Origin of the sequence: Collinsella sp. LCP19S3_F2 (assembly GCF_052121015.1) — a bacterium.
Classification (GTDB): Bacteria; Actinomycetota; Coriobacteriia; order Coriobacteriales; family Coriobacteriaceae; genus Collinsella.
The window spans coordinates 1-57,671 of the sequence record NZ_JBQKFA010000009.1 but is presented as its reverse complement, the minus strand read 5'-3'; the positions used below and the strand labels follow the sequence as shown (position 1 = coordinate 57,671).

47 protein-coding genes (1 of these 47 running past the window's edge) are annotated in these 57,671 nt (G+C 58.2%); 24 read left to right on the top strand and 23 right to left on the bottom strand.

Annotated features, from left to right (window positions below; translation table 11 throughout):
- Positions 1-686: the 3' portion of a DMT family transporter gene (locus tag ACTQX9_RS07865; RefSeq protein ID WP_441541034.1), read on the top strand. It extends 217 nt beyond the left edge of the window; 686 of the gene's 903 nt are visible here — the last part of the coding sequence; its start codon lies beyond the left edge, outside the window; its stop codon occupies positions 684-686.
- An 88-nt stretch (positions 687-774) separates the two neighbouring features.
- Positions 775-1,500, top strand: coding sequence for a uracil-DNA glycosylase (locus ACTQX9_RS07860; protein ID WP_427719354.1), 726 nt, complete (start codon positions 775-777; stop codon positions 1,498-1,500).
- Between the two features lie 50 nt (positions 1,501-1,550).
- Here the strand turns inward: ACTQX9_RS07860 and ACTQX9_RS07855 are convergent, their stop codons facing one another.
- From ACTQX9_RS07855 to ACTQX9_RS07845, 3 genes are all read right to left on the bottom strand, one after another.
- Positions 1,551-2,231 (bottom strand): SDR family NAD(P)-dependent oxidoreductase, encoded by a 681-nt coding sequence (locus ACTQX9_RS07855; RefSeq protein ID WP_441541032.1) that lies wholly within the window; start codon positions 2,229-2,231, stop codon positions 1,551-1,553.
- Positions 2,232-2,240: 9 nt separating this feature from the next.
- Positions 2,241-2,963, bottom strand: coding sequence for a VUT family protein (locus tag ACTQX9_RS07850; RefSeq protein ID WP_427794268.1), 723 nt, complete (start codon positions 2,961-2,963; stop codon positions 2,241-2,243).
- 156 nt (positions 2,964-3,119) lie between these two features.
- A complete protein-coding gene (locus ACTQX9_RS07845) occupies positions 3,120-4,733 on the bottom strand; it encodes a peptide chain release factor 3 (RefSeq protein ID WP_427719358.1) in 1,614 nt (537 codons plus the stop codon).
- A 471-nt stretch (positions 4,734-5,204) separates the two neighbouring features.
- Here ACTQX9_RS07845 and ACTQX9_RS07840 point away from each other — a divergent pair, with 471 nt between their 5' ends.
- The 5 genes from ACTQX9_RS07840 to ACTQX9_RS07820 all read left to right on the top strand — a co-directional run bounded on the left by ACTQX9_RS07840 (position 5,205) and on the right by ACTQX9_RS07820 (position 9,506).
- A complete protein-coding gene (locus tag ACTQX9_RS07840) occupies positions 5,205-5,585 on the top strand; it encodes a GntR family transcriptional regulator (protein WP_370450620.1) in 381 nt (126 codons plus the stop codon).
- A gap of 23 nt (positions 5,586-5,608) precedes the next feature.
- Complete coding sequence (locus tag ACTQX9_RS07835; protein ID WP_441541030.1) at positions 5,609-6,490, top strand: ABC transporter ATP-binding protein; 882 nt, start codon at positions 5,609-5,611, stop codon at positions 6,488-6,490.
- Positions 6,487-7,185, top strand: coding sequence for an ABC-2 transporter permease (locus ACTQX9_RS07830; RefSeq protein ID WP_441541028.1), 699 nt, complete (start codon positions 6,487-6,489; stop codon positions 7,183-7,185). Before ACTQX9_RS07835 ends, ACTQX9_RS07830 begins: the two co-directional genes overlap by 4 nt.
- Positions 7,186-7,635: 450 nt before the next feature.
- Positions 7,636-8,511, top strand: a complete 876-nt coding sequence (locus ACTQX9_RS07825; RefSeq protein WP_441541026.1) for an EamA family transporter — start codon at positions 7,636-7,638, stop codon at positions 8,509-8,511.
- Positions 8,512-8,768: 257 nt separating this feature from the next.
- A complete protein-coding gene (locus tag ACTQX9_RS07820) occupies positions 8,769-9,506 on the top strand; it encodes an SAM-dependent methyltransferase (protein ID WP_441541024.1) in 738 nt (245 codons plus the stop codon).
- Positions 9,507-9,589: 83 nt separating this feature from the next.
- On the opposite strand, the gene ACTQX9_RS07815 is transcribed toward ACTQX9_RS07820, so the two are convergent.
- The 3 genes from ACTQX9_RS07815 to ACTQX9_RS07805 form a co-directional block, all read right to left on the bottom strand.
- Positions 9,590-10,894: a chloride channel protein gene (locus ACTQX9_RS07815; RefSeq protein WP_441541022.1), complete on the bottom strand. Its 1,305-nt coding sequence runs from the start codon at positions 10,892-10,894 to the stop codon at positions 9,590-9,592.
- Positions 10,895-11,019: 125 nt separating this feature from the next.
- Complete coding sequence (locus ACTQX9_RS07810) at positions 11,020-11,553, bottom strand: TIGR00730 family Rossman fold protein (protein WP_427719368.1); 534 nt, start codon at positions 11,551-11,553, stop codon at positions 11,020-11,022.
- A gap of 36 nt (positions 11,554-11,589) precedes the next feature.
- Positions 11,590-12,015 (bottom strand): potassium channel family protein, encoded by a 426-nt coding sequence (locus ACTQX9_RS07805; protein WP_154516963.1) that lies wholly within the window; start codon positions 12,013-12,015, stop codon positions 11,590-11,592.
- A gap of 254 nt (positions 12,016-12,269) precedes the next feature.
- On the opposite strand from ACTQX9_RS07805, the gene ACTQX9_RS07800 reads away from it, so the two are divergent.
- Positions 12,270-12,749: a pyridoxamine 5'-phosphate oxidase family protein gene (locus tag ACTQX9_RS07800; protein ID WP_154516961.1), complete on the top strand. Its 480-nt coding sequence runs from the start codon at positions 12,270-12,272 to the stop codon at positions 12,747-12,749.
- 96 nt (positions 12,750-12,845) lie between these two features.
- On the opposite strand, the gene ACTQX9_RS07795 is transcribed toward ACTQX9_RS07800, so the two are convergent.
- Positions 12,846-14,057: a MalY/PatB family protein gene (locus ACTQX9_RS07795; RefSeq protein ID WP_427728362.1), complete on the bottom strand. Its 1,212-nt coding sequence runs from the start codon at positions 14,055-14,057 to the stop codon at positions 12,846-12,848.
- Positions 14,058-14,169: 112 nt separating this feature from the next.
- Positions 14,170-14,907 (bottom strand): tRNA (N6-threonylcarbamoyladenosine(37)-N6)-methyltransferase TrmO, encoded by a 738-nt coding sequence (tsaA, locus tag ACTQX9_RS07790; RefSeq protein ID WP_441541019.1) that lies wholly within the window; start codon positions 14,905-14,907, stop codon positions 14,170-14,172.
- A gap of 313 nt (positions 14,908-15,220) precedes the next feature.
- Between tsaA and ACTQX9_RS07785 the strand changes: the two genes are divergently transcribed.
- From ACTQX9_RS07785 to ACTQX9_RS07775, 3 genes are all read left to right on the top strand, one after another.
- Positions 15,221-16,441 carry a Cna B-type domain-containing protein gene (locus ACTQX9_RS07785; RefSeq protein ID WP_441541017.1) on the top strand — a complete coding sequence of 407 codons (1,221 nt, stop codon included), beginning with the start codon at positions 15,221-15,223 and terminating at the stop codon, positions 16,439-16,441.
- Between the two features lie 143 nt (positions 16,442-16,584).
- A complete protein-coding gene (locus ACTQX9_RS07780; protein WP_441541015.1) occupies positions 16,585-17,412 on the top strand; it encodes a TipAS antibiotic-recognition domain-containing protein in 828 nt (275 codons plus the stop codon).
- A 51-nt stretch (positions 17,413-17,463) separates the two neighbouring features.
- Positions 17,464-17,709 (top strand): glutaredoxin family protein, encoded by a 246-nt coding sequence (locus tag ACTQX9_RS07775; protein ID WP_154516949.1) that lies wholly within the window; start codon positions 17,464-17,466, stop codon positions 17,707-17,709.
- A gap of 256 nt (positions 17,710-17,965) precedes the next feature.
- Here ACTQX9_RS07775 and ACTQX9_RS07770 read toward each other — a convergent pair whose 3' ends face one another.
- Both ACTQX9_RS07770 and ACTQX9_RS07765 read right to left on the bottom strand, forming a co-directional pair.
- The gene (locus ACTQX9_RS07770; RefSeq protein WP_441541013.1) at positions 17,966-19,972 is read right to left on the bottom strand and encodes an InlB B-repeat-containing protein; all 2,007 of its coding nucleotides are present in this window, start codon (positions 19,970-19,972) and stop codon (positions 17,966-17,968) included.
- 250 nt (positions 19,973-20,222) lie between these two features.
- Positions 20,223-21,176: a tRNA dihydrouridine synthase gene (locus ACTQX9_RS07765; RefSeq protein WP_441541011.1), complete on the bottom strand. Its 954-nt coding sequence runs from the start codon at positions 21,174-21,176 to the stop codon at positions 20,223-20,225.
- A gap of 350 nt (positions 21,177-21,526) precedes the next feature.
- On the opposite strand from ACTQX9_RS07765, the gene ACTQX9_RS07760 reads away from it, so the two are divergent.
- Positions 21,527-22,351, top strand: a complete 825-nt coding sequence (locus tag ACTQX9_RS07760; RefSeq protein WP_441541009.1) for a hypothetical protein — start codon at positions 21,527-21,529, stop codon at positions 22,349-22,351.
- Positions 22,352-22,624: 273 nt separating this feature from the next.
- Here ACTQX9_RS07760 and ACTQX9_RS07755 read toward each other — a convergent pair whose 3' ends face one another.
- Positions 22,625-25,879: an ABC transporter ATP-binding protein/permease gene (locus tag ACTQX9_RS07755; RefSeq protein ID WP_441541007.1), complete on the bottom strand. Its 3,255-nt coding sequence runs from the start codon at positions 25,877-25,879 to the stop codon at positions 22,625-22,627.
- Positions 25,880-26,089: 210 nt separating this feature from the next.
- The gene (locus tag ACTQX9_RS07750) at positions 26,090-26,263 is read right to left on the bottom strand and encodes a hypothetical protein (RefSeq protein ID WP_154516931.1); all 174 of its coding nucleotides are present in this window, start codon (positions 26,261-26,263) and stop codon (positions 26,090-26,092) included.
- A gap of 156 nt (positions 26,264-26,419) precedes the next feature.
- On the opposite strand from ACTQX9_RS07750, the gene ACTQX9_RS07745 reads away from it, so the two are divergent.
- Both ACTQX9_RS07745 and ACTQX9_RS07740 read left to right on the top strand, forming a co-directional pair.
- Entirely contained in the window at positions 26,420-27,007 is a 588-nt protein-coding gene (locus tag ACTQX9_RS07745) for a hypothetical protein (RefSeq protein ID WP_441541005.1), read from the top strand.
- 126 nt (positions 27,008-27,133) lie between these two features.
- On the top strand, positions 27,134-28,030 hold the full coding sequence (locus ACTQX9_RS07740) for a tetratricopeptide repeat protein (RefSeq protein ID WP_441541003.1): 897 nt from the start codon (positions 27,134-27,136) through the stop codon (positions 28,028-28,030).
- A 68-nt stretch (positions 28,031-28,098) separates the two neighbouring features.
- Here the strand turns inward: ACTQX9_RS07740 and ACTQX9_RS07735 are convergent, their stop codons facing one another.
- A complete protein-coding gene (locus tag ACTQX9_RS07735; protein ID WP_427719385.1) occupies positions 28,099-28,431 on the bottom strand; it encodes a hypothetical protein in 333 nt (110 codons plus the stop codon).
- A 29-nt stretch (positions 28,432-28,460) separates the two neighbouring features.
- On the bottom strand, positions 28,461-28,610 hold the full coding sequence (locus ACTQX9_RS07730; RefSeq protein ID WP_427719404.1) for a 4Fe-4S binding protein: 150 nt from the start codon (positions 28,608-28,610) through the stop codon (positions 28,461-28,463).
- A gap of 235 nt (positions 28,611-28,845) precedes the next feature.
- Between ACTQX9_RS07730 and ACTQX9_RS07725 the strand changes: the two genes are divergently transcribed.
- Together ACTQX9_RS07725 and ACTQX9_RS07720 are read left to right on the top strand one after the other, a co-directional pair.
- Entirely contained in the window at positions 28,846-29,235 is a 390-nt protein-coding gene (locus ACTQX9_RS07725; RefSeq protein ID WP_441541001.1) for a response regulator transcription factor, read from the top strand.
- 59 nt (positions 29,236-29,294) lie between these two features.
- Complete coding sequence (locus tag ACTQX9_RS07720) at positions 29,295-29,768, top strand: flavodoxin family protein (protein WP_441540999.1); 474 nt, start codon at positions 29,295-29,297, stop codon at positions 29,766-29,768.
- 102 nt (positions 29,769-29,870) lie between these two features.
- Here the strand turns inward: ACTQX9_RS07720 and ACTQX9_RS07715 are convergent, their stop codons facing one another.
- Both ACTQX9_RS07715 and guaA read right to left on the bottom strand, forming a co-directional pair.
- Positions 29,871-30,491, bottom strand: a complete 621-nt coding sequence (locus ACTQX9_RS07715) for a DUF5714 domain-containing protein (RefSeq protein WP_441540997.1) — start codon at positions 30,489-30,491, stop codon at positions 29,871-29,873.
- 279 nt (positions 30,492-30,770) lie between these two features.
- On the bottom strand, positions 30,771-31,751 hold the full coding sequence (guaA, locus tag ACTQX9_RS07710) for a glutamine-hydrolyzing GMP synthase (protein WP_427794284.1): 981 nt from the start codon (positions 31,749-31,751) through the stop codon (positions 30,771-30,773).
- Between the two features lie 297 nt (positions 31,752-32,048).
- Between guaA and ACTQX9_RS07705 the strand changes: the two genes are divergently transcribed.
- The 5 genes from ACTQX9_RS07705 to ACTQX9_RS07685 all read left to right on the top strand — a co-directional run bounded on the left by ACTQX9_RS07705 (position 32,049) and on the right by ACTQX9_RS07685 (position 42,567).
- Entirely contained in the window at positions 32,049-33,053 is a 1,005-nt protein-coding gene (locus ACTQX9_RS07705; protein WP_441540995.1) for a helix-turn-helix domain-containing protein, read from the top strand.
- A gap of 155 nt (positions 33,054-33,208) precedes the next feature.
- Complete coding sequence (locus ACTQX9_RS07700; protein ID WP_441540993.1) at positions 33,209-37,567, top strand: hypothetical protein; 4,359 nt, start codon at positions 33,209-33,211, stop codon at positions 37,565-37,567.
- A 254-nt stretch (positions 37,568-37,821) separates the two neighbouring features.
- Entirely contained in the window at positions 37,822-39,819 is a 1,998-nt protein-coding gene (locus ACTQX9_RS07695) for a DNA gyrase/topoisomerase IV subunit B (protein WP_441540991.1), read from the top strand.
- Between the two features lie 45 nt (positions 39,820-39,864).
- Positions 39,865-42,105, top strand: coding sequence for a DNA gyrase subunit A (locus ACTQX9_RS07690; protein ID WP_441540989.1), 2,241 nt, complete (start codon positions 39,865-39,867; stop codon positions 42,103-42,105).
- Between the two features lie 246 nt (positions 42,106-42,351).
- Complete coding sequence (locus tag ACTQX9_RS07685; RefSeq protein WP_441016470.1) at positions 42,352-42,567, top strand: hypothetical protein; 216 nt, start codon at positions 42,352-42,354, stop codon at positions 42,565-42,567.
- A gap of 35 nt (positions 42,568-42,602) precedes the next feature.
- Here the strand turns inward: ACTQX9_RS07685 and tet(W) are convergent, their stop codons facing one another.
- The 4 genes from tet(W) to ptcA form a co-directional block, all read right to left on the bottom strand.
- Positions 42,603-44,522, bottom strand: coding sequence for a tetracycline resistance ribosomal protection protein Tet(W) (tet(W), locus tag ACTQX9_RS07680; protein ID WP_441540987.1), 1,920 nt, complete (start codon positions 44,520-44,522; stop codon positions 42,603-42,605).
- A 1,741-nt stretch (positions 44,523-46,263) separates the two neighbouring features.
- Positions 46,264-47,469 (bottom strand): agmatine deiminase family protein, encoded by a 1,206-nt coding sequence (locus ACTQX9_RS07675; RefSeq protein WP_441540985.1) that lies wholly within the window; start codon positions 47,467-47,469, stop codon positions 46,264-46,266.
- A 306-nt stretch (positions 47,470-47,775) separates the two neighbouring features.
- A complete protein-coding gene (locus ACTQX9_RS07670) occupies positions 47,776-49,206 on the bottom strand; it encodes an APC family permease (protein ID WP_441540983.1) in 1,431 nt (476 codons plus the stop codon).
- 266 nt (positions 49,207-49,472) lie between these two features.
- Positions 49,473-50,543, bottom strand: a complete 1,071-nt coding sequence (gene ptcA, locus ACTQX9_RS07665) for a putrescine carbamoyltransferase (protein WP_441540981.1) — start codon at positions 50,541-50,543, stop codon at positions 49,473-49,475.
- A 398-nt stretch (positions 50,544-50,941) separates the two neighbouring features.
- On the opposite strand from ptcA, the gene ACTQX9_RS07660 reads away from it, so the two are divergent.
- Entirely contained in the window at positions 50,942-51,085 is a 144-nt protein-coding gene (locus ACTQX9_RS07660; RefSeq protein WP_441541052.1) for a helix-turn-helix transcriptional regulator, read from the top strand.
- 47 nt (positions 51,086-51,132) lie between these two features.
- Positions 51,133-52,227, top strand: a complete 1,095-nt coding sequence (locus ACTQX9_RS07655; RefSeq protein WP_441540979.1) for a hypothetical protein — start codon at positions 51,133-51,135, stop codon at positions 52,225-52,227.
- Between the two features lie 426 nt (positions 52,228-52,653).
- Here the strand turns inward: ACTQX9_RS07655 and ACTQX9_RS07650 are convergent, their stop codons facing one another.
- The 3 genes from ACTQX9_RS07650 to ACTQX9_RS07640 all read right to left on the bottom strand — a co-directional run bounded on the left by ACTQX9_RS07650 (position 52,654) and on the right by ACTQX9_RS07640 (position 56,060).
- The gene (locus ACTQX9_RS07650) at positions 52,654-53,727 is read right to left on the bottom strand and encodes an SDR family NAD(P)-dependent oxidoreductase (RefSeq protein WP_441540977.1); all 1,074 of its coding nucleotides are present in this window, start codon (positions 53,725-53,727) and stop codon (positions 52,654-52,656) included.
- 103 nt (positions 53,728-53,830) lie between these two features.
- Positions 53,831-55,168, bottom strand: coding sequence for an LPXTG cell wall anchor domain-containing protein (locus ACTQX9_RS07645; protein WP_441540975.1), 1,338 nt, complete (start codon positions 55,166-55,168; stop codon positions 53,831-53,833).
- A gap of 463 nt (positions 55,169-55,631) precedes the next feature.
- Complete coding sequence (locus tag ACTQX9_RS07640; protein WP_441540973.1) at positions 55,632-56,060, bottom strand: hypothetical protein; 429 nt, start codon at positions 56,058-56,060, stop codon at positions 55,632-55,634.
- Between the two features lie 324 nt (positions 56,061-56,384).
- Between ACTQX9_RS07640 and istA the strand changes: the two genes are divergently transcribed.
- Positions 56,385-57,491 carry an IS21 family transposase gene (gene istA, locus ACTQX9_RS07635; RefSeq protein ID WP_441540971.1) on the top strand — a complete coding sequence of 369 codons (1,107 nt, stop codon included), beginning with the start codon at positions 56,385-56,387 and terminating at the stop codon, positions 57,489-57,491.
- The last annotated feature ends 180 nt before the right edge of the window (positions 57,492-57,671 follow it).

Here is a 57,671-nt window from a genome sequence, read left to right as displayed (position 1 = left end):
TCATGGCAACCGAGCTCACCTGCATGTGCCTGGGCTCCAGCCTCACCTCTGCCTCCACTGCCGGCTTTTTGCAGAGCCTGACGGTCGTGATCGTGCCGTTTGCCAACGCCGCCCTGCTGCACCGCGCCCCCGAGCGCAAAGTGCTCGTCGGCACCGCCATCGTCACCTGCGGTATGTTGCTGCTCTCGGGCGCCGACTTCACCAGCCTGAACCCGGGCGCGCTCATCATGCTGCTCTCCGCCTTTGTCTATGCCGGCCACATTATCGTGGCCAAGCGCTTTGTCGAAGAAGTCGATCCGCTTACTCTGGGCGTTTGGCAGCTGGGCTTCGGCGGCTTATTCTCGGGCATCGCCGCATTCACCTTTGGCGGTTTCACACTCCCCGGCACGCCGGGCGAGGTCGTGGTCGTCGTCGCACTCGCACTCATCTGCTCTGCCTACGGCTTTATCACCCAGACGCTCGTGCAGCCCCACGTGCCCGCCGAGACCACCGGCTTTGCCTTCTCGCTCGAGCCAGTCTGCTCCGCCGTCTTTTCGTTCTTCCTAGTCGGCGAGGTCCTGAGCCCCATCGCCTTCCTGGGTGCAGCTCTCATCCTCACCGGCGTCATGGCGGCAACCGTCGAGCTTCCGCGCCTCCGCGCACATGGACGCGCTCGTATGGCAGGAGCGCCCGAACGCGCCTCGTAGACCCCGCCCCTCATACAGCCGCGGCATAAAGGCAACCGGTGCGCCTTTACAATAGATGCCAACATAGCATTTGCCATAAAGGAGCTCCATGAACACCGCAACTCGCGACCGCAACATAGCAACTTGGTTGGGCGATGCGCCGCAGCCGGTACGTGACACTACGAACCAGCTGCTCGAGCGCATCGCCCTTTTGCGTGCCGAGCAGACCATCTACCCGGCACAAGACGACATCCTCAATGCCCTCGCCTACACGCCGGCCGACCAGGTCAAAGTTGTCATCTTGGGCCAAGATCCTTATCACGGACCCAACCAGGCCATGGGGTTATCGTTTTCGGTCCCCGCGACGCAAACCAAGTTGCCGCCAAGCCTGCGCAACATCTATAAGGAACTCAAAGCCGATCTGAGTTGTCCCATTCCCGCCACGGGAGATCTGACGCCATGGGCACAACAGGGCGTCCTGCTCCTCAACACTACGCTCACCGTGCGCGAGCATGCCGCGAACTCACACGCCAAGCTGGGCTGGAGTACGCTCACCGACTACGTTATCGAACGCTGCTGCCAGCTACCCCAACCGGTAGTCTTTTTGGCATGGGGCCGCTTTGCCCAGCAGATGGTTGAGGGCAAGCTCGCCGCAATCGACGCGGGCAAAACGACCGGCAAGTTCTGCCTTGCCTCCACGCACCCCTCGCCGCTTTCGGCCAACCGTGCCACGGCAGAACTCCCCGCTTTTATGGGGTCACGACCCTTCTCGGCAGCCAATCGGCTACTCGAACAGCACGGCTCGACCCCCGTCAACTGGACTTGTCTCGGCTAAAAATCGATACATCAAAAACGCGCCCGACGGCTTTCCATCGGACGCGTTTCCTATTCGGGCCAAATAAATTGTGTGCGGCCGGCCTCGCCGCCATCAATGAGCAGGCTCTGCCCGGTCATAAACCGGTTGGTCACGCCCACAAAGTAGATCCATTCGGCGATCTCTTGGGCGGTTGCCCAGCGTTTAAGCGGTGTAAGCTCCATAATCTGGTTCCACAGGTGTTCGTCTTCCATCACGCAACGGTTGAGCGGCGTGATAACGCCACCCGGGTCCACACTGTTGGCGATGGCCTGCGGTGCCAGGCGGTTTGCAAGGTTCTTGGTATAGGCGATAACGCCGCCCTTGCTGGCAGCATAGGCGGGAAACTCCGATCCCGTATGCCCACTCGCCGACCCCACATTGACCACGGATTTGATAGCCGACGCCGGCTTGGCAGCAAGCCCCTCCCCCACAAAGGCGTAGCACTCGGTCACGTTGATGGTGCCACAAAGGTTGGCGGCGATGTCGTCAGCCGAATCCTGCGCACCGGCAACGTTCACGATTACCTGGGGTTCAAGATCGCCTGGAAACGAGTCAGGCTCGCGTACATCAACGACCAGATGGCGGTAGCGCTCGTGTTCGATCACCGCCGGCAGCAGATCAAAGCCCACGACCTCGTGGCCCTCGTCCAAAAAGCGCCGCACGCACGCGGCTCCGATACCGCCCGAAGCGCCCGTAATCAAAACCCGCATACTTGCTCCTTAGGCGGTTGCATGGCGCTCAAGGTACTCGGCGCCCACATTCTCACGCTCCCAGCCGCGCACGACCTTGTAGCCCACGGGGCTCAGGAAGACCTCGCACAGCAGCTCGGCGACAGCGCCGGTCAGCGAGCACATAAGGACCTGCACCCAGGTCCAACCAAAGAACGTGTGACTCACTACAATGGCAAAGACCAGGTTGTCGATAAACTGGCCAACACCCGTGGACACATAGGAGCGGAAGGCGAAGCTCGCAAAGTTATTCTTTTTGAGCATACGGCCGAGCGACTGGTTGAGCGTGGAGTTAACCACGGCAGAAGCGAGCATTGCCAGCGAAGAGCCCAGCACCACGTACCAGGTGCCGCCGATGGTGGCGTTAAGGGCGGTGTTGACCTCGATCATGCCCGTGTCGTAGTAGGCGCCCCACATGCCGGGCGTGAGCGAGCATGCCCAAAAGCACAGGCTCACGGCAAGGTTGACCGCCAGTGCGAGGATAGAGATTTTGATGGATGCCTTGGCGCCAAAGCGCTTGCAGATCATGTCCTGGCACAAAAACGAGACCCAGCTCACCACAAAGCCGCAATCGAGTGCCAGATACGGCAGGCTGATGAGCTCTTTGTTGGCCAGCAGGTTCATCATGATAACGCTCACGAAAAACAGCGAAACCGTTGCCGCGGGAATGCTCCGCAACAGGACCTTGTAGTCCTCCATGACCTTCTTGATCATTATGTACTCCTTTGGTTTTAGGTTTAACGAGCAGGATATCGGACCCGAACTGCTCGGACGCCCCGGTCTTGAGGCGACGGTGGGCATGATAGCCGCTCACGCGGTATCAGGCAAGCAGGCAGCGCGGCAGCCCCGCAGGGCCACCGCGCCGATGCGTTAAAAGACTACGTTGCCAAACTCCGACAGGATAAGGTCGGGGTTGTGGTCGGTTGCCCAATCCACGTTCCACGGGCTCGTAAACAGCAACAGCTTGCCACCGCGCATGTCCTCGACGCGCAACGTGTCGCGCGTGAGCGAAAGGCCCGGGATATCGATGGTGTCGGGGTCGTTCTGGATCCAGCGAATGTCCGTATAGGGCAGCGGCTGGCGACGAACCTCAACACGGTACTCGGCCTTGAGGCGGCGCTCGAGTACCTCAAACTGTAGCACGCCGACCACGCCCACGATGACGCTCTCCATGCCGGCACCCAGCTCGCGGAAGATCTGGATGGCGCCCTCCTGGGCAAGCTCCTCCATGCCCTTGACGAACTGCTTGCGCTTGAGCGTGTCGACCTGCGTAATGCGAGCGAACATCTCGGGGGCAAACGTCGGGATCTGCGGATACTGCACATGGCGCTTGCCGGAGCACACGGTGTCGCCGACGCTAAAGATACCCGGGTCGAACAGGCCCACGATATCGCCCGCGTACGCCTCGTCCACGATGGCGCGGTCGTCGGCCATCATCGACGTGCCCGTGGCAAGCTTAAGCTTGCGGTTGCCCTGCACGTGGAAGGCATCCATGCCGCGCTCGAACTTACCCGAGCAAATGCGCACAAAGGCGATGCGGTCGCGGTGGTTCTTGTCCATGTTGGCCTGGATCTTAAACACAAAGCCGCTAAAGTCGTCGCGGCAGGGATCGACCGGTTCACTGGTAAGCGTATCGGTATAGGCACGCGGCGTCGGGGCTAGACGCAGGAACTCCTTAAGGAAGGGTTCCACGCCAAAGTTGGTAAGCGCCGAGCCAAAGAACGCCGGGCTCAGCTTGCCGCAGGCCACGGCATCCAAGTCGAGCTCGTCGCCGGCGCCATCGAGCAGCTCGATGTCGTCCATCAGGTTCTTATGGTTCTCCTCGCCGATGAGCTCATCCATGGAAGAATCGCCCAGCTCGGCCTCGACCTCGGCGACCTTCTTGGTGGCGTTGGCGTGACCGTCGCCCTCAAAGGCAATGACGCGACGGGTCTGACGATCGAACACGCCGCGGAAATTGCGGCCGCTGCCGATCGGCCAGTTCATGGGATACGTATTGATGCCCAGGACATTCTCGATCTCTTCCATGAGCTCAAACGGATCGCGAGCCTCGTGGTCGAGCTTGTTCACAAAGGTGAAGATGGGAATGTGGCGCAGCGTACAGACCTTAAAGAGCTTCTTGGTCTGGGCCTCGACGCCCTTGGCGCCGTCGATGACCATGACTGCGGCGTCAGCGGCCATAAGGGTACGGTAGGTATCCTCCGAAAAGTCCTGGTGACCGGGGGTATCGAGGATGTTGACGCAGGCGCCGTTGTAAGTGAACTGCAGCACCGAGGAGGTGACGGAAATGCCGCGCTCCTTCTCGATGTCCATCCAGTCCGAGACGGCATGCTTGGCCGAGCTCTTGCCCTTGACCGAGCCGGCGGTCTGGATGCTGCCGGTATAGAGCAGCAGCTTCTCGGTAAGCGTGGTCTTACCGGCATCCGGGTGGCTGATGATCGCGAATGTGCGGCGCGACGAGATTTCATCCGACAGGCTTGCCATGCGGATCCTTTCTTGCATTGAGTGCATTACGTCGTTGTAGCCGTACTATTGTAGCCGCGAAATTACGCTCTAGGGCGCCTATCAGGACAAATTCATCAGTTGGGGCCTGTGTAGCAGTCGATGACGGCACTCCGCAGCAGTTTGTCTCGATCTGTAACATCTAGACGGTTTTTGAACCTCTACCTGTTACAGATTTAGACAAACAGGTGGGCGTCCCAGAAAGATCTCGATCTGTAACATCTAGCAGCCAAAAACTTCTCCAGTTGTTACAGATTGAGACAGCCAGGTGGGGCCCACCAGCAAAATCTCAATCTGTAACAGGTAGCCGTCCAAATCGGTTCCAGATGTTACAGATTGAGATGAATGAACGAGCGGACAATCCCTATTTGCCTCTTGCATAACTGTGCATAGTGTATATATACTGTGCTTACCGGTTATATACACGTGTAGCCCAACAGCTAAGGAGCCGCTGTGGACATCATCCTATCCAATTCGAGCGACAAGCCCATCTACGAGCAGATAACCTCGCAAGTCAAAGCTCAGATCTTATCGGGCACGCTCGCTGCGGGAGCCAAACTCCCCAGCATCCGTGCACTCGCGAGCGACCTGGGTGTGAGCGTCATCACCACCAAGCGCGCCTACGCCGACCTAGAGCAACTCGGGTTTATCTGCACCGTGCAGGGCAAGGGCTGTTTTGTCGCCGAGGGCAACCAGGAGCTCTTGCGCGAAAACCAACTCTGCCATATCGAAGACCTGCTTGCGAAAGCGGCAAGCCAAGCCGAAGCCTTGGGCGTCACGCGCGACAAACTGCACGAAATGCTCGACCTGGTAGCCCCCGAAACCATGCAGTAGCCATCTGCAAGAAAGGCTATACCATGCAAAACTTGCTTGAACTCAAAGGCATCTCACGCGCTGTAAGCGACCGCTTTTCACTACGCGATGTCACGCTCGCCGTGGAGCCCGGCCAGATTGTTGGCTTTGTGGGCGCAAACGGCGCCGGCAAGACAACGACCATTCGCGTCGCGCTCGGGCTTATAAAGCTCGATGCCGGCGAGGTGCACCTGTTTGGGCAGTGCTGTGGCGCCGACGTACCCGGTGAAGTGCAGCGCTGCTTGCGCACCCGTATCGGCCTCGTGCTGGACACGTGTCCTTTCCCTTCCACACTCAAGGTGACCGAAGTTGAGGCACTCGTAAGCCCGGCGTATCCCACCTGGAGCCACGACACCTTCGCCAGCCTCATCGACCGATTTGGCTTGGATCCCAAGGCGAAGGTCAAGGACCTCTCCCGCGGCATGGGCATGAAGCTGCAGCTTGCCTGTGCGCTCAGTCACAAGGCCAAGCTGCTCGTTTTGGACGAAGCCACCGCGGGTCTTGATCCCATGGCACGCGAGGAGCTGCTCGATGAGCTGCTTGCCTTTGTCGCCGACGGCCAGCGCAGCGTGCTGCTCTCGAGCCACATTACGTCCGACCTCGATCGCGCTGCCGACCGCATCATTTGCATCGATAACGGCTCGATTGTGTTTGACCTGCCGCGCGAGGACATTACCGACCGCGCCGGCATCGCCCACTGTACCCAAGCGCAGGCCGCCGAGCTTATGGCTTGCGTCGAAGGCGCCCGTGCCGCCCACCACGCTTATAGCGTGGACGTGCTCGTGCCCAACCGTCGCGAAACGCTCGAGGCCTTCCCCGAGATTCCCTGCGATCGGGCAACCATTGACGATTATCTACGCCTCACGCTGAAAGGGGCTTCGAAATGAAACGCGCCTTTATGTCCGAGCTCGCCATCGTTCGCACGCTTGTCCCAAGCATAGCGGGCGTCGGCCTGTTCATATTCGTTGTGCTGACCCTCGCCAACACGTCAGGTGGCGACTCTGGCACAAGTGCCGGTGCCTGCGCGCTCAGCGCCATGTCACCCATCATGGTCATGAGCTCGCTGGCAGGCTTCGACAATCAAAACGGATGGGAGCGCTATAGGGCAACGCTGCCCCTCACGCGCAAAGACATTATTTGTGCCCGCTACCTGAGCATCGTTGTCTTCTCGGCCGTCATGACGTGCGCTGCCACGCTTTTGAGTATCGTCGCCATCCCGCTCTTCAACAGCGCGGGCATTCCTTCGACGGGACAGACGGTCTTTGAAATCGCAATCGCCTCGGCAGCATCGATGCTCATCTCCCTCATGATGGTGTTTTTGGCGCAGCCGCTGTTCTTTCGATTTGGACACATGGAGGCGCTGCGCCTATCCGTTGGCCTGTTTGCCCTGCTCGGATGCCTTGCCATGGCCACGTTGAGCTCCTCCAACCCCATCAGCAACTGGCTTATGTCGATTGCCGGGGCGAATCCCGATCCCACCGTCCTTGGCTGTCTGTGTGCAGGAACTGCAGTACTGGCGCTCGCACTATGTGTAATCAGCTGCGCTGTCAGCACCAAGGTTTATCGAGTACGCGATCTGTAATCGACGGCTAAAAAAGCTTAGGTGGTACCCCGCTTATTTTTTCAATGAAACGAGGCGGCATAGCGTCACCACCGCCCTTCACAGCAGGCCGTCTAGTTCTTGGCAACCAAAAAGACACCGTCAGCATATCGAAGGTGAATACTTTTCCGAGAAGTGAACGAGTAAAAACAGTGCCCTGTAGCATCGACATTTTTAAGGACTCAATTCCTGCGGTTTTTGTCTAAGAATCCTGCAGTTTTGTTCGAAAAAAGTGTGCATGTTCCAGGGGTCCAGATTTACTCGTTCACTTCGCGGAAAACCATTCACCTTCGATTCGAGCCTTAACCAAATGCCCTCTCGTACTATGGCCCCTGTCTCACCACAGCGATATCAAAGCTTCATGGCGGGACGGTATCATCGGACGAGCGCCGTAAATCTGGCGCGGTCGTTCTTTGGGGAGGCATTTCACCCGTGTCGTGGGTCGCAGCAGCATTTGTGTCGGCTTTCTTTGCCGGCGTCACATCAGTCCTGGCCAAATGCGGCATCAAGCAGACCGACTCCGATGTCGCGACGGCCATTCGCACCTGCGTGGTGCTCGTTTTCGCCTGGGCAATGGCGGACATTTCTGGATCCATTGGAACCATCGGCAGCATCGAACCCAGATCTTGGCTCTTTCTCGTCCTCTCGGGACTCGCTACCGGTGCTTCGTGGATCTGTTACTTTAAGGCGTTGGGCATCGGAGACGTCAATAAGGTCGTACCGGTCGACAAGATGAGCACCGTACTCGCTGCACTGATCGCCATCGTGCTTTTTGGCGAGACGAGCAACCTTGCGGTTAAGCTCGTGGGAACCGCTGTCATCACCCTCGGTACGTTTTTAATGATCGAGAAGAAGCAGTCTGCCGGACCCGAGCGGCAGCAAGACCGGACCTGGCTCGCTTACGCCCTCGGCGCCGCCGTGTTCGCGGCGCTCACGTCCATCCTTGCCAAGGTTGGCATCGAAGGCGTCGAGTCCAACCTGGCCACGGCAATCCGTACCTGTGTGGTACTGGTTATGGCATGGGCAATCGTGGCAGCTAAAGGCAAGATGGGCCAAGCCGTGCACGTAGACCGCTACGAACTCGTATTTCTCGCGGCATCGGGCATTGCGACTGGCGCATCGTGGCTGCTGTGCTACTACGCCATCGCCACAGGCCAGGTGAGCGTCGTGGTGCAGATCGACAAACTATCGATTGTCGTATCGGTACTATTTGCGCGCCTGGCATTCAACGAAAAACTCTCACGGCGCAGCGCCATCGGTCTCGCCTTCATCGTCCTGGGCACCGCCGCGCTCGCGATTTGGAAATAGCGCCGATGCCAAGCGAGATCTAGACGCTCGCAAATCCGTGACAAACGGCATATCCCGGCACGCCCGTGACGTTTTACAATATAAACGTCACGGGCCTCGGCTCAGTCTCGATCATCCAAGGGGATGTCTTTTTGGTCATTGTTCTTTAGGGAACGGTCAATCGCATAGAACCACGAAAACGGCCGTCCAACGGCCGTGGTTTGTTGCGCCGTTCCGCCTCCGTCATCTGCCATTTTTGCACCTGATAGGAAAGAACAATGCAAACCCAGGAATCTCAATCCTTCCCAAAAGCAACTAGCTTCGGCGCGACACTCGTACGCTCTAAGATTATGGGCCCCAATCCCCTCAAGCTCTGCGAAGAGCTGCTTCGCGATGTGCATATCCCCTGCGGCGTCCGCATTTGCGACCTTGGATCGGGCACCGGTATCACCAGCGCCCTACTCGCCCGCGAATACGGGTTTGACACCTACGCTGTCGATCTGTGGAGCGACCCCGTCGAAAACCGTGCGTTCTTCGATTCGCTCGGTATCTCGCGCGACACGATTCACCCTGTTAAGGCAGACGCCTCGCAGGGGCTGCCGTTTGAGCACGACTATTTTGATGCGGTCGTAAGTATCGACTCGTACAACTACTACGGCCGTGACCCACACTATCTGGGTGAGCGCCTACTCCCCTACGTAAAGCAAGGCGGGATGCTCTACTTAAGCATCCCCGGCATGGTTCGCGACTGCCACGACAACCTGCCCGTTTGCCTGCTCAAATCCTGGACACCCGAGCAGCTCGACTATATGCACGACATAGCCTGGTGGCGCGCCATGATCGAGCCGACCCCCGGCGTCGAGATTGTCTCGATGCAGCCTATGCTCTGCACGGACGAAGCATGGAAAGACTGGCTCGCCTGCGACAACGAGTACGCAGCAGGCGACCGCGCTGCCGTTGAAGCCGGCGCACTCGAATACCTCAACACCATCGCCATTGTGCTGAGGAAGCTCTAAACATTAGCCGCGCGAGGCCGTAAACAAATGGCCTCGCGCGGCTTCTTCAAAACGAGTTCTGAACAAACGCAAAGCGCAATATGCTACTTGCGCAGCGGCTTGGGCAGCGGAATGCCGGCGGCGATGGCTGCGGCGATGATCATGCAGACGATGCCCTTGAGCGGGAAGCACATGAGCAGCAGGCCCACGACCATAACGGGTTGGCGCATGACGGCGCCCATCGTCGATGCCGTGCAGACGGCGACGCAAAAGACCGGATCGGCGCCGGTGAGGATGGCAAGGCCATAGCCCAGGCTTACGCCCGAGAAGATAACCGGGAAGAAGTGACCGCCACGCCAGCCCATATTGATGAGGGCGGGGGTCAGCATAGCCTTGACAAGACCGGTCGCGATAAGCACGCCGGCGGGAATGGTCAGATAGGTTTCCATGAGCACATCGGCCTGGGTCTCGCCGGCAAACATGGTGTAGGGCAGGAGCGTGCCACAGATGGCGAGCGCCAGACCGGCCATCATGGCCTTGACGACAGGACGCTCCCCTATTGCACGGGACAGCGCCTCGCTTGCATGCTCGGAGACAAAGTACAGCCAACCACAAACGGTGCCGAGCAACGCCAGCGGAATGAGCCAGGCAAGCTCCAGGTTGCCCACCTCGGCGGACTCGAACCTGGGCATGCCAATGCCGCCGCCCACGAGCTGGCCAAGCAACAGGTAAGTGCCCAGACCGCCGGCAATCGCAATGCCATAGACCACGGTCTTTTGCGCCTTGGGCAGCTTGATGGTGATCTCGTCGGACGCGGACTCATCGTCGGCATCTTCGCCCTGGCCGTCGGCGCTACCGGCGAGCGGCGCCACAAAGCCAAAGACAGGCGCGGTAAAGAGCGCCGTCAGGGCAGCCTGGGTACCTAGCAGCGTGAGCTCCCTAAACTCGGCGCCAAAGCGACGCATGCGGTCGCCGACCCAGCTGCACAGGCCCGCGATAACGCCGGTCAGGCCGGCCTCCGGTCCAATACTTCCGCCAAACAGCAGCGGCAGCAATGCCGCAAGCGAAAGCTTGCCCAGATTGTCGTACGGGTAGCGCCCATCTTGCTTGACCTTAGCCATCACCTGATTGAGGTTATCGGTCTTGGTGTCTGTCATCTTTTCGTACAGACCGATTAACAGGCCACCCAGCAGGCAGACAAAAAACGGGTACGGCAGAAAGCCAAACGGGCCGCTGGCGAGCTCGGGCGAAGCGACGCCCAGTGCGTGCGGAATCTCGGTCCATAGATAGTCGATGCCGTGCTCCATCACAAAAAAGAACAGCCAGACCGCGGCACCTGCGAACGCACCGGTCACGGCAACGCTAACTAAAAACAGCGCGCGGTTTGTAGGTTTAGCGAGCTTATCCATCGGGTCCTCCCGCGGTCAAAGTCGACATAGATACGTTTTATTGTAGAACGAGTGTGGCCCAGACAAGCCAACCGTCTGCGCTGCAAACGGAGCCACCGGGGACCACAGCGGGACAGGCTCAAGGCTTATCCGTTGATAATTGATGCGATTTCGTACAGATCCTCGGCAAAGTAAATGCCTTGCTGGCGCCGTGGGCTTGATAGGCCCTTATCAATCATGTGTCCGAGCAGCGCCTTGAGGTCGTTGTAGTAACCGTCCAGGTTATACAGGATGCACGGAGCACTCAGGTGCCCCAACGACACCGCGGACATAACCTCGGCAATCTCCTCGAGCGTGCCCGTCCCACCGGGAAAGGCAATGAACGCATCGCCGAGCTCGATCATCTTTGCCTTACGCTCCGCCATATCGCTCGTCACGATGAGGTCGTCGATACCGTCATGTTGAAACTCGGCCTCGATAAAAAAGCTCGGCTCCACACCCGTCACGTGCCCGCCGGCATTAAGCACGCTATCGGCGAGCGCGCCCATCAGGCCCGATTTGGATCCGCCGTACACGAGCGCGTGCCCGTTGGCGCCAATCCAGTTGCCCAGCTCCTGCACCGCAGGCAGAAACGCCGGGTCATTGCCGATACTGGCACCCAGATACACGGTGATATTCAAATTCAGTCCCCCTCATGGTGACGCGCGGCGCCCGTTTTAGCGCTGGCGCCGGCGATATTCGCGCACGCGGCGCGACAGATCGGCGAGCTCGTCACGATCGAGCTCTTCCAAATGCTCAAGATCATCCATAAAGCGCGCCATAGTGTCCTTTTGATGCATCTTGATGAGCATATTGCAGTAGCTCACCGCCACGCCCGTGAGCATGGCAATGTAAAAAATGCTGATAACGCTCAGGACGACCGTGATGACACGGGCGACCGGCGTTTCGGCCGGAATGTCGCCAAAGCCGATCGTCGATACGGTCTCAAAGCTAAACCAAAGGCCGTCGCCAAACGTAAGAGTTGTTGGCTCAGAGAGCCAAACAGCCATTGAACACAGAAGATAAAAGACGAGAAAAAGGCCCGTGATGCGCACGAAACCGGCTTGACGCAACACATCGGCCAGCGTCCTCAGCTTTTTCATCGAGACCCCCTTTTTCAGGACAAGCAATCGCTTTTGGTCGGTATTGTCCCACGCCTCCCCCGCAAACGGAACCAGCCATCGAGAATGCCCCTAGACGACGAGTTGTGAGGGACAATCCTTCCACAACAAAAAGTGCGTTTCAATCTGCGACAAATAGGATGTTCCCGTCGGCCTCGCAGCCTGAACTAGTATCTTGATATAGACATGCCACCCACCGCCGTGCACGCAGCACGCGGAAAGAAAGGAAACCCACGATGTTTAGACCTCTTCGTAGAAAGAAGCGTGCTATCACCGATCAAGAGGCACGAGAGCTGCTTGTTAATTGCAAACGCGGCATTTTTGCCGTCAACGGAGACGACGGCTATCCTTACGCCATTCCCGTTAACTACTACTTTGACCCCGAGCACGACAAAATTTACTTTCATGGAGCCAAGGCGGGGCATAAGGTCGATGCACTCAAACGCAGCGACAAAGTCTGCTTTACCGTCTATGGCAACGATTGGTACAAAGACGACGACTGGGCACCCTATGTTCAGAGCACTGTGGTTTTTGGCCGTTGCCGCCTCGTGAACGATGACCCGGCGTTTGTCGAAGACAAAGTCCGACAGTTTGCCCTCAAGTACTATCCTTCTGCCGAAGAGGTCGAAGAGGAGATCAAGCAAAGTATCAGGGGCGTCCAGCTGTATGAAATTACGGTTGAACACCTTTGCGGCAAGCAAATTCAAGAAAAGTAGCAAACGTGGAAAACGCGCTCGCAACCCTCTGCGCCCTATGCGCCCACGCACGTTGACGACGCGGGCGCAAGCCGCAGTACCCGAATCGTGCGACCCCTATACCCCAAAAACGTAGCGGTCTAGGCGGTCGCACGCTTCCCTTACGCGCGAAAGCGGCAGCGCCAGATTCACGCGAATGTGGCAGGGGCCATGGAACGGACGTCCATCCTGATACCCCACGCCCACGCGTGCCCCCTCGTCGAGCAACCACTGAATATCACGGCCATGCTCGCGGCACCACTCGGTGCAGTCCAGAAACACCATGTACGTGCCCTGCGGACGCGAATAGGACACGCCCTCAAAATGCTCGTCCACGTAATCGCAGAAGTACTCGATATTGTCGGCAAGCACCTGGTTGAGTTCGTCCACCCACTCGTAGCCCTGCGGTTGGTAGGCACCGATAAGCGCATGCATCGAAAGGACATTCATCTCGTTGTAATGGGTCTTGTTAGACACAGCGCACATGCGGTCGCGCAGCGTCTCGTTGTAGACAATGTGGTAGCTGCCGACCAGACCCGCCAGGTTAAACGTCTTGCTCGGCGCATAGAGGGCAACCGTGCGCATGCGGGCATCCTCGCTCACCGACTGCGTCGGGATGTGCTTGTGTCCCGGCAGAATGATATCGGACCAAATCTCGTCCGAGATCACCACGCAATCGTGCTTGCGATAAATGTCCATGGCGCGCTCGATCTCGTCGCGCTCCCATACGCGGCCGCAGGGATTGTGCGGCGAGCAGAACACTGCGGCATGGATGTGGTTTTGGGCGAGTTTGCGCTCCATGTCCTCAAAGTCCATGCGCCACACGCTCTGGTCGTCGAGCTGAAGCGGGCTGTGGACAATGCGATAGCCCGCGGCCTCGATGGACTTGGTGAAGCCGATGTAGGTGGGGCTGTGGACCAACACCGCATCGCCCGGCTGGACATACGCGCGCAGTGTCGACACGACACCGCCCAGCACGCCGTTTTCGTAGCCGATATGCTCAGGCGCCAGGCCCTCGACGCCATTACGGCGGCTCTGCCATTCGATGATGCGGTCGAAGTACTCGGAACGCGGATTGAAGTAACCAAACATGGGGTGCTGGGCGCGCTGAATGATGTGCTCCTGGACTGTAGGCACCGTGGCGAAGTTCATGTCCGCCACCCACATGGGAATGCGGTCGAAGCCCTCGTCGGGTGCGTTCGGAGCCATACCGGGGATCTCACCCCAAGAGTCAACGGCGATGGAGTCCATGCCGTGGCGGTCGATGATTGAAGTGAAGTCGTATTTCATGCTGAGCCCCCGTGCAGAGCGGAATGATTCGGTAGGCGTTATTGTCCACCAGCGTAGGCGATTTTGGCATGGGGTTTGGCGCTTAATTTGACGGATGCGGACGAATGGCTGACTAGTCTCGCGCGTCGTTGATGGCGGTTACCGTCAACCTGGCCCCGTCAATCGTAAACGATATGTCGAGTCCGGCGTAAGCCAAGTGGTAAACGCGGTTTGGCTCGTGCTTGCTGCCCGCGCGGCGCGGATCTTGGCGAAGAACCTCGACCAGACCGGGGAGCTTTGCGGGCGGGACCATGTCTTGAAGCGCTTGCGGGAACTTAACATCGAGCTCTTGCCACGGAGCACCCTCAATCCAGCCGCCGGTCGCATCCGGGTGGCAGTCCGCAAACGGGATGTAGGGCTTAATGTCGTAGATGGGCGTGCCGTCACGCAGGTCGGCCCCCAGTACATGGATGATGGGGCCGTCGTCGGTGCGCTCAACGCGGCTGAGCTTGACGCAGGTAAGACCGATGGGATTGGGGCGAAACGGACTCCGCGTGGCAAACACGCCCACGCGTTCGGCTCCGCCCAGACGCGGCGGGCGCACAGTCTTCGACCACTTGACGTTGGTGCCGGACCTGTCCTGCGTCTTGGCATCGGCAGCTATATCCTTAGCCGTGCCGCCGGGCGTTCCGTTTTCGAAGCGCCACAGCAGCCATAGGTGAGAGAAGGAGTCCAGACCCTCAACTGCTGCGTTGGAGGCAAATTCCGGCTCAAAGACGATGCGTCCCTGCAGGTGGGGCGCCAAAAAGCTGTTGCGCGGAATACCGAACTTCTGCGGCAGGTCGGTATGTATGTAAGCGATTGGCCTCATTATACCCCCGGTTACAATTTATTCCGACATAAGAGCAGGTCGACGCAGTCCTTTGACTTGCACATGATACCAACTTGCACTTAAACAATCACCGAAAAGACGAACGTTGCACAACCCATTTTCCGCTAATGCGCATGTAGACCGCTCAACAAGTCGAAGGAAATGCTTCACCGCGGTCATAGTTGTTTTACCAAAACTTGCAGACATTCTTTAAGGTTGGGTATAGAATTAGGTTATGTCTAGGGGGGGTACATCGCAGAGCCGCCCATAACCACGCATTTCATAACCGAACCTTACAGGGGGGGGAACACAAGTGAAGCACAGCCATATCAGATTTGTTGCTTTAGCGGTGGCCTTCGTTGCCGCCGTCGTCCTCGCGCTGCCGGCGACCGCATTGGCCGGCCAGGCCGGTCAGTTCACGGCCTCCGCACCACAGTCCGTTTCCTATAACGGCCAGGAGCACCACTTCAAGAGCACCGTCAAGAACGAGAAGGGCGAGGAGCTCGTTGAGGGCGAGGACTTCGTCCGCCAGTACTACTACACAGACCAGCGCAGCTGGAATCCCTCGAGCGAGACCGAGTGGAAGAATTCCGACAAAGGAATGACTGCCGCCGGCTTCGTGTGGGAGAACATTCACGGCATCGGCGAGTACAAGGACTACGCCGACAACTCAATTCGCCACAGCGTCTGGACGCAGTATCAGCTCAAAGTCCCGAACGTGACCATGCAGGAGGGCGAGGAAAAGCCCTCCCTCGCCGCCGACCTCAACGTGCTGAGCGGCAACCCCAACAACCCCCTCAACCTTTCCGACTTCATCCTCAGCTGCGATGCCGCCGAGAAGGCCAACTACGCGCCCGGTGAGTACGACATCACCGTCGCGACCGACCCTGAGAAGATTCCTGCGCCCTACACCAGCAACACCGCCAAAAACCGCACGGGCATCGGCAGCTTCGACTACGAGGGCTACCACTACTATCAGCTCGTCGGCGACGATACCAGCGGCTTTGTTCAGGTCCAAGTCGTCCCCGGCACGCTCACCATCACCCCCGCTTACACCCAAGTAAACGTAACTGTCGCTTGGAAGGACTCCTCCAACAAGGACGGTATCCGCCCGAGCGCCGAGGACTTCGCCAAGTACCTCACGCTCACCGCTGACGGCGAGCCCACTGACGCGCAGGCCGTCATTGTGGAGAACGGCGACACCTACAACGTCGTCTTCGACAACGTCCGCAAGTACGCCTATGACGAGAACGGTGTCCGCCACGAGATCGCCTACCAGGTGACCCAGGCGAACATCGACGGCTACACCACGGACAACGCGACCGTTGGCAACGAGGGAACAATCACGAACACCCACGAGATTGCTGCCGCCCCCGCCGAGAAGCCCTCGACCGAGAAGCCCGCTGCAAAGAAGACCTCTCGCAAGGCTCTTCCCCAGACCGGCGACCAGAGCGCGAACGCCCTCGCCATCGTCGCACTCGGCGCGACCGCCCTCGGCGCCGCCGTTGTCATGAAGAAGCGCAACGAGCTCTAGGCCGCGCTCTTCTTGCCATTGAATGGAGCCCCGTCGGATATTCCGGCGGGGCTTTTCGTTATGCGCAACCAACGATTGCTTGGCAGCCCGCGTACCCGCGGCCATACTTTAACCAGCGAACAAACCCGCAGGAAGGAGTCGTCATGGCATTTGCAGACAAGCTCGTCGCCATCCGCCGCGCGCACAATCTCACGCAGGAAGGCCTCGCCGCCAAGCTCTTCGTCACACGCCAAGCCGTCAGCCGTTGGGAACGCGGCGAAGTCACCCCGGGCATCGACATGATGAAGCTCATTGCCGCCGTAACCGGAGAACCGCTGTCCCACCTGCTCGAAATGCCCGAGCACTATTGCCAGAGCTGCGGCATGATACTCACACCCGACGACTGCGGCACCGATGCTGTGGGCGCCATGACCGACCATTACTGCAAGTGGTGCTACGACCACGGCAAGTACACCTACGACACCACCATGGAGGCGATGATCGAGGATTGTGCCCCGCGGCTGGCGCAAAACACCGGCATGTCGCTCGACGAAGCCGTCTCGCTCATGGGCGCCGTCCTGCCGCAACTGGAGCGCTGGCGCTCCGTGCAAGAAAACGAGGAGCGCTACGGTGCCGAGGCGCGGGCGCGCTATGGCGACGAGGCGATCGACGCAGCAAACGAAGCACTGCTGGACATGGACCCCGAGACATGGAACGACATGAAGGAACTTGAACGCGCTATTCTGGGTCAGCTTTCGATTGCCATGGGCGACGGCGATGCGGATGGAAGCGAGGCCCGCAAACTTGTCGCGATGCACCGTCGATGGATTGGCCTTAACTGGGGGCACAAGCCCCAAGACGAAGCATACCTGGGCCTCGCCCACGGCTATCTTGCTGACCAGCGCTTTATCGACTACTACGACAAGCCCTGCGGCACCGGAGCCACGGCGTTTCTGGTACAGGCCATCGAGTCGTCGTCAGCTCATGCATAGACCGCGGCGGCTTTGGGTATTTCAATCAAAACCTCAACCGATTGGAGACTTATGGCTACTAATCATGAGCTCACGCTGTACGTTATGACCGGCTGCCCGTATTGCATGAAGGTCAAGCGTTTCCTTGCCGATAACGGTGTGACCATCCCTGAGCGCAACATCTCGACCGACCCCGATGCCGAGCAGACGCTCATCGCCGTCGGCGGAAAACGCCAGGTTCCCTGTCTGTTCATCGACGGCAAACCACTCTACGAATCGAGCGACATCATCGCATGGGTACAGGAGAACCTGCTCTAGCGTGCGCATCCCGTCCGTCCAAGGCCCCAACCCATACGGCCAAACATGTACGCCAGTATCCAAAGTCGACACTTTTCGACATCTTTGGATGCTGGCGTACAGCTTTTTGCATGGGCCCGGCACAGGTGATCCGTTTTCTCCGCCCCGAGGGTCAAACGAAAGGGCGTGGGTGGCTCGCTCTAGCCACCCACGCCCTAAATTGAACAAATGCGCTTAGCGATGTAGCTCACCGTAAGCGTGACCTGCCAACCATCAACTACCTATTGGAATTGGCCCTGCGACGAATCGCCTCACCAAAGCCGAGCACCGCAGTGCCAACACCGGCGAGGGCGGCAGTCATCACGGCGCTGCTTTTATCACCGGTCGAAGGGAGTGACTTGGTGCTCTTGGTGCTCTTGGTCTTCTTGGCAATCTCCGTCTTGGGTTTTTCACTCGGCTGAACGGGCTTCTTCGTCCACTTGCCGTAGAGCGTCATCGAACCCGTCAGCGAATCGCCGTCGTTCCACAGGACCGTGCAGCCCTCGTCGGTATACCAACCATCGAACGTCCAACCATCGACAGCCTTCTGCTCCTTGGCGGCATACGCAGAGCCAACCTCAAGGCCCTCATCGGCATCGGGCAACTTTGCCTTCTCGGGGGCTTCGCCGACATACTGGTAGCTGACGCTTACGAGGCCGTGGGCAGCCTTGAATGCAACAGGGGCTTCTTTTGCCTCGTAAGTACCAGGTTGAGCAGCCTCTACATATTTGGCCTCGCCATGGGCGGACCAGCGAGAGTCCTTCCCGTCAACATACCAGCCGTCAATCGTGTGGTCGCAGTCATCAAGGATCCAGCCAGTGCCAACATTGCCAAAATCAGTGTCGCCAGCACTGGTGCTGTAGATGTCATCGCCGGCGTTCGCGGCGTGGTTGTTGTAGATAACAACCGACGAGTCGAGCCTCATAGTGCCCACGTTATAGACGCCGCCGCCCATGTCGGCACCAATGCCGTCCTTGTTGCAGGCGCCAGTGCCGTTATTGGTAATGGTCGCAGAGCCAATGGTCAGGTTGCAAACATCTTGCTCAGTGTAGATACCAGAGCCCGCATTATTTTTGATGGTGACGTTTGCGCCCTTCTCAATCACGCTTGTGTATTGTTTGTTGCCCTGGAAGAAAATGCCGCCGTTCTTCGCGGCGGGTCCCTTTGTACCGTTGCCCTCGACGTCAACCAGGCAAGAAGAATCAACGTTAAGCACGCGAGTCCAGATGCCACTGTACCCGTTGTCATTCGCATAGAGCTTCGAGCCCTTGCTCATGTCGATGCGCCAAGCGGAAATACCCCAGGTGCCGCTGTTATCGAACGTGACTTCGGAGCCGTTCTTGATGGTGTAGTACGTGCCGTTCGAGCCGTTGCCCTTGCTGTTAAGAACCTTGACCGTCGACGAATCGATAGTGGCATAGAACGTGCCCGTAAAGCCAGAGCGGTTGTGGTCGGAGATATAGGTGGAACCACCTTCAATATTCACGTTGTAGCCACCGTCACCACCATCCCACTCAAGAGCGTCCTGGCTGTAGTTCTTAATGGTGAGATTAGAGCCATTCTTCAAGTTTAGCTTGTTGTTGCTGCAGAAATAGATGGCATGCACATTGCTGGCGGTACCGGTACCGTCCATGGTAAGCGTAGCGCCATCGAGCGTGAGCGAGGCATCCTTGCTCGCGCACACAGACATCCAATTCCACTCGGCGGTATACGGAGTGGAGCCGATGCCGGTCATGGTCACGTTGACGTTCTTGAACGTCAGAGCCTTACCCCAAAGGGCAATGCCCTTCTTCTGGGTGAACTTCAGCGCGTGGCCATTGCCGTCGATGGTGAGGTCCTTGTGCAAATCAAGGCCCGAAGTCTCGGCATCGCCAAGGAGCTTGATGGTCGCGCCGTTCGTGTTTTTGGCAGCAGCGAGCGCTTCATCAAAGGTCGCGTACGGGGTCCCATTAAACTCTGCGACAGAAGCACCGTTCCTTGCGCCCGCAGAAGCACTTGCGTCAACAGGAGCCGAGGAGGGAGCGGTCGCAGCAGATTCGGCAGAAGAGGCGACAGGCGTGCCAGATTCGTTCGCAGACGCGGCATCGACTTGGGGCTTGGCAACCGTGCTCACCGAAGACGCCTCAACGGCAGGCTCGGAAACAGAAGCAAAACCGCCATCCGCAAAAGCCTGAGGCGCAAGAAAGCAGAGGGATGTCATAAGCCCTGCTGTTACCGCAAGAACGGCATGGGAGCGTTTTTTCATGGAATGCCTTTCCTTTCGTATCGAGCCCGGCAGAATGCCGGCACAACTATCTTACATCGCTATTCTTATGGCTTAAGCGAAATACGCTTCAGGTTTATAGCTCAAGTATTATCACATTGTAAATATTTTAAATAGTCATAGCATCATCACATTTTGGCAAGTTTCTTGCACAACTTTTGGTGCCAGTCCCAAGCCTCTGGGAGTTGGCACCAACAAGACGATTTGCTTCCTTCGTCCCCCTACAGATCAGTTATCCGTGGAAACGAGCGGTAGGCGCGAGCGGCTGCTCGCGGAAAACGCGGTCGACGGCGGCGCGGTATTCGTCGACCTTTTTAGTCTTGCGTACGAGTTTGTGAACGGTAGCAGGATCGGCGAAGGCGCATTTAGCGTAGAACCACCACTCCTTCATGCGAAAGACCGCGTTGCCGCCAATCTCTTCTGCATATGCCGCAAACAGCGTGTCGTGGAAGCGCTGCAGTTCGGCTGCCGTGGCAGCAGGACCGCCCTTGACCATGCGAGCCAGCGCGGGGTTCGCAAGCAAGCCACGCCCCAGCATCACATGGCGTGTACCGGGATAGGCCTCCACCAGCGCCTCCATGTCCTCAAGATCAAAAATATCGCCGTTGTATGCCACCGGAAACGGCGCCAGCTCCAGCGTCTCGCCATAAAACTCTTTGCGCGGCGAGCCCGTATAGCGATCCTTCTGTATGCGCGGATGCACGATCAGTTCTGCCAGCGGCATGCGACAGTACAGATCGAGCACGCGCTCGTATTCGTCGTCGCTCTCCAGCCCCAGCCTGGTTTTTACCGATACCGGCAACGGCGAGCGCTCGCACACATCACGCAAGAACACCTCGAGCTCATCGAGGTTGCGCAAAAAGCCCGATCCTTTGCCCTTGGCAACAACCGTCCCCGAGGGGCAGCCAAGGTTGAGATTGACCTCGCGGTAGCCCATGTCGGCGAGCACCTGCGCCGCCCACACAAACTCGTCCGCGTTCTTAGACATCAGCTGAGGCACTACGTTGAGCCCCTGGTTGTTGGCAGGATCGATCTCCTTAAACGCCTTGCCGCCAAAGCGGTTTCCCACCCGCGGCGGCGGCAAAAACGGCGTGTAATAGCAATCGAGCGCGCCAAAGCACTCCGCATGCACGCGACGGAACACATGCCCGGTAATCCCCTCCATGGGGGCCAACGATAGAATCATCAACATCTACTCTCAAATCAATGCGGCAAAGGAACCGCCCCTTTGTCACATGCATTATGCCTTGTCCCCGAGGCGGCCCACAAGGCGGAGGCGGTTGCTTGACACCAACCAGCCCTCCGACCATCCCTGTGCAACGAAGGTGAATGGCGCCCACAAACAGCAAGCAGGGCCGCCCCACAGCAGCTCCCTCACTCGCCACTTTTTCCTTGTCCAAAAGAGGACGTTCGCGATCAAGCGATCACCAACAGCAAGCTGTTGACCGCCATGTCTGAACAACAGACACCCTCCGCTCATCTATACTCAAGAGTGTGTGCGCATCGCCCTCGAAAAACGATGAGAGTCGAGGCCCCATGCAGCTGCTCACCGAGCAAGAAAAGAAACGCATCCAGCGGTACTGCACATACCCCAAAATCGCAGCGACCGCACTCGTCATGTCGTTCGTAGCATGTCTGTTGATGTTGCCGCTCCAAATGATCAACGATGTCGCGTTCCACCAAAAGGAATTCCAATCCGCGGGCATATATACCGCCATTGCACTCACCGCAATCGAACTCGTCATCTTTTGCTATTGCGCTCTTGCGCCGCGCTTTGGAATGCAGGGCAAACAGTGGAAGGAGCTGCAGAGCAGGCTTGCGGTAGCCCAAACCAACAAAGACCGCTCCGCGGAGGTCGCCGGCGTGCTCGCCGCGCAAGATGCCTTGGAGCCCGCGTGCAAACGCGTCGCGGCAGACGACCCATACGAGTCGTATCACGACTACGGCTACCGCATTACCGGCTATCTGCTTGATAATGACCTTGGCGCTCAAGCAGCCTATGTCTACCTTTCTTTCGATGCAGATGGCATGCTCACGGACGTCGATTACACCAGTCAGATCGACCCCGAGGCAAGCCTTGCAGACAACCTCGCCTGCAGCGAGCAGGATATCGCGACACTCTGCGCCCCGCTCAACGGGTTAGACATTTCCGTTGCCACACCGGGCCTCCTCACGCCATGCAGCCTGTCGGATGAATTTAAACAGGCATTTTTAGCCGGATCCCTATATGAAGAAATCAGCATCAAGACGGAGGACGAATCTATCAAGTCGTACTACACCTTTGACACCGAGCCCAAAGAAGAGTTCGACAAGTACACCCATCCGGAAATTAGCCTCATGCTCTCCGCAAAGGAGGACTAGCAACTTACGCTCTAATTGACGCTCGCAAACGCCGTCTATATCTCAAGGTCTAATACTTTTCCCGAGAAGTGAACGGCTATATTTGGACCCCCGAAGCATCGACATTTTTAGACGCCAAACCCGCAGGATTTGGCTGGCAAAACCGCAGGAAACCGCCTTCAATAAGTGTCGATGCTTCGGGGGTCCATTTTGACTCGTTCACTTCTCGGGAAAAGTATTAGACCTCGATTTACATGTCACTCAATGTGACAAAGGGACAGTCCCTTTGTCACATTATTCGGAGCGCAGGGCTTCCACGGGGTCTTTCTTGGATGCACTGCGGGCCGGCAGCAGGCCGGCAACGACCGTCAGCAGCACCGAAATTGCAATGAGCGCCAGCGCATCCTGCACGGGCAAGCTCATCAGATTGGGTACCTGTTTGGCAGCAAGCGCCCAGGCATTAACCGGAAAACTCACGGCCACCACAACGACAATGGCAAAGACGCCGGCAATGAGGCCCTCGATAAAGGTCTCGGCGTTGAACACGTTTGCCACGTTGCGCTTCGACGCACCGATCGCGCGTAGGATGCCAATCTCCTTTTTGCGCTCCAGCACGCTGATGTAGGTGATGATGCCGATCATGATGGAGCTCACGACCAGGCTGATGCTCACGAACGCGATGAGCACCAAGCTGATGGTATTCACGATATCAGTCACCGAGCCCATGATGATGCCCATGTAGTCGGTGTACGAGATTGCCTGCTCGTCGTGGCCGGCGGCTTTGACCTGCTTGTTGTACGCATCGATATGGTCGAGTACGCGCTCCTTGGCCTCAAAGTCGCGCGGGAAAATCTTGACCGAGATGGGATCCGCTTCATCCGCGTAGCCCAACGTGGTCAGATTGTTGTCGTAGGTGAGCTTCGACGCCTTGGCATAGCTCATCATGAGCGAGCTCAGGTCCTCGGCGTCCATGTTGAAGTGGATGGCACGAGCAAAGGCGCTCGCATCCACGCGCATGGCGCTCGCCAGGTTGGCAAAACTCGAAGATATCTGCGTCACCATCTGGTCCATGAGCCCTGCCGCGCCGGCCTTGAGCTGGGTCGACACGGTCGTTGCCACCTGCTCGCTGATCGCCTTCATCACCTGATCCATAGCCTGCTGCAGATACGGAGCCAACTGATTTTGGACATAGTCGGTCATCGCCTGTTGCAGGCGCTCGGCCAGGGCATCGCCGCCGAGCGCCTTGAGCTGCGCCAGGCACTGCTGCGCCACAACATCGTTCTCGAGATACGCCGAGAATGCGGCAGCAAGCTTTGACGCGTCTTTGAGATCTTCGGGTGACAGCGCCCTAAACTGATCAGACTGCAAAAAGCCCTCAAATAGTTGGTTGGCAAGCGTTCCCACCTGTTGCATTTGCTCGGGCGTGAGCTCCAGACCGTCAAAGATGCCCGAAAAATCGGGGGTCGGCGCTTTGGCCATGATGTCGCTTAAGTCGATGTCTTTGCCAACGCCCGAAAGATCAATATCCAGGCCCGACAAATCGATGCCCGAAAGATCCATGCCACCGGCAGAACCCGAGAGTGCAGACGCATCGAACGAGAACGCGCTCTTGAGCGCTGCCTCGTCCACGCTGAACATACTGCCCAGATCCACGCCTTGCCTGGCCTCGCCTTGCAGTTCGTCGAAGGTTTTGCCCGTAAAGACATCCGTCTCGGGGTGGGCAAGTTGCTCTTGCACGATCTGCGAATTGGCGGCGCGCTCCATAAGCTGGCGAGTCAACGCATGCGTATAGGCAATGCCCGGAGATAACGCGCTCGCATTGGCCGTCTCGTTAGGTCGCACCACGCCCACAATGTGCACGTCAATACCGTCGGCAACCTTGGCCGTCATAAAGTCGGCGTCGCCAGACATGTCAGTCCACATGCCGGTCTCTTCGTTTTTGCGATAAGCATCGGCCGGCGACAACACCTTAAACGTCGTGGACAGCGCATCGTCGTAAGTAAAGTCGGCGCCGCTCTCAGGCGTCTCAATCTTACCGTCGGCGGCCATGGCACTGTTCACCAGGTCGTTGAGCTCATCGATATCCAGCGCACCGATGCTGTAAAGCGTATAGTCGCCCACCGTTCCACGGCTCGAAAGCACCATTACGGCTTCGTGAGCAGACGTAGGCCAATGGCCGGCGACGACATCGTACTGGCTGTCGAGCAGACTCTGATCGTCGATCATCTCGTTAAAGACCGAGGTTCCCATGGAGTCCATGCTCACCGTTGCCGCCGAGCTCGCACCACCGCTCATGGCCTCGGTCATAGCGTTGGGCACCAGCCGGACAGGCTTCTCATCGCCCTTGCCGGCACGATAGACAACCGGCGTCACGCCGTAACCGTACTGGATGGCGTTGACCTCTTTGTCGATACCGTCGCCGCCGCCGTCAAGCCATGCCTTAAAGCTCGTCATATCGTTGGACTTAACACTTGCGAACATATCCTTTACGGCCGTGACCACGGGAATCTTTTTGGTTCCCTGAGCCTTACCGTCGGTGCCGTCGTCGGACGAACCCTCGTTCTTGGACGTATCGTCATCCGTGGCCCCCTGTTCGCCCATCATGGACGACAGGTCGTAATCCTGCTTGGAAATGGTAAGCGGGTAGCTCGAAAGCGTATCCTCCTCGACCTTTTTGATGTAGCCGTTTACGCCATTGGACAGCGCCAAAATCGCCGCGATGCCAATAATGCCAATCGAGCCCGCAAAGGCCGTCATGGCCGTACGGCCCTTCTTGGTCATAAGGTTTCGGGCAGAAAGCCCCAGCGCCGTCACAAAGCTCATCGAGGTTTTGCGCGTAGGCTTGGCCTCGCGGCGCGTGGCGTCAGCGACATCGAAAGGATCAGAATCGTCGGTAATCTTGCCGTCCGCCAGGTTGACGATGCGCGTGGCGTACTCGTACGCCAGATCGGGATTATGCGTGACCATGATAACCAGACGGTCGCGCGCGACGTCCTTGAGCAAGTCCATGACCTGCACGGACGTTGTGGAATCCAAGGCGCCGGTCGGCTCGTCTGCCAGCACAATCTCGGGATCATTAATCAGGGCGCGGGCGATGGCCACGCGCTGCATCTGTCCACCCGAAAGCTGACTCGGGCGCTTGTTCACGTGCTCGCCCAGACCAACGGCCTCGAGCGCCTTGCGCGCACGCTGGCGGCGCTCGGCGTGCCCCACGCCCGTGAGCGCAAGCGCCAGCTCCACGTTTTCCAAAATGGTCTGATGTGGAATGAGGTTATAGCTTTGGAACACAAAGCCGATGCGGTTGTTGCGATAGGCATCCCAATCGCGATCGTGAAAGTCCTTGGTCGAAATACCGTCGATCAGCAGGTCACCCGAGTCAAAGTGGTCGAGTCCGCCGATAACGTTGAGCATCGTGGTCTTACCCGAACCCGAGGGCCCCAGAATGGCCACGAACTCGTTATCCCGAAAAGACAGGCTCACGCTGTCGAGCGCCACCTGCGTAAACGACTGCGTAACATACCTTTTGCAAATTCCTTTGAGCTCCAGCATGGACGGCAACCTCTCCTGCGCAGGCACCTTGCCCGCTCTCCCCCGCCGTTCGTATTCGACGCGTTTGTCCTACTCTATCCCCATTTTTTACCGGCGCAAGTGAGGAATGTAACGAAGCGCGCCAAAAAACGAGCAGGACGGCACATCGCGTGACGTACCATCCCGCGCATACCGCCGATAATGTGACAAAGGAACTGTCACTTTGTCACATTAGTCAATTGTGAGTGCATCCCCTGGAGCGATATCCGAAACCTCGCTGCCCAGCGCCAGCACGCCGTGCCAGCCTTCCTGTAAGCCACCTTTCTCGAGGATAAGATCCGAGCTGTCGATCGTACTGACGGCGGGCAGTGGTTTGCCAAGAATCGCGTTGGAAACATCCACCACTTCAAGAGTCCCGTGGCGGCGCGGTTGATGAGAACCTTTGCCGAATGGCGCAAGCCGCCGTGATAATCAAAAAGATGTCCACACGGATTGATATGCTCGCCGATAAAGAGCAGCCATGCCGCAATCTTCTCCGCGGCAACAATACGGAAGGCGACCATGAACGATTGCGGCCAAACAGGCACGCCTAAGGACAGCGCCAGTGCGAAGGATTATAAAAGTGCCCTCGATTACATGCTGTCCGGGCTGAATACCTATGTACGAGACACCGATCTTTCACCTCAGGTCGCCGCGCTCTACAAGCCCGGCACAATCTTTCGCAGCAAGAACCCCGCTGACATATCGTCCCACATTGGCGGCATGAGCACATCGCATCGTCTTCTCATCCTGTTGAACCGCATCATCGATCTAACCGAATTGGAGCAAGACGCCGATCGAGGACACTGTGCGACCCCGTCGGAGTCTCGTTTTTTAGTGCTCGATGCGTACGAATACCACGGAAAGACACAAATTACGCTGCTGCATCTTTTGGACGACGAACGCTGGCGTTACTTTATCGATGCGGTGCCGGCAGCACCCGAACTTGAAATTGATGCCATACGCATCAATTTCAGTGCCGTATGCGAACAGCAGCCCATCAGCGATTTAGCATCCGAAGAATGGCTCGATTGTTGCTCAGACCCCATCGGCGTAAACCCCCAGGGAGAACTGTATTCACCCGAGCCTAAGCCTGCGGAGGCACTTTGACCCGTCTTTGTGGGTGAGCTTGAAAAGCGGTAAGCGCTCTGACCTGCCGTACAGCGAAATGGAAATTCCGCGGTCTCCATCACTTGATACGATACAAAACAGTAGACAATCCGAAAGGAGCAAACGATGGACCTTAATCCCAACAACGCATATGGAGTCGAAAAGGAAGACGTTGCGCGCATGGCAGAACTTGCCGGCATGGAGTTTGTCGACCATGGCGAGGACGAATACAACGAGGGTTTTCCTTCCGAAGATCTTATCTATGGGCCCGAGCAGGAAAAAGACCTCCTCGCCGAGATGGCAAACGTTGCATTCTCCACGCCTGGCGATGATTATGCCCAGTATATCTGCGAAAACAGAGAGCGCATCTACCGTGCGGCCCGTATGTCTTCAGCAGTTAGGGAAATGCTCGTCTTGGGCTACAGGCTGGGAGTTTCGTCCGGCAGCGGAGCCTGTATGAACGATTTAGGCGCCCTCTACTATATGGGAGACCTTGTTGAGCAGGACTACGCCAAGGCCGCGGAACTCTACGAAATGGCGGCCGACGCAGGTTGCTTCCAGAGCATCATCAACCTCGGCTATATCTACGAGTACGGAAGGACTGGCAAGCCCGACCATGCCAAAGCCTATCAGTGGTATTCGCTTGCCGCAGCGCTTGCGCCCTCCAGCGAGGCGGTGTACAAACTCGGCGACATGTTCAGCCGCGGTCGCGCCGTGCCGCAAGATAGGTCAAAAGCATACCGCCTGTACGAACGCAGTCTTGAGCTTGCCCGCGACGATGCAGAGTTCGCCCAGCCCGCCATTCGCATAGCCTCTATGCTCATTGACCCCGACGCCCCCTCTTGTGGCATCGACCGTAATCCCCTGCGCGCGTTGGCGCTCTATCAACGCGCCGAAATCGGTCTGCGCATCGACATCGCCAATGGCATGACATATTACGCCAAGCGTCTCCGCGAGGCCATCGAAGGTCAGGAGAAGGCTCGTGAGCTCGTCGAGATGGACAATTTTGTGATTGACCGCTAAGTGCCACTTTCGCGCGTCTTATCAACATCAATGATCTGATCCTGCCATGGAGTCCCTCCATGGCAGGATCAGATGTTTACCTTGGCGCCGTCGATGGTCTTGAGCAGGAAATCGCCGTAATTGCTGCCGTCCTCAATCATCGGCATATCTTTATTGGCGGCAAGAAACACCTTTTCCCACAGTGCGCTATCGCTCGAAAGGATATCGTTCTCCTTTTGCATGAGCTTCGCATACAGCTCGGCGGCCTCGTCGGCATTGGTCGGCTCCTGCGCGATGAGCTCCGCGATCTTAGGATCGGAGCTCGTAGATTCGCTCGCGTTGCCACCGGGCGCCGAACATGCCACAAGACACAAGGCCAGCACCGGCACCATAAACAAGGCCGCAATCTTAGAAAGCTTCATGGTCATTCCTCCGTTTTGTCGAAGCTTGTTTACTTTTTATCGGCGGTCAGAGGGAGCTTTGCTGCCGACGCATCCAGGCCATAGCGATAGCTGATGGCATCGACGGGACAGGCCCCGATGCACTTTCCGCACCGGATACATTCGGCATGATTGGACGCGCGGACCACATCGACGTCCATCTGACAAACCTTTGAACACTTGCCGCACGAGACACATTTGCATGCGTCAACCCGAATCCCCAGTAGGGACACCTTATTCATGAGCGCATAGAATGCGCCGAGTGAACAAATCCATTTGCAGAAGGGGCGGTAGAACAAAACGCTCTGCTCTACCACGGCAATGAGAACGACAAGTTTCCAGATAAAGAGCCACCCCAGCGCAGATCAAATACCGGCGTTGGCAATGGCCAGCGGAATGGCGCCCTCGAGCACACCCTACGGACAGACGTATTTGCCCGACTGCGAGACCAAGGTACTGATTCTGTCCGCGCGTGGTGAAGTATCCGTTAAAGTCTCCGGACTCGATGCCGGCGCCAACGATTGCCTCACCGAGCCGTTTCATCTGGACGAGCTTGCGGCAAGGATCCGCAGCCTTACCCTCAGACGCTTTACACAAAGCGACATAGTTTTAACCTGCGGAAAGCTCAGCTTTGACACCAAGGCGCGCATCGCTTCCGTGGACAGTGAGGCTCTATCTCTTACGCGCAAGGAAACGGGAATCATGGAATACCTGATGCTTAATCAGGGGCGTCCGGTAAGCCAAGAGGAGCTTATCGAGCACGTTGCGCGGGAATGTGACGAATAACTGCCCCTTTCGCGCACACAAAAGCAAGGGGCCCATGCGCACAGAACCAACGCCATGCCGTGCGCGCGGTGCTGCCCGGTATGAGGGCCCGCCGCTCCGGCCATGTGTTCAACGTGAGCAGCTTGGGCGCTTACAACGTCGGACCGCTCTCGGGCGTGTACTGTGCCACCAAGCGCGCGGTAAAGGCGATATCCGAGACGCTCGACCAGGAGCTCGTGGTGGGTACGCCGGTCTACTTTGCAGGAGCAAACGGCGCGTTGCTCGCGCTGCTCGACCGCGCGTTTTACGCCGCGAGCGTGCACGGAAGACGGTTCGCCGGCAAGCCGGCATGCGCGGTGACGACGCTTTGGCGGGTGGGGTCCACCTCAACACTCGATGAACTGAACCGCTGCTTTACATTCAGTGGCATGCCAGTGGCCTCGTCGACCTACTGGAACATGATGTTTAACAGCGGCGACAACCCCTTTGGCGAGGACATGCTGCGCCAGCTCGGGGAAAACATGGCCCATCTGGTGAGGACGACAAGGGTCTAATGACCCGATAATCCCATCTACATTTGATTAACTTAGCGGACGCCTACTCGACAGCGGGCGTCCGTTGCATATGGGCGCCAACTTGTGGCGCCGCAAGGTCGGTCATTCTGGCTTCGTCGCTTGTGCCTTCAATCTCTCCTCAGCGCTCAGCATCGCAGGATGATACGGACACTTTTCGCCCATGCACACTGTATTGGCCGCATAGCTATCGCAGGCTGGCGTCTTCTCCCATGCTTTAAGCTGTGGTCCGCCGAGCGCGTTAAAAAACGAAACGGCCTCACGAATCGCCACGCGCGCGTCTCGCTTGCAGCACCGCGGACTTCCCGAGCGCGCGATGGCGGCGAGCAGCTCCGAAACCATAAGCTGTCCCTCCTGCCAGCCTTCACTACGCAGCGGCGCATTGCCGCGCACGATTGCATATGCCATGCCCGCAGACGCAGCTGCCCCGCACATGCCCCAGCGGGCACACGTTGCCCCCGGCACGCAATCCGAACGAGACATCAAATCGGCAAGATCGTCTTTGAGCATCGCATCTCGCTCCCCAGATGCTTCGGCGTTGCGCCAGCACGCAAGCAGCACCGCGCCCACAATAAAATGGTGGATGGGGCCAAAATCCACGCAGCGCTCATCTGCCATAACCTCTTCCAAAAGAGCCGCGGGCGCCACCGACACACTGGCCATGAGCATCTCAACAATCCAGCCTGTTTGTTCGTCTTTTGCCATGCGGCATCCTCCTCTAAAACAAATTGTGCGCACACTCCATTATGGCCTTCTTCTGCCCAGCGCGCTCAATGCGAAACAACCTGCTTCGCTCGTGCCGCCAACAAGCCCTGCTAGTTCTCGTCGCAAACCAGCCCTGCTCAGGGGCAACACCAGAGGCGATGGCAAGCACGATGGACAGTGGCAACACCACGACGGCAGCTCTTTTCGAAAAAGAAGGCCCCGCGCAATCGCGCGAGGCCTCCCCATTCATGGAACTATGATCAAAGCAGCCCAAAAAGCTTACTCCCACTCAACGGTGCCGACGGGCTTGGGCGTGAGGTCGTAGCACACACGGCAGATGCCGGGAACCTCGGCTGTGACGCGAGCGGTAATACGCTTGAGCAGTGCCCAGTCGAGCTCAGGCACCTCGGCGGTCATCACGTCGACGGTGTTGATGCAGCGGATGATGCAGGGCCAGTCGTAGGCGCGCTTGCCCTCGCGCACGCCGGTGGCACGGAAGTCGGGCACCACGGCGAAGTACTGCCAGATGGTCAGACCTGCCTTGTCGATCTCCTCGCGCACGATGGCGTCGGCTTCGCGCAGCGCCTCAAGACGGTCGCGGGTGATGGCACCAAGGCAGCGGACGCCCAGGCCGGGACCGGGGAACGGCTGACGCTCGACCATGTTCTCGGGCAGACCGAGCTCGCGGCCCACGACGCGGACCTCGTCCTTGTACAGCAGCTTGACGGGCTCGCAAAGCTCAAACTGCAGGTCCTCGGGCAGGCCACCCACGTTGTGGTGGGCCTTCACGCCATCCTGGGACTCCAGGATGTCGGGGTAGATGGTGCCCTGGGCGAGGAAGCTGACCTCGTCGCCAACCTTGCGGGCCTCCTCCTCGAACACGCGAATGAACTCGGCGCCGATGATTTTGCGCTTGGCCTCGGGCTCCTCGACGTCCACGAGCTTATCCAAGAAGCGATCGGTCGCGTCCACATAGACCAGGTTGGCGTCCATCTGGTTCTTGAAGACGTCGACGACTTGCTCGCTCTCGCCCTTACGCATCAGGCCGTGGTTCACGTGCACGCAGATAAGCTGCTTGCCGATGGCCTTGATGAGTAGGGCCGCGACAACCGAACTGTCGACACCACCGGAAAGGGCCAGCAGGACCTTCTTGTCGCCGATCTGCTCGCGGATTGCAGCGACCTGCTCATCGATGAACACCTGGGCAAGTTCGGAAGTGGTGATACGCACCATGTCGTCGGGACGCTTGTTGGAATCCATGCAAAGCTCCTTTTCGGTTCGATGGGAATGCGTCACACGTATGCAGACGCACCGTCATATGACCTCATTATATGCAGAACAAGATGTGTTTCCCATCGCTGCGACAAAGCTTTTTGCAGGGGTGGCAATTTTTCCTATTGTCGAGCTCAGCTAGGCTTCGGTAGCCACCTTGGCAGCATCGCCAATAGACTCTTCCTTTATACGTTCTGCGTAATCGTATGCCATACCCGCAAATTCCAGTCCCGAGTAACAGGAGTACAATTGCTGCTATTGTTGCCAGCTGTTGGGAGATGGAAGATGGACTGCGATGGCTACCCTTGCGTTCCCATGCCGTTGATGTGCACCGCCTTTGTGCCGGGGCAGATTGACGCTGCGGTTGCAGGCATTTCCGACCCCGATTCGCGCGCCATTGCCACGGCAGAAGCGCTGTACTTTCGCGGACAGGCCACCCTCGCTGCCAAGACGGCGCGCCCCTATCTTGACGCCACCGACCCCGCACTGCGCTATTCCGCATGCTTTATCTGCGGATACGCCAGTCTGTCGCTCAACCGTATCGCCGATGCCCGCCGGTGCCTTACTGGCATCCTCGATACGCCGGCCGACGAGGAATCGCCTGCCGTCCACGCCATGCATATCCTGTTCGCCTCGGCCGCGAGCGTCCTGCTGCACTTGCCTTCCCCGTATTCCGCCGAAGAGTTTTATCCGCTTGCGGCGCATTTACCCGAAGGCCTGCGCCTGTTCGCCAGCTACGTGATGGCGCACGCCTTGTATCTGCGCGGCGAATACGGCCGCAGCCTGGGCATGGTGGAAAATGCCCTGATCATGAAACAGGGAAGCTATCCCATCTCGGAACTGTTCCTGCACCTGGCGGCTTCCATGGCATGCATGAGCCTCAAGGACATCGACGCCGCAAAGGCACATTTCGGAGCCGCTTGGGACATTGCGCGCCCCGACGGCCTCATCGAGCTCATTGGCGAGCACCACGGCCTTTTACAGGGGCTCATCGAGGCGTGCCTAAAAGCGCAATACCCTGACGATTTCGCACGCATCATCGAGATTACGTATCGATTCAGCTACGGCTGGCGGCGCATCCACAACCCCGATTCGGGCGAGGACGTGGCCGACGATTTAACGACCACGGAGTTCACCATGGCCATGCTCGCCTGCCGCGGATGGACCAACGCCGAAATCGCACGCCACATGGAAGTATCGCCGGGCACTGTTAAAAACCGCCTATCAGGAGTGTATGCCAAGCTTGGTATCGGAACTCGCGCCGAGCTGGTCGCGCATATGTTGCGTTAGCGACCGGGCTGCCAAGCGCATCGAACGCGTTCCGGAACCCGGTGCTTCGCTCGATCAATTTGGACATTTTGACCCTTGAACGGCACTACCGCCACGGGGCACCTTCTCGCAAAATAGGATTATTTCCTCCGTTATTTGCGGGATGGGAGCCCAAAATGCTTGATCGTCGTTCGCTACTTATCGCCGGAGCATCCTCGCTGGCAGGCATCATGCTGCCTCGCGTGCCGAGCAGCGCAAACGCCTTCATACTGCCATTCGCCCCCACCGAGTCCTATGCCGACGAAGAAGACCCCTTCAAGGTGCTCGTTCTCTCGCGCACCATGTTTGGTGTGGTCGTGGTCGACGTCGCCAACAAGAATATGCCCATCAAAGGAGCCCAGGTCACGCTCGCGTCGCGTTATGCCGCGGGCAAGCAGATCTCCGCCACTACCGACGACGAGGGCACGGCCATCTTTGAGGTCGCGCCGCTTTCGGAAGGCTACGTGGACCAGGCAACGCTTCTCGACGCGTACGACTTTAACGGTGGCATCTCCATCAGCATGGCGGGCTACCGTGATGTCGAGATCCCCCTCACGCGCATCCAGGGCGGCACCGGCATTACCGCGCCCACACGTCCGCTTTCCGACGGTGAGCCGTACTTTCGCCAGCTTACGTTCGACGAGTGGGACATCCAGTACGCCGACGCCACGTTCATGGCACTGCCGAAGGACGACGCCGGAAACGACCAACCCGACACGCACGCCTTTACCGTGCAGGCACATCTGCCACAGGGTGGACAGGCAACGCTGTGCATCAACAAGGTAATGCCCGCCACGAGCAGCTCATCCGAAACCGTCACGCAAATTGGCCAAGTCAAGGCCAGTGCATCGGGTTCGGATAATCTGGCAACGTTCACACTCGAAGACACGTTCCTCGATGCAGCTTCGGGCCTTCTGGAGGAAGGATGCAAGCTGCGCTTTGTCCTCGACTATCAGGGCAAGACCTATACACTCTCCTCCCCCATGGCCGTTGTCACCGCGCCGGCCGCAAAGGCAGAATCGGGCTCGACCACTATCGTCCCCACCACCATGGACCAAGAGATTACTCCGTTTGATTTCCCGGCGGCGTTTCCCGGCATCGGCGGCAATAAGTTCACGTGCTGGATGCCCTCGTTCCCCATTTTGTTCGATTTCTCTTTTGCCGGATACGTGCTGTTTGGCGGAGGATACAAACCGGTCGGCTACATGAACGATTCGGGCAATCCGGATCCGGAATACTGGAAGAAGTCACCGCGCGAGTCGGGCGCCAAGCAGGCAAACCGCTACCTCGACGAGATGGAGGGGAAGTGGAATCAGTACAAAAGTATGAGTGCCGGTTCGGGCACCGATCCAAGGAACACTAAGCTGCTTCGTCACCACTGCACGCCGCGTTTTACGATGGATATCGCCACACAGCTGTACGGATCGCTCGCCTACGACTGGGTGGGCAAAACCTGGGGTGACAACAACGACCCCGCATTTGGCAATATTAAGGCCCTCTTCCAGGTAAGAACCGACCTCAATTGGACCGAGCAGTTTACCCTAGGACCGGTGCCGTTTTTCCTAAACGTCAACCCCTGGGTGCTGGCGAAGCTGGCGCTCGCCGTGGGTGCCCACACGCACGGCAGCGGCGCGGCGTTTTTTAAAAACATTTCGCTCGACTATTCAAACACCTCGGGCTCGTTCACCATCCAGATCGGGCTTGCCGTCACCTTTGGCGCCGGCGTTGCAGGCGTCGCTTCGTCTGCCGTGCGCGGCGCCGCATCCCTCACGCTGTTCATTGGGTACGAGAAGGCAGATGGACACCAGCTTCCGCGACTGCGCGTAGGTGCAGACGTCGATGTCGATGTGATACTCCAGTTCGTAATGTTCAAGTGGACCACCAAGGCTTGGTCGGGGTCGTGGCCCACACTCCTCGATTCGTGGAATATGTCGGTGAACAATGGCAACCAGTATGTGCTCCAGCGCTCTGAGCTCGCATTGGGTGGAGATACGCCTTACACGTTGGATGCCCGCTTCGGCACGGCCGGCAACGCCGAGGCAGGCGGCGTGCCGCAATTTATCGCATCGGCCACCATCGTCACCAACGCCGAGCTGCTCGCACGCGCCGAGGTTAAGGCCACTGCCGTAAACGTCGCGCCTGTCGTGCGCGATTGGAATCAAGCGGTCACGCGCATTAAGCTCGAGGCGGATGCAGAAAGCGACGACACGGGACAGATCGAGCATTTCGTCCATACACTGATAGAAAACGCCGCGCCGATGTATGAGTACACCTATATCGGGCAGGCGACGAACGCCGTTGCGGACCCCAACGCCAATTCTGCTGGTGTATCGGAGGACGAGCGTGGCGGCATAAAACCCTCGAGCGACAACGTGCTGTTTGCTGGCGTGCTCAGCGAAGCTCACATGAAGCTGGCAATGATTGCCGGCGTAGAATGTCTGTTCCGTATCGCCTCGGTGCGCTACGGCGACAATGGCCGCTCGCGCCTGGTGGTGCACACAAAGGCAAACGGCACGTGGTCCGCTCCCACTCCCGTGGACTTTCCCCTTGGGTTTGGCGAGGGCGACGTGGAGCGCGACGGCATATTCGATTACGACTTCGACGTGGTGGAATATACGGACGGAAGAGGAAACCAGGACGCCTACGTGCTGCTGATCTCGGGCGAGCGCCCCGCAGGTGACAACACCCTTTTCGATACGGCAAGCACAGCCGGCATACTGTCCGTCGTGCGCCTGCGCATAAGTAATAGCGAAGTTCGCGTGGTGTCGTATACGTCGTGGCGCAGCATCTCGCGCGGCCGCCTTCAGGAGGATGGCTACCATTGTCTGCAGTGCCCGCGTATCACGGTGGGCAAGACGCTCGTCGACGGGCGCCTGTCGGGTGCCTACCTCCACCGCCGCGGAACCACCGCAGAAAAGGCGCTCGGCAGCGAGGCCGAGGTTGCGCTGGAATGCTTTACCTTGTGGTCGGATGATTTGGGCGACAGTCTCACGTTCCGTCAGGTCCTCCGCTTTCCGCAAGCACCGTCGAGTATCGAGCTGGGCAAGCCCGAGAATATCAACGGCAAAATGGTGGTGTCCGTTGCGTACGAGACCGCAGACGGTTGCGGCTGCGCATCGTACGCCGTGATCGGCCAGTCCATTGCGTGCTGGGACGTTATGTCACCAGACGCCACGGTACCTCATGCGGTGCCATGGCCACAACATTCGGGCTTTTTGGCAACCGTCAACGAGCAACTGCAGCATATTACTTGGACGCGAGGCGCATCGGCATTTGCAACGCAGCCCGTGGGTGCCGCAGGCTGTGGCCCGGCATCGTTTAGCGTAAGCAACAACGGCAGGTGCGTGCTCTATGTAGAGAACACCGATGGCAAGGTGGGACAAACCTACGACGAAGAAGGCAACCCGGTAGCAGTGATGGGCAAGCACTTCCGCATCTTCGCCAGCACCTTGGCAGGCGATCTGTTCACGGAGCCGTTCGTGATGTGCGAGCTGGACCATCCCGTCGATCAGATAACGACATTTTTGACGTCGGGAGGCATGCTCTCCGCACTCGCCACGCACATTGTGAGCGCGGAGAAGAGCGAGGCAGAGCTGCACGGCATCGAAGTGCCCTTGGTGGCGTGTGCCACTCCGACGGGCGCGGTCGCTACCTCGGGCGCGGTGGTACCCGGAGCAGCAGGCGAATCCTTCATGGTCACGGTGCGAAACGACGGCAACACCTTGCTGACCGCCGGCACGATCGATCTGTACCGAGAGGGCTCCAGCCAGCCGTTCTCCAGCGCATCCATCGGATTCGGACTGAACGCACGCATGGTTTCGATCTACGATCCAGAGCTTGCCGAGGATGCTTCGGCCAAAGACATGGCACACGTGAAGTACGCGCTCGAGACGCTGGGCGCACGTTTTGCAACGCACCCGCTGGTAGCCGACAACGGCAACGCCGTGCTGGCACCGGGTTGCACGGCACAGTTCCGCATGAGCTTCGCCATCCCCGAGAGCTGGAGCGACGAAGTGGGCAAACGCGTAACGCTGTATGCGAAGGCGCATAATCTGGTGGCGCTCGATCCCGTAACGCTCGAGGAAATTCGGCCGGGTGCAAACTCGGCGCTGGGTGCCGTACTGCACGAGCTTCATGTGCCCGACGCGGCATGCGAACGCTCAGAAGTTCAGGTCGGCGTATGCGACAGCGCGGATACGACGGGGCTTCACGATGCACCGATGACGGCGGACGACGGTGGCGGCTCGGGTGGCGGCGGTGCTGACAAGGGCGGCGGCTCCGGCGGAAGCAGCTCCAGCAGCGGCAAGGACCACAACAATAGCAAGCGCCCCGGAAAAGCGGGCGCGCTTGCGGGCACGGGCGATACATGCGCTCCCCTTACGGCAGCCGCTGCAGCACTCGCCGCGGCAGGCGCCGGCCTCGTCGCCTACAGCGCCCGCCGCACGGCGCTCGAAGCCGATACCGCCAATGAGGTCAATTCGGATAGGCCCCGCTAGCTCCTAGTTACTTTTGTGAGAGACGCCGACTCGGCTCATTCGTCATCGCTATGCGGACATTACAACTTCGGTTCGCTATTCAAACTTACCCGCACAAAACCGACTCGGTTTTGTGCGGGTAAACGAAACCTCATCGAACTCCGAACGATTGTTCGATGGATTTCGTGTTGGTTGGAATCGCCCAAGGGCTGGGCTATGCTACCTTGACTATCTATATGACTAAAACGCGGCAAAGGAGCATCGAGAGAGCGAGCATGGCAAAGAACACCGCAAACTATGGTAACGACAGTATTCGTCAGCTCAAGGACGAGGAGCGCGTACGCCTGCGCCCTGCCGTCATCTTTGGCTCGGACGGGCTCGACGGCTGCGCGCATGCCGCCTTCGAGATCCTGTCCAACGCCGTTGACGAGGCGCGCCAGGGCTACGGCAAGCTCATCACCCTTACCGCCTTTCGCGATGGCTCCATTCAGGTAGAGGACAACGGCCGCGGCTGCCCGCTTGACTGGAACCCCTCCGAGAAGCGCTTTAACTGGGAACTCGTCTTTTGCGAGCTTTACGCCGGCGGTAAGTACAACAACAACCAGGGCGGCGACTACGACTTCTCGCTCGGCACCAACGGCCTGGGCTCGTGCGCAACCCAGTACGCCTCCGAATACATGGACGTCACGGTTTGGCGCGACGGCAACAAGTACTCCCTGCACTTTAAGAAGGGCAAGGTCGTCGGCGCCAAAAAGAAAGCACTCGAGGTTGAGCCCAGCGACGAGGACCGCACCGGTACCACTATCAAGTGGCGCCCCGATCTTGAGGTCTTTACCTCCATCAGCATCCCCCACGATTGGTATCGCGAGACCATGCGCCGCCAGGCCGTGGTCAACGCCAACGTGACCTTCCGGCTGCGCATCGAGGGCGACGACGGCGAGTTTTCCGAAGAGGACTTCTGCTATCCCAAGGGCATCGAGGACTACGTGCTCGAGAAGGTCGGTACCGACTACCTTACCGAGCCCTTCTTTATCGAGGCCGACCGTCGCGGTCGCGATCGCGAGGATCTGCCCGATTACAACGTAAAAATCACTGCTTGCATGTGCTTCTCGCGCACCTTCACGATGCAGGAGTACTACCACAACTCCTCCTGGCTCGAGAACGGCGGCTCACCCGAAAAGGCGGCCCGCAGTGCCCTCACCAGCGCCATCGATGCCTACATTAAGCAACAGGGCAAATACAACAAAAACGAGAGCGGCATTAAGTGGCAGGACGTCCAGGACTGTCTGGTGCTGGTGACCAACTGCTTCTCCACCCAGACGTCCTACGAAAACCAGACTAAGAAGGCCATCAACAACCGCTTTATCCAGCAGGCCATGACGGCATTCTTTAAGGAGCGCCTCTCGACCTACTTGATCGAGAACAAAGATGCCGCCAACAAGATCATGGAGCAGGTGCTCATCAACAAGCGCTCGCGCGAGAATGCCGAGAAGACGCGACAGAGCATCAAGACCAACCTGCAGCAGAAGACCGACATGGCCAACCGGGTGCAGAAGTTCATCGACTGCCGTTCCAAGGACAAGAGCCGCCGCGAGATCTACATCGTAGAGGGCGACTCGGCAGCAGGCGCCATTCGCACCTCGCGCGATGCCGAGTTCCAGGGCGTTATGCCCGTCCGCGGCAAGATCCTCAACTGCCTAAAGGAGGACTATCCGCGCATCTTTAAGTCCGACATCATCATGGACCTCATGCGCGTGCTGGGCTGCGGCGTGGAGATCAAAGACAAGCGCATCAAGAACCTCGGCGCCTTTGACCTGGACAACCTTAACTGGAACAAGGTCATCATCTGTACGGACGCCGACGTCGACGGTTATCACATCCGCACGCTCGTGCTCACCATGCTCTATCGCCTGGTGCCCACGCTTATCGACGAAGGCTACGTGTATATCGCCGAGTCGCCGCTCTACGAGATCAACTGCAAAGAAAAGACCTACTTTGCCTACACCGAGCTCGAGAAGAACGGCATTCTTAAGGAGATCGGCGACCAGAAGTGCTCCATCAACCGCTCCAAGGGTCTTGGTGAGAACGACCCGGACATGATGTGGCTCACCACCATGAACCCCGAGACGCGTCGTCTGATCAAGGTGGAGTCCGAAGACGTCACCAAGATGGAGACCATGTTCAACCTTCTGCTGGGCAGCGACGAGGCGGGCCGCAAGCGCCATATCTCGGAGCACGGCAAGGAATACCTGGACCAGCTGGACCTGCAGTAGCAGCAAATCGATAACGACGGCCCATAAGAAGTTCAAGAGGAAATCGTGGCAAAGAAGAAGACGAAGAACCAGCCAAAGAAAAAGCAGGTCAACGCCGAGAACGTCATCGGCCTGCACTCCGAGGTCACCAATCAGCCGATCACGCAGACGCTCGAGGTCAACTACATGCCCTACGCCATGAGCGTCAACGTCTCGCGTGCGTTCCCCGAGATCGACGGTTTTAAGCCCTCGCACCGCAAGCTGCTCTACACCATGTACAAGATGGGCTTGCTCAAAGGTGAGCGCCAGAAGAGCGCCAACATCGTGGGTCAAACCATGAAGCTCAACCCGCACGGCGACGCCGCAATCTACGAGACGATGGTGCGCTTGGCCACCGGCAACGAGGCGCTGCTCGCGCCGTTCGTTGAGTCGAAGGGCAACTTTGGCAAGTACTATTCGGGTGACCTGAGCTACGCCGCCTCGCGTTACACCGAGGCCAAGCTCGCCCCCATCAGTGCCGAAATCTTCAAGGACATCGACAAGGACCCGGTCGACTTTGTCGACAGCTACGACGGCGCCATGAAGGAGCCGCGCCTGTTGCCCACCACGTTCCCCAACATCCTCGTCTCGGCCAACAAGGGCATCGGCGTCGCCATGGCGTCTGACATCTGCGGCTTCAACCTCAACGAGGTCTGCACCGCCACCATGCACTACCTGCAGGATCCTAACTGCGATCTGCTCGAGTACATGCCCATGCCCGACTTCTCGACCGGCGGTGAGATTATCTACCGCCGCGAGGAGATGGAAAAGATTATCGAGACCGGCCTTGGCAGCTTCCAGATCCGCTCCCGCTGGCGCTGGATTCCCGAAGAGCGCATTATCGAGGTCTACGAGATCCCCTACACCACCAAGACCGATGTCATCATCGATCGCATCGTCAAGCTCTCCAAAGAGGGCAAGGTCAAGGAGATCGCTGACATCCGCGACGAGACCGACCTCTCGGGCCTGCGCATCGCCATCGACCTTAAGCGCGGTGTTGACCCCGACAAGCTCATGGCCAAGCTCTATCGCTCGACTACGCTGCAGGATTCGTTCTCATGCAACTTTAACGTGCTGGTCGATGGTTACCCTCGTGTTATGGGCGTACGCCAGATCCTGCACGAGTGGGTCAAGTGGCGTATTGAGTCCACGCGTCGCCGCATTAACTTTGACTTGGGCAAAAAGTCCGAGCGCCTGCACCTGCTGCACGGCCTCGAAGCGATCTTGCTCGACATCGACAAGGCCATCGCCATCATCCGTGGCACCAAGCTCGAGGCCGAGGTCGTGCCCAACCTTATGAAGGGTTTCGACATCGACGAGACCCAGGCCGAGTTTGTTGCCGAGCTTAAGCTCCGCAACATCAACGAGGAGTACATCCTCAACCGCACCAAGGACATCGCTAAGCTCGAGGGTGAGATTGCCGAGCTAGAGGAGATCCTTTCGAGCGAAGAGAACATCAAGAAGGTCATCAGCGACGAGCTGGCCGCGGTCAACAAAAAGTACGTGATGCCGCGCCGCACGGGCAGGATCGAGCCCCACGAGGTCATCGAGGTAAGCCTGGAGCCCGAGGTCGAGGAGTACCCGGTGACCATCATGCTCTCGCGCGAGGGCTATCTCAAAAAGATGACCGACCGCGTGCTCAAGAAGGCTGCGACGCTCAAATACAAGGACGGCGACAAGCCCTTTATCGAGTTCCCGTCCTCCAACACCCACGAGCTGCTCGTGTTTACCAACAAGAGCCAGGTGTACAAGTGCAAGGTTGCGGCGTTTGAGGACACCAAGTCGGCCCAGCTGGGCTCGTACTTGCCCACCGACCTCGAGATGGAACCCGACGAGAGCGTGATCTGGGTCATCGACCCCGAGGACTACAAGGCCGACGTGCTGTTTGTCTTTGAGAACGGCCGCGTGGTGCGCGTCGCACTTTCTGGATACGTCACCAAGACCAACCGCAAGCGCCTCAAGAACGCCATCTACGGCGGCAGCAAACTGCTGTATGCACAGGTGCTCAAGGAAGACCGCGACCTCGCGCTGGTCTCGAGCGACTACCGCTTGATGAACTTCAACACGTCGCTGCTCAAGACCAAGACGACCACCAACACGCAGGGCGTCCAGGCCTTTACCGCCAAGAAGGGTCGCTCGGTCACCACCGTCGGCACAACCGTGGAGATCCTTGGCGCCGGCGTCTCGGCCGAGAAGTTCACCGCGCAGAGTCTCCCCTCTGCCGGTGCCCTCATGAAGGAAAACGACATGCCGAGTTTGTTTGACTAGGACGACGGCAACGAGATCGTTAGACACTTCGCAAAGCGACGAGGCCCGGAACGCAACGGCATTGCGCCCGGGACTCGTCGTTTTTCTTCTCAACTATTTTTTAACGCAGATAAATTGAATTCTGCTTATTTTTCTGCGTAAAACATGTCAGCGCCACTGCTTCGATGCCCTTTGGTCTGTCGTTAGCAAAACTTGCAAAAGTTAGCAAAACTTGCAAAAATTAGCAAAACTTGCAAAGGAGCTACCATGGAGTACAGCAAGAACCCCTTTACCCCAACATTTGGAAGCGTCCCTCCCTTTCTAGCGGGTCGCGAGCATATCCTGCGCGACATCAACCGTGGCTTTATCAACGGCCCGGGAGATCCCAACCTGTCGACTATTATTACGGGAGCAAGGGGAACGGGCAAGACGGCGCTTCTCTCGCTCCTTTCAGAAACGGCGTTCCATTGTTACCCTCCATAATTTCTGATTGTTGCCGTCTTGACGATTATGTATCTTTACATTACCTTCTGAAACATATGGCGCACCTTGTCCAGGCGGCTGTTTGGACGGCGGGGCTGGATGACCGGCTCGCCGACAGCGGCCTGATACCCTTTCAGTTCCGTCAGGCATACGCTCTGCCCGTTGGTGTAAAAGGCCAGATCAGTACGGTATGCCTGTATACAGCGGGCGGGAATCTCGCCCGTAAAGACAACTTCATCCTTTTTTACCTGGACCGTTTCGATGGTGGCACAGTATTTCGGTGCATCATGATAAGCCCTGGAAAGATATTCCCGGGGCGCATAGAGGGTGAAGGAGAGATAAGGTTCCAGCAGTTGCGTCCCTGATTCCTTCAATGCCTGTTCCAATACAATCGGGGCCAATGAGCGGAAGTCCGCCGGCGTGCTGACCGGACTGTAATAAAGCCCGTATTCAAAGCAAATCTTACAGTCCGTTACGTTCCAGCCGAACAAGCCCTGCTCCAGCCCGTAACGGATACCATCCCTGACAGCGTTTTGAAAACTCTGGTTCAAGTATCCCAGCGAAACCCGGCTCTCGTATTGTACGCCGGAGCCAAGCGGGAGTGGTGTAACAGACAGTCCGATAGATGCCCAAAACGGGTTGGGCGGCACCTCGATATGGATGGTGTGGCTGGCTGCTTTGAGCGGCCGCTCCATATAAATGATGGTGGGTTCCTTTACCACTGTTTCAATCTTGTATTTTTCCGACAGCAAAGCGGAAACGACCTCCAACTGCACCCGGCCCAAAAAAGAAAGAATGATCTCATGGGTGATGGAATCCACCTCGTAGCGCAAAAGCGGGTCAGTATCCGCAATTTGCGTAAGAGCGTCCAGCAGCCGTTCTCTTTGCGTTGCCGTTTTCGGCGCAATCGTCGTCCGCAGCATGGGGAGGGGGGCATCGCGCCACCTTTCACGAGGAAGTCGGGTGTTGTCCCCCAATACGTCGTTTAATCCCACGCTGTCGCTGGGAAGAATGACAATTTCGCCCTTGTGGGCGGTGTCTGTACGAACAATCTCCCCTTTGGATGGAATACGCATCTCTGTGATTTTCAGCTTTTCTCTCCCGGCCAGGGCCACCGTATCCCGCAGGCGCAGCGTTCCGCTGTATAGCCGCAGATAGATGAGCCGCTGGTCACAATCTGTATACTCCACCTTGAAAACGCTGCCGCATAGGGCGGCGCTCCCCTGTTCCCCAATTGGTTGGAACAGCCCTGTCACCGCATCCATCAACGGTTGAATGCCAAGGCCCTTTTTGGCGCTGCCATGATAGACCGGGAACAGGGAGGCGTCTTGAACCCGCCGCTGTTCCTCCTGCGCAAGTTCTTCCCGGCTGATTGGTTCTCCTGCGATATACTTTTCCAATAATTCATCGTTATTTTCAATGACCGCATCCCATGCTTCTATGTCGGTATTTTCCTCCAGGACTATTTCCGGGGACAGCGACACCGTCTGCTTGATGATAATATCGGCGGAGAGCTTATCCCGAACAGACTGATACACGCCTTGCAAATCAACGCCAGTTTGGTCAATCTTATTGATAAAGATAACGGTGGGAATGTCCATTTTCCGCAGGGCATGGAACAGAATACGGGTCTGGGCCTGCACGCCATCTTTAGCGGAGATCACCAAGATGGCCCCATCTAAAACAGCCAAAGAGCGGTACACCTCCGCCAAAAAATCCATGTGGCCGGGCGTATCCACAATGTTGACTTTACATCTGTGCCACTGGAAGGAAGTGACTGCCGCTTGAATGGTAATCCCACGCTGCCGCTCCAAAAGCATGGTGTCCGTCCTCGTTGTCCCTTTTTCGACGCTCCCCGGTTCTGAAATGGCTCCGCTGGCATATAGCAGGCTCTCCGTCAAGGTTGTCTTTCCAGCGTCTACATGGGCAAGAATCCCGATATTGATTATTTTCATGTGATTGTCCTCCCTTTACTGCCCCGAAGGGCATAAAAATCCCCAGCAGTAAAATACTTTTACCACTGGGGATGATAATTTGCGGACATACACATATACCAGCATACACCTGTTTGTGAGTGCTGTTTTTGGGGATATGTCAAAATTGATAAGGCAAAAGTATTCTTAAATTGGGTACAAAAAACTAAGCCCCTACAAAAGGGACTATCATAATCCTTTGTTCCCACTATTTGATTATAGTTTTATTTAAGAATACCTTGCCGCATATTTTTTACTCCTTTTCTGGAATTGAATTATTATATCACATCAGTTTTAGGAAATATATCACATCAGTTTTAGGAAAACAAGTATCTAAAAGAAATTTTTCTTCCCCTTATATGTAACAATCATACCGGCTTCCTAACGTTCAGAATGGTTTCTACTGTCTGCTGCGGTGTTTGGTTGGAATTGTCCAGCCAAAAGCCGATCCGTGGTGTTGTCTGCATTTTACTAAATACAAATTCAATGTATACAGAAAGAAATATATAAGGAGTGGGAGGGATTCCGCCGTAGTCGGCATTGTAGGAAAATCCAAAAGTTTAGATTTTCTCAAAATGCTTATCTTTTGGTCTTTGGTTCGGAATAGTGTAGTGCTGGCGGTCTATCTATTGTTTTCGGTTGCTTGCTTCTTTACCGTACATGAGCATTTGCTCATGGCATCTCGCTTTCAAAGTCTTTTGAATCTGAGCTGGGACATGCATGCGCTTGCTCAGATTTGGTAAAAGGATACGATTGCGCCTCATTCTAATATAGGGTTTATTAAGGCAACTGCAAGCAAAAGATGCAATAGCGAAATCATTGCTATTGCATATGGCTCTCTTTCCGCTCCTTTCTTAATTGGGACTTAAATCCTTCTGATAAGCAGGACGTTTTCGCCAAAGCGCTTATAAAAGACGGCGCTGGACCCGAACTCACCTTGCATGCAGGCTGAAAGGCAACCACCCAGCCCGGTACTGACGAAAACGGGGGGGGCAACGGCGACAGCTCCTCTGCCAATGCGAACGCAAACAACACCGTAAACAACAACAGCCACAACAAGGGTAAGAAGCCTGCAAAGGACGGCTTTCCCATAAGTCATGGAGCTGACTGGGGGCTTCGCTTGCGTCCGGATCGATTTGCGCGCGTTCGAACTCCCGCGCGGGCGATGAGGACCTTCGTGAATGCATCCCTGATGGACAGAAGCGACGAGAGCCCCAAGCGGCACGCTTCGAGCAGCGAAAGCTGAAGCGTAAGCAGAAGCATCGTGGGCATTGACCGGTGCCGACATGGGTCCAGGTGTGAACAGGGCTACATCCCCTATTCGCACTGTTCACACATACAGCAGCGGGCACGGATTCGACTGAAACTGCGCCCGCTGTCTGATGCTAAATTAATTTATCAAGCATGCGTTCTATTCCAGCGCAGTAATTAAATACGCTGGTACATGGATACTCCGATCAAGACGGCCGCGTATACGACCGGATACTTTCGGCAATTGGATACGCGTCTGACCTGGGATATCCAAGCGAACAATTGGCCTAACCCGCAACAGGTCCCAGGCCAGACGGGTATCCAATCGAAGGGGAAGGGCGCTCCGGTGCGGAGGCAGCGGAGCGCCCGGGGAAAGCCCGGCCAGGCGGCCCCGTTCGCCCGGACGGCCGGGCCTCCGGGGTGCGGCGGACCCCCGTGAAAGAGGGGCGCCGCGCCCCGGCAAGCCGGGCTATTAGGCGGACGGCTCCTGCTGCGTGATGCAGTGGATGTTGCCGCCGCCGTAGACGACCTGGTCGGACTTGACGCCCACGCACTTGTAGACGCCCTCGCCCCAGACCTCGTCGTAGATCTCCTGGAGCGTGTCGACGGCCAGCTGGTCGTTCTCGTCGCCGTACTGCGGGACGATGACGCCGTGGTTGGTCACGAGGTAGTTCATGTAGGAGGCGATCAGCGGCTCGTCGGGGACGCGCGGCTCGGCGTTCTCGTCGGCGTCGATGGTGTCGCAGGAGGCCTGGTCCATGTACAGCGGCTTCACGGGCATGCAGAGCTTGTAGACCTTCAGCTTGCGGCCCTTGGCGTCAACCGCGTTGGAGAGGGTCTCGTAGGCGGCGTGGCACTGCTCGTAGAACGGGTACTCGGGGTCGTCGGTCCAGATGCAGACCATGACGCCCGGGGCGATGAAGGTGGCGACGTCGTCGATGTGGCCGTTGGTCTCCTCGGGGTCGATGCCCTCCTTGACCCAGATGACCTTCTCGACGCCGAGGTAGTCCTTGAGGTGCTCGGTCATGTACCCGCGAAGCTCCTCGCTCCAGGGCTCGAACTTCTTGCGGTACTTGGGCCAGAGGGACTCGGGGTCCTCCTCCTCCTCGAGCACCGCGGAGCAGGTGCGGCCGGGGGACAGGAGGCACTGGTCGGTGACGACGAGGGTGCCCTCGCCGTCGACGGTGATGGAGCCGCCCTCGAGGATCATGTCGTCGGGACGGTAGCGGCGGCAGCCGGAGAGCTCGGCCATCTTGAGGGCGATCTGCTCGTCCTTGTCCCACGGGAAGTAGAGGCCGTCGATGAGGCCGCCGTAGCCGTTGAAGTGCCAGTGGTTGGCGCGCTTCTCGCCCTTGCCGTTGATGACGTAGGTGGCGCCGGTGTCGCGGAACCAGGCGTCGTCGGTGGTCATCTCGACGACGGTGACGTTCTCGTCGTTCTCGAAGACGGCCTTGCAGTTGGCGTAGTCGACCTGGTTGGCGCACATGTAGACCGGGGTGAACTCGGAGATGGCGCGGGCGATGGCGGCATACTGCTTCTGGGCGGGCTTGGCGCCGTGGGCCCAGGTGTCGGTGCGGTGGGGCCAGCCCATCCACACGCGGTCCTGGGGGGCGAACTCGGCGGGCATGAAGAAGCCGTCGGCCCTCGGGGTGGACTCGGACTCGGTGATCGTACGCATAAGATTTCCTCCAAACCGGACGATCGTCTGCCGCGGGCGGGCTGCCCGCGGCCTAGGACCAAGAGATGGCGGGCGCCCGTCCCCCGGCAGAGGTCGGGGCGCCCGGGGCCGGTTTTCACGGGGTCGCACCGGCGGGCGACGACGTAGCCAGGTGCGCGGAGACGGGACGCACGAGGGATACGGGAGAGGGGTCGGGGCGGTCGGCGGCTGCCGGAGCTATCGCCCGCACCCGCCCCGGGGGATGGTTGGCGGACCCGTCGCCCGGGCACGCCCCCGGAGAGGCCGGGGTGCCCGGGGCCGGGTGCCCTAGTTCTCCTCGGCCTCCTCGGCGAGGCGCTGGGCGGCCAGCTCGGGGGTGAGGCCCTTGTACTCGGTCTCGCGGCCCTTGGCGCTGACGACGCGGACGACCTCGCCGATGAGCACGAGCACGATGAAGATGACGATCATCGGGACCTTCTCGCCGACCTCGGCGGCGGAGAACGGCGCCAGCGTCGCGACGATGGCCAGGATCAGCTCGATGCAGGGGATGGCCAGCATGACCTTCATCATCGCGCCCTTGAACGGGAACGTGAAGATGCGCTCACGGTTCGGGTCGTTCTTGCGGAGGTTGAGGAACGCCGGGAACATCGGGATGTAGGTGAGCAGCAGGAAGACGACGGAGGTGCCGAAGAGCATCCAGAAGACGCCGTTGGAGATGGCGTCGACGGGAACGAGCTGCAGGCAGAGGACCAGGGAGGCGACGACGGCGTTGACCAGGTTGGCGCCGTTGGGCATGTCGTCCTCGGAGATCATCGAGGCGAAGACCTTGGGCATGTTGCCGTGCTCGGCGGCGTAGCGGGCGACGGAGTTGACGCCGAAGGACCAGGCGGCCATGTTGGCGAACAGGGTGATCAGGAAGGCGATGCAGATGACCTTGAAGAGCACGGAATCGCCCACCATGGTCTGGACTGCGACGATCATGCCGTAGTCGGGGTCGATGGAGTCGGCCGGGATGGCGGCGCCGATGCCGAAGCCAGCGAACAGGTAGATGGCGCCAATGGTCAGGCCGCCCAGGATGATGGACTTCGGAATGTCGTGGGTCGGGTTCTCCATGTCCTTGGCGAAGGTGCAGATGACCTCGAAGCCCGTGAAGTTGAAGATGATGATGGACAGGTAGCCCAGGGCGTTGGTGTTGGTGAGCTCGGGCAGGAAGGTGGCGGCGGACATGTCGTTCGCGAAACCGTTCTCCATGGCATACCAGATGCCCAGGGCGCCGACGATGACGGCAACGGCGACCTTGATCAGGGCGCCACCGTTGAGGACCCACTCGGAGTCGGCCGCCTTGGAGCGGCCCATGAGGTAGACGATCCACACGAAGGCGAGCTCGATGCCCATCTTGGCGATCAGGTTGAACTCGACGCCGAAGACCATGCCCAGGATGTCGGGGAACATGGTCGCCAGCGAGGCGATCCACAGGGGGTAGTTGACCCAGTAGTAGTACGAAATGCGGGCGCCCCACTTGTCGCCCAGGCCATCGCGTACCCAGTCGTAAATGCCGCCCTCGCCGTCATAGGTGGTGCCGAGCTCGGCGACGACCATGCCGTAAGGGAGCAGGAAGGTCAGGATCAGGAAGATCCACCAGAAGAACTGCTGGTTGCCAATGGCAGCAGCAGGAGCGGCGGCCTCGCAAACGAAGACGACGCAGATGATGGTCGAAATGACCGTCAGGAAGGAAAGCTTTTTCTTTCCGTCACTCATATTTAATCCTTTGCTCAGTCGTTTTCAGACAGGGCGCCAGTGCTTACGCGCAGTGGCGCAGATGATGGGCAGCAAGAGACAAGCATCTGCTGCCGCCCATCAGAAAGCATCGTACAGGCCATACCACACGTCGGTGTAGATGAAGTCGGCGCCCTTGATGCACTCGGTTGTCGTCGGAGACTTTGCAGTTCTCCTCGCCGATGGCCATGAGGTCGCCCATCTCCTGCGAAGGCGGGCGAGCCGTAGCTCGCCCGACCTGGTACGTCTTACAGACCGTGCTTACCGAGAGCGGCCATGCGCTCATTGATGGTGGCGCGGTATGCCGCAGCCTTCTGCTCGTCGGGCTCGCTCTGGGGGCACAGAGTGGCCAGGATGGCGCGAATGGAGTGCTTGCGGTTCTCGGCCTCGACCCAGCACAGGGAGCGCTCGGGATCGTCCATGACCTCGTCGACGACTTCCTCGCCACGGTTGGCGGGCAGGCAGTGCATGAACATGCTGTTCGGACCGGCAACGTTCATCATATCCCAGGTCACCTGGTACTTCGGATAGAACACATCCATGTAGCTGGAGCTGGAGACCTCACTGTCGTAGAGGCCGTACCACACATCGGTGTACACGAAGTCGGCGCCCTCGATGCAGGAAATGTCGTCGGAAATGGTGATGGTGCCGCCGGAGACCTTGCAGTTCTCCTCGCCGATAGCCATGAGATGCTTGCCGAACTCGGCGCGCTCCTCATCGGTGCCAATATGCAGGCAGCCGTCGGGAATCTGATGCCCCTTCGGTCCGAACTGCACGAAGTCCATGCCCATCTTCGTGCAGATGAACATGAGCGACGCGCAGGTCTGGGTGGCATCGCCGATCCAGGCAAACTTGCAGTCCTCGATCTTCTTACCGGCGGGCAAGTTCTCGATCATGGTCATGAGGTCGCCGAGCTCCTGGGTGGGATGGTTGTACTCGCTCATGCCGTTGATGACGGGGGCCGCGGAGTACTTCGCCAAGCTCACTACATCCTTATGACGATCGACGCAGGCCATGAGGATGTCGACGAGGCTTCCCATAACGCGGCCGGAGTCCTCGATGGACTCATGGCCACCCAGCTGGATGGAGCCGGGGCCGAAGAACTGGGCGTGACCGCCGAGGTCGCTCATGGCCGTCTCGAAGGAGATGCGGGTACGGGTGGACACCTGCTGGAAGATCATGCCGAGGGTCTTGTCCTTCAGCAGGTGCGGGTACTCGCCGCCCTCCTTGATGAGCCCCTTCATGGCGATGGCCAGATCTACCATGCCGAGCAGCTCTTCTTTTGTGAAGTCGTTGGTGTCGATGTAATCTTTGACCATTGAAATCTCCTTCAAAATTCGTTGGCCGGACCGCCCCTTGCGGACCGTGCTCCCATGAAGCGCCCCGAAATGAGCGAGACGCTCCCTTGCGCCACACAGCATGGGGCGCACCCGTAGTTTTGAGAAGAGATAACCAGGATTATTTTCAGATTACATTAGCTCACCGCACACCTTACCCTGGCTAATCCTAGCTAATCCTAACTAATCCTAACTAGTCCTAACGCCTAGACGGATTGATATTGAACTGGTTTCTTCGCCCTGTGCGCCGCTGTCAACACCTTGCGCCTCCGTTCTAAGGAACCGACGCGCCCGACGCCCAAGAATACGTAGACGAGCTGCTCCTCGCCCTCTGCGAGCACTGTCACCTGACCGCGCGCGAGCGCATCATCTTGAAAGAGGTGCTGCAGGGCAAGGACAACCAGGACATCGCCAGTTCGCCGCAACTGGCCCTGGGCACCGTGCAGGCCCATGTGCACAACATTCTGAAGAAAACCGGCACCACCACCCGCCAAGAACTCACCCAGCTGTTCTGGAAGGGATGAAGAACGGCCGAAGACGGCTGATCCCGTAGGGGGCGGCCGCAGCCGGTGTGAGGGAGATTGGATACAGACTTAACGGAGTCGACCCCGACGATGGTCAGCTTGGCATCGTCGATGTTCACGGTGAACTGGTCGGTCACGTCATTGCCGTCGGAATCGATGACGACAGCTTGGCCGGAAACCTTGACAGGGTACTCGCCCGCATCGGTGCCCGTTGCAGAAGCCTCAACGCCGGAAACGTAGAAGGTCTGACCATTGATCTGGAACTCCAGGGCCTCGAAACCGGATACGGACTTCTCGGTGCCGTCGTAGGTCACGGACTTGGAATTGGGAGTGAGGGTAATCTGGTGCTTCTCGCTACGGTCGGTAACGGTCAAGGTTCCATACGTCTTGTTGATCTGATAGTTGTCCAGATTGGTTCCCTCGTTGGGGATGCATTCGAACGCATTCTCGGAGGAGCCGACGATCTTCTGCGAGCCGGTGAAAGAATAGGTGGCACCTTGGCCATCGACCCAACCAGTATCCCGGGCAGCCTCCCCAACGGTGACCTTGTGATTGGTCAGGGGCTTGCCGTCGTACTCCTTGGAACCACTCGCGGAGGTCAGGGTGACCGGACGCTTTTCGACCGTCAATTTACCTTCGTTCTTCACGATGTTGTAGTATTCGGCAATAGACGGGTCGAGCGTTACACGAATCGCATTTTTCGATATGCCACAATCGGTCTGAGAACCTACAAACTCTATTTCCATATGGTGAATAATAACCGAGTCTTTGTTGGCTATGCGTCGTTTGAATGTAATTACCTCTCTAATAAATCATATTTGTTACTTTTCAGCACCACCAAACCAGATTCTGCCTCCTTCGAACCAGGCACCCACCCCATCAAGATCACGAAGCATCCCCGCCCTCAGCCTCGGCCTGCTAGTCATGTGCCTGTTCACCTTGGAGAAAGCATGCCAAAGGCAGCGCTGGACCATGGTTTGCGGCCACACCTCCGCGACCGCGCGATGAGGACGACGAGGTCCCTGGCGAGGTATATGCCGTCGGCGAAGACGACCCTGTGGACCTCGTCGACGCACTCGGGCATGGGCCAGACCTCCCGGAACTCGGCCGTCCTGCTCCTGAAGGCCCGCCCGCCGCAGTAGGGGCAATAGACGGCCTTCATGGGCACCTCTTCCGAAAAGGTATTTAACGGTTCCGGAAAAGGTTATCTGCCTGCGGGAACGATAGGCAACCGGACACACATTCTGTCCGAGCGGTTAAAAGCGGGCACGGTATTTATACGGCTAAAAAAGGGGCATCGACCTGCGCCGATGCCCCCCAACAGGACACACGTTTTGTCCTATAAGCCTTAGCCAACAGATTGCCTGCACAAAAAACATGGCCACCCGCAAAGGGTGGCCATGTAGATTCTATCTGCAAGAAATCTTTTGCGTGCGTGGTGTGCTTTCGCGCATTCAGTCATGCGCACCTTCGCGCTTTCACACTCTAGCACGTTCATGCGTTCATGCGTTCACGCTTTCCGTATTCTCGCGTTCGCGCTTTCGTACTGGTCTATTCGCCTGTGCGAATTACCACGTGCGGGAATTCATCTGGCGGAACTGAGCAACGGTTGGAGCGTGCGAATTCATGCCGCCGTCAACGTTGATGATCTGTCCCGTGGTGTAGGTACTTTCATCGGAGCCAAAATATACGGCTGCATGAGCAATGTCTTCTGGGCAACCGTAGCGGTTAACCATGATGCTACCCAAGAAGATATCTTTGAGCATCTGAGGAACCTTTGCCTCGTTTTCTGGCGTAACAATCAAGCCTGGACGGATGCAATTGCAGCGGATGTTGTCTTTGCCGTATTGCAAGGCAACGTATTGCGTGAAGATGTCTACGCCCGCCTTGGCGCATGCATAAGCGGTAGAACCTAAGTCGCCTGCACATGATGCCATAGAGCCAATGTTGACGATTGCGCCGCCACCAATTTCTTTCATGTAGGGGATAGCGCACTTCGTTGCATAGAAGGTGCCGCGCAGGTCGCTTTCCAAAATAGCGTCCCACATTTCAAGGGTGAGCTCGTCAACACGACCGTCCTTGAGGGCAACGTTTGCTGCATTGTTTACCAAAATATCGAGCTTGCCGTATTGCTCTACAGTGTCTGCAATAAGCGCTTCGATGCTTGCTGGTTCGGTAATGTCGAAATAGTGGAAGCTTGCCTTGCCGCCTGCTTCAACAATTTGATCAACTACAACTTGGCCTTTTTCGGCACGACGACCACTAATAACAACCGTTGCGCCCTCGGCTGCGTATACCTTTGCGATACCGATGCCAATGCCGCTGGTGGAACCCGTTACGATAGCAACTTTGCCTTCGAGTCTACCCATTGTGTTCCCTTTCTCGTTCAAATAGTCGATAAGGTATTTGTATTCCTTTTTTGCGTGTTTGTGAATATTTGCATAGAAAAAGCGGATGGCAGGCGTGTGGATTTCGGCAGGAAGGGAAGGGGCCGGCCGCGTTGCGTGCACTGCCGTATTCTTTTCTGCAGGATAATATGTTGAGCTGCTCGTTTTTCTGTTTGAATAGTAGACAGATTTAGCATGGTCAGAGGCTGCTAGCAAACAATTTACCCCCTCAACAAAACGCTTGCTCTCTGACATGCCATGCTCGCGCACAAAGTTGGGGCCTTCCCAGACGGGAAGGCCCCTTTGCTGATTATCTTAGCGCTTCATTTCAATGGAGCTGCACCAATGGTATCCGTGCTTATTTATAGTTGTTGCGCTTTCTGAACATGAAGAGCGCCCCAACACCGGCAGCGATCGCAACGCCGCAGATGCCCATCAGGTACAGGGCGGCGCTATCGCCGGTGTGAGGGAGATTGGATACAGACTTATCGGAGTCGCCCCCGACGATGGTCAGCTTGGCATCGTCGATGTTCACGATGAACTGGTCGGTCACATCGTTGCCGTCGGAATCGATGACGACAGCTTGGCCGGAAACCTTGACAGGGTACTCGCCTGCATCGGTGCCCGTTGCAGAAGCCTCAACGCCGGAAACGTAGAAGGTCTGACCATTGATCTGGAACTCCAGGGTCTCGAAACCGGATACGGACTTCTCGGTGCCATCGTAGGTCACGGACTTGGAGTTAGGAGTGAGGGTGATATGGTACTTCTCGCTACGATCGGTAACGGTCAGGGTTCCATACGTCTTGTTGATCTGATAGTTGTCCAGATTGGTTCCCTCGTTAGGGATGCATTCGAATACATTCTCAGAGGAGCCGACGATCTTCTGCGAGCCGGTGAAAGAATAGGTGGCACCTTGGCCATCGACCCAACCAGTATCCCGGGCAGCCTCCCCAACGGTGACCTTGTGATTGGTCAAGGGCTTGCCGTCGTACTCCTTCGAACCACTCGCGGAGGTCAGGGTGACCGGACGCTGTGCGACATTCAATGGAGCATAACTAATGGTAATAGCGTAGTGTTCCTTGAAGTATTCCTCACTACCCGAAGGAAACTCTACGTCAAACGTATTATCCGATTCGCCAGCATTCGTCTGAGAACCGGTCATCGTGTATTTAACTCTGTCTCTGTCAGCAGAAATCCAACCCTCCCCATCTTCATTAATTCCTGTGACAGTAAGAGGGGTGCCGTCATAGATCTTTTCGCCATACGAGGAAGACAAACGTACGGTACGCTTTCTAATCTTGATTCGAATTGTCTCTTCATCCAAATCACCTCCCGAAACCTTCAAAATCACGCTGCCGATTTCAGTTCCCGTCACAGTAACGCGAGATGGATCATCCGTTTTCTTTACAGTGATAGCTCCAGTTTCGCCGTCCTTTTCCCAGCTCCAATCATAACTTGACCTTTCTGTCAAGTTATGATAGCTCGTAATTTCATACCAAAAAATCGGGTCTGTTTTGCCTTTTATTCCCTTAAGCTCGGAGTCGCCTCCCGTATCAGCGAAAGCTGCGACGGGCAGAAAAGATGCTGCCAGCACTGCCGCCAGCATCACCCTCGCAAATCTTTTCGCAAGCGATTGGGAGAGAACTGCAGTTGCGACCTCTCCCCATTTGGAGAATTTGGCATCCATGAAGCTCATGTCTGCTCCAATCGCATCGAATTGAACCAACGTAAAACGCAACACGACGTACAGTTTGTTGCTGCGTTTTTTCCATACGGTAAAGAATAACCGAATCTTTGTTGGCTATGCGTCGTTTGAATGTAATTACCCCTCTAATAAATCATATTTGTTACTTTTCAGCACCACCAAACCAGATTCTGCCTCCTTCGAACCAGGCACCCACCCCATCAAGACCACGAAGCATCCCCGCCCAGGGTTGATTTCCGATCTCAGCCGAACACATTGAGCTGATGGCACGCTCCCGCAGTCAACCGAACGCCCCCGAGGTCCTATCCGGGACCCGGGGGCGGCATTTTCCCAGTTGAAGGAATGGTGGAGATGTGTTTCGATGGGTCCGGTGGCCATGCTCCGCCCGCCGCCCGGCACCTCTTCCCAGACTCAGCCGGACGGTCGGTCCGTCTATTCCGTTTTTTCTCCTAGGCTAGGCCAGCGGGGCATCGCCCCTCTCTGCGCGCGCCCTCTCGATGAGCCCCGGCGTCAGGTCGAGTTCCCCGATGGGCACGTCCCCCACGCCGTAGGCGTCCAGCAGCGCCGCCGCGTCCTCCCCGAGCATCGCCCTGAAGGCGCGCGCGGGCGTCGCGAAGCCGAGCGCGCCGCGGGGCTCGGAGTTCACGTGCGACATGGCCAGCGCCAGGTCGGCCGGGGCGAGCCGGTCGAACCTGATTCCGGCGCCCTTGGGCAGCAGCTTCCTGATCTCGACGTGGTTGCGCTCGCAGGCGCCCTTCTGGTCGCTGCGCCTGGGGTCGCAGTAGAACAGCCTCGTCTCGCCCGGCCCCTCGCCGAGCAGCGCCGCGATCGCCGCCTCGTCGGAGAACTCGGCGCCGTTGTCGGTGAGGACGGCGCGGAACACGCGGCGCGTCCCGTCGGCGCCGAGGATGGCCCGGACGCCCTCCAGGGCGCCCGCGACGCACCCGGCGGTCTTCTCCTCCAGCGGCAGCGCGAGCTGGAGCCTGCTGGGGCGGTGCAGCAGCGTGAGCAGGCAGGCGGAGTCCTCCCGGGCCCCCTCGTGTTGATGTTCACTAAGAAGTGGTCCGAGTGATCACTGGGAAATGAGCACCGTGAGCACGAAAAATTGAGCAGTTTAAGCAAGAGGGCCGCGCCCCGGGGACCGGGGGCGCGGCCCTCGCCGTATGGTTTCCCCGGGCGGTTACTTTGGCGAGCCCGCCCGGGAAGGATGGAGGAGATGACCGTGCCCCTGGACACAGTGAATGATATACGGTCGATGGATGCCGCCGGGCGCTCGAGGTCCGAGATCGCCCGAGTGCTCCACGTGAGCCGGAACACCGTGGCGAAGTACGCCGACATGGAGGACATGTCGCCCGCCGCGCCGATGTCCCGGAGGAGGGGCAGGCCCGCGCTCGAGGGCAACGAGGAATGGGTCGCGGGCGTTCTCGAGGCCGACCTCGGGGCCCCGAGGAAGCAGCGCCACACCGCCAGGCGGATCTACGACAGGCTCGTCGCCGAGCGCGGCTACGGCGGCTCGTACTCCACCGTGCAGAGGTTCGTCCGCGAGCTCAGGCTCGCCCGGGCGGCGGCGGGCGGAGAGGGGTACCTCGAGCTCGAGTGGGCGCCCGGCACCTGCCAGGTCGATTTCGGCAACTTCCGCGCCGCGGTCGGCGGGAGGACCCTCGACCTCAAGCTGCTGGTCGCGACGCTCCCGCACTCGAACGACCGGCAGTGCGTCGCCCTCATGTCGCAGAGGTCGGAGTGCCTGTGCGCCGGGCTGCTCGAGATCTTCCGCCGCTGGGGCCGCGCCCCGGCTGCGATGGTGCTCGACAACGCCACTGAGGCGGGCAGGATGGTGCGCGGCGAGGTCACGGAATCGAGGCTGTTCTCGCAGTTCAGGGCCCACTACCGCTTCGAGAGCCGGTACTGCAACCCCTATTCGGGAAACGAGAAGGGCTCCGTCGAGAACGCCGTGGGGTTCCTCCGGCGCAACCTCCTCGTCCCCGTGCCGGCGTTCGGCACGCTCCCCGAGCTCAACGCGTTCCTCGCCGAGGGATGCGCGAGGATCAACGCGGAGTCGCGCTGCCGCGACGGCAGGCCGCACGGGGAGGCCTACCGGGAGGACCTCGCCGCCATGCGCGCCCTTCCCGGCGTGGAGTTCGACGCGGTGAGGTGGGTCGCCGCCCGCGCCGACAAGCGCGGCTACGTCGAGGCCGACGGGCGCGAGTACGTCGCCGGGCCCGCCTGGCACGGGCGGAGCCTGCTCGTCGGCATGCGCGCGACGACGGTGGAGATCCTCGCCGACCGCTGTTTAGGGCAATCTGATTGTTGCTAGTGCGGCACCCATTCTTTTCATCTACGGAAACGAAGAATTTCAGAAAAGGCAAAGGCATGCCGACCAGCCAGGCCTACCGTTGCAATTGCAGCTACCAACTGACAATTGCACAGGAGGCAGGAAGGATGATCAGCATGCCAATGATCGAAAGTATACGAGAGATGTCGAGAAGGGGCCTCT

Bases quoted from the DNA above. Each gene is read 5' to 3' on its own strand.
- ACTQX9_RS07760 (WP_441541009.1), top strand. From the start codon at position 21,527: ATGCAGCTGCTCACCGAGCAAGAAAAGAAACGCATCCAGCGGTACTGC.
- ACTQX9_RS07670 (WP_441540983.1), bottom strand. From the start codon at position 49,206: ATGAGTGACGGAAAGAAAAAGCTTTCCTTCCTGACGGTCATTTCGACC.
- ACTQX9_RS07830 (WP_441541028.1), top strand. From the start codon at position 6,487: ATGAAACGCGCCTTTATGTCCGAGCTCGCCATCGTTCGCACGCTTGTC.
- ACTQX9_RS07725 (WP_441541001.1), top strand. From the start codon at position 28,846: ATGGCGCCCTCGAGCACACCCTACGGACAGACGTATTTGCCCGACTGC.
- ACTQX9_RS07845 (WP_427719358.1), bottom strand. From the start codon at position 4,733: ATGGCAAGCCTGTCGGATGAAATCTCGTCGCGCCGCACATTCGCGATC.
- ACTQX9_RS07770 (WP_441541013.1), bottom strand. From the start codon at position 19,972: ATGAAAAAACGCTCCCATGCCGTTCTTGCGGTAACAGCAGGGCTTATG.
- ACTQX9_RS07800 (WP_154516961.1), top strand. From the start codon at position 12,270: ATGTTTAGACCTCTTCGTAGAAAGAAGCGTGCTATCACCGATCAAGAG.
- ACTQX9_RS07705 (WP_441540995.1), top strand. From the start codon at position 32,049: ATGGACTGCGATGGCTACCCTTGCGTTCCCATGCCGTTGATGTGCACC.
- ACTQX9_RS07730 (WP_427719404.1), bottom strand. From the start codon at position 28,610: ATGGACGTCGATGTGGTCCGCGCGTCCAATCATGCCGAATGTATCCGG.
- ACTQX9_RS07740 (WP_441541003.1), top strand. From the start codon at position 27,134: ATGGACCTTAATCCCAACAACGCATATGGAGTCGAAAAGGAAGACGTT.
- tsaA (WP_441541019.1), bottom strand. From the start codon at position 14,907: ATGAGGCCAATCGCTTACATACATACCGACCTGCCGCAGAAGTTCGGT.
- istA (WP_441540971.1), top strand. From the start codon at position 56,385: ATGGAGGAGATGACCGTGCCCCTGGACACAGTGAATGATATACGGTCG.
- ACTQX9_RS07755 (WP_441541007.1), bottom strand. From the start codon at position 25,879: ATGCTGGAGCTCAAAGGAATTTGCAAAAGGTATGTTACGCAGTCGTTT.
- ACTQX9_RS07645 (WP_441540975.1), bottom strand. From the start codon at position 55,168: ATGAGCTTCATGGATGCCAAATTCTCCAAATGGGGAGAGGTCGCAACT.
- ACTQX9_RS07805 (WP_154516963.1), bottom strand. From the start codon at position 12,015: ATGAAAAAGCTGAGGACGCTGGCCGATGTGTTGCGTCAAGCCGGTTTC.
- ACTQX9_RS07675 (WP_441540985.1), bottom strand. From the start codon at position 47,469: ATGCGTACGATCACCGAGTCCGAGTCCACCCCGAGGGCCGACGGCTTC.
- ACTQX9_RS07850 (WP_427794268.1), bottom strand. From the start codon at position 2,963: ATGATCAAGAAGGTCATGGAGGACTACAAGGTCCTGTTGCGGAGCATT.
- ACTQX9_RS07650 (WP_441540977.1), bottom strand. From the start codon at position 53,727: ATGTCAGAGAGCAAGCGTTTTGTTGAGGGGGTAAATTGTTTGCTAGCA.
- ACTQX9_RS07780 (WP_441541015.1), top strand. From the start codon at position 16,585: ATGGCATTTGCAGACAAGCTCGTCGCCATCCGCCGCGCGCACAATCTC.
- ACTQX9_RS07815 (WP_441541022.1), bottom strand. From the start codon at position 10,894: ATGGATAAGCTCGCTAAACCTACAAACCGCGCGCTGTTTTTAGTTAGC.
- ACTQX9_RS07795 (WP_427728362.1), bottom strand. From the start codon at position 14,057: ATGAAATACGACTTCACTTCAATCATCGACCGCCACGGCATGGACTCC.
- ACTQX9_RS07685 (WP_441016470.1), top strand. From the start codon at position 42,352: ATGGAGTACAGCAAGAACCCCTTTACCCCAACATTTGGAAGCGTCCCT.
- ptcA (WP_441540981.1), bottom strand. From the start codon at position 50,543: ATGGTCAAAGATTACATCGACACCAACGACTTCACAAAAGAAGAGCTG.
- ACTQX9_RS07835 (WP_441541030.1), top strand. From the start codon at position 5,609: ATGCAAAACTTGCTTGAACTCAAAGGCATCTCACGCGCTGTAAGCGAC.
- ACTQX9_RS07715 (WP_441540997.1), bottom strand. From the start codon at position 30,491: ATGGCAAAAGACGAACAAACAGGCTGGATTGTTGAGATGCTCATGGCC.
- ACTQX9_RS07700 (WP_441540993.1), top strand. From the start codon at position 33,209: ATGCTTGATCGTCGTTCGCTACTTATCGCCGGAGCATCCTCGCTGGCA.
- ACTQX9_RS07860 (WP_427719354.1), top strand. From the start codon at position 775: ATGAACACCGCAACTCGCGACCGCAACATAGCAACTTGGTTGGGCGAT.
- ACTQX9_RS07735 (WP_427719385.1), bottom strand. From the start codon at position 28,431: ATGAAGCTTTCTAAGATTGCGGCCTTGTTTATGGTGCCGGTGCTGGCC.
- ACTQX9_RS07695 (WP_441540991.1), top strand. From the start codon at position 37,822: ATGGCAAAGAACACCGCAAACTATGGTAACGACAGTATTCGTCAGCTC.
- ACTQX9_RS07775 (WP_154516949.1), top strand. From the start codon at position 17,464: ATGGCTACTAATCATGAGCTCACGCTGTACGTTATGACCGGCTGCCCG.
- ACTQX9_RS07745 (WP_441541005.1), top strand. From the start codon at position 26,420: ATGAACGATTGCGGCCAAACAGGCACGCCTAAGGACAGCGCCAGTGCG.
- ACTQX9_RS07820 (WP_441541024.1), top strand. From the start codon at position 8,769: ATGCAAACCCAGGAATCTCAATCCTTCCCAAAAGCAACTAGCTTCGGC.
- ACTQX9_RS07855 (WP_441541032.1), bottom strand. From the start codon at position 2,231: ATGCGGGTTTTGATTACGGGCGCTTCGGGCGGTATCGGAGCCGCGTGC.
- ACTQX9_RS07765 (WP_441541011.1), bottom strand. From the start codon at position 21,176: ATGATTCTATCGTTGGCCCCCATGGAGGGGATTACCGGGCATGTGTTC.
- guaA (WP_427794284.1), bottom strand. From the start codon at position 31,751: ATGGATTCCAACAAGCGTCCCGACGACATGGTGCGTATCACCACTTCC.